This is a genomic window from Mesorhizobium sp. NZP2298, from assembly GCF_013170825.1.
Classification (GTDB): Bacteria; Pseudomonadota; Alphaproteobacteria; order Rhizobiales; family Rhizobiaceae; genus Mesorhizobium.
This window is the reverse complement of sequence record NZ_CP033365.1, coordinates 4,303,880-4,359,179: the sequence shown is the minus strand read 5'-3', so window position 1 is coordinate 4,359,179 and position 55,300 is coordinate 4,303,880. Positions and strand designations below refer to the sequence as shown.

General features: G+C 61.9%; 60 protein-coding genes, 1 tRNA gene and 1 pseudogene (2 of these 62 cut by a window edge). 32 read left to right on the top strand and 30 right to left on the bottom strand.

Annotation, left to right across the window (positions count from 1 at the left end):
• Positions 1-966, top strand: the 3' portion of a protein-coding gene (rimO, locus tag EB231_RS21115; protein WP_172350564.1) for a 30S ribosomal protein S12 methylthiotransferase RimO. Its footprint begins 348 nt before the window's first position; only the last 966 of its 1,314 coding nucleotides appear in the window; the start codon falls outside the window, past its left edge; its stop codon occupies positions 964-966.
• Positions 967-1,043: 77 nt separating this feature from the next.
• Here rimO and EB231_RS21110 read toward each other — a convergent pair whose 3' ends face one another.
• The 8 genes from EB231_RS21110 to EB231_RS21075 form a co-directional block, all read right to left on the bottom strand.
• On the bottom strand, positions 1,044-2,111 hold the full coding sequence (locus EB231_RS21110) for a BMP family ABC transporter substrate-binding protein (protein WP_172350563.1): 1,068 nt from the start codon (positions 2,109-2,111) through the stop codon (positions 1,044-1,046).
• 50 nt (positions 2,112-2,161) lie between these two features.
• Positions 2,162-3,082, bottom strand: a complete 921-nt coding sequence (locus EB231_RS21105; RefSeq protein WP_172350562.1) for an ABC transporter permease — start codon at positions 3,080-3,082, stop codon at positions 2,162-2,164.
• On the bottom strand, positions 3,082-4,212 hold the full coding sequence (locus tag EB231_RS21100) for an ABC transporter permease (protein ID WP_172350561.1): 1,131 nt from the start codon (positions 4,210-4,212) through the stop codon (positions 3,082-3,084). The genes EB231_RS21105 and EB231_RS21100 overlap by 1 nt, the downstream gene beginning before the upstream one ends.
• Positions 4,209-5,786 carry an ABC transporter ATP-binding protein gene (locus EB231_RS21095; protein ID WP_172350560.1) on the bottom strand — a complete coding sequence of 526 codons (1,578 nt, stop codon included), beginning with the start codon at positions 5,784-5,786 and terminating at the stop codon, positions 4,209-4,211. Before EB231_RS21095 ends, EB231_RS21100 begins: the two co-directional genes overlap by 4 nt.
• Before the next feature lie 133 nt (positions 5,787-5,919).
• Positions 5,920-6,897 (bottom strand): quinone oxidoreductase family protein, encoded by a 978-nt coding sequence (locus tag EB231_RS21090; RefSeq protein ID WP_172350559.1) that lies wholly within the window; start codon positions 6,895-6,897, stop codon positions 5,920-5,922.
• 22 nt (positions 6,898-6,919) lie between these two features.
• Positions 6,920-7,738, bottom strand: coding sequence for a phosphatidylcholine synthase (pcsA, locus tag EB231_RS21085; RefSeq protein ID WP_056577267.1), 819 nt, complete (start codon positions 7,736-7,738; stop codon positions 6,920-6,922).
• Positions 7,735-8,349 carry a DUF1326 domain-containing protein gene (locus EB231_RS21080; RefSeq protein WP_095788751.1) on the bottom strand — a complete coding sequence of 205 codons (615 nt, stop codon included), beginning with the start codon at positions 8,347-8,349 and terminating at the stop codon, positions 7,735-7,737. The genes pcsA and EB231_RS21080 overlap by 4 nt, the downstream gene beginning before the upstream one ends.
• Positions 8,346-9,293, bottom strand: coding sequence for a DUF2182 domain-containing protein (locus EB231_RS21075; protein ID WP_172350558.1), 948 nt, complete (start codon positions 9,291-9,293; stop codon positions 8,346-8,348). Before EB231_RS21075 ends, EB231_RS21080 begins: the two co-directional genes overlap by 4 nt.
• 70 nt (positions 9,294-9,363) lie before the next feature.
• On the opposite strand from EB231_RS21075, the gene EB231_RS21070 reads away from it, so the two are divergent.
• Entirely contained in the window at positions 9,364-10,578 is a 1,215-nt protein-coding gene (locus tag EB231_RS21070; RefSeq protein ID WP_172350557.1) for a UbiH/UbiF family hydroxylase, read from the top strand.
• A gap of 148 nt (positions 10,579-10,726) precedes the next feature.
• Positions 10,727-11,050 carry a heat shock protein HspQ gene (gene hspQ / locus EB231_RS21065; RefSeq protein WP_172350556.1) on the top strand — a complete coding sequence of 108 codons (324 nt, stop codon included), beginning with the start codon at positions 10,727-10,729 and terminating at the stop codon, positions 11,048-11,050.
• A 91-nt stretch (positions 11,051-11,141) separates the two neighbouring features.
• On the opposite strand, the gene EB231_RS21060 is transcribed toward hspQ, so the two are convergent.
• A complete protein-coding gene (locus EB231_RS21060) occupies positions 11,142-11,771 on the bottom strand; it encodes an invasion associated locus B family protein (RefSeq protein WP_140773822.1) in 630 nt (209 codons plus the stop codon).
• Positions 11,772-12,004: 233 nt separating this feature from the next.
• On the opposite strand from EB231_RS21060, the gene EB231_RS21055 reads away from it, so the two are divergent.
• The 4 genes from EB231_RS21055 to mgtE all read left to right on the top strand — a co-directional run bounded on the left by EB231_RS21055 (position 12,005) and on the right by mgtE (position 18,542).
• Entirely contained in the window at positions 12,005-13,822 is a 1,818-nt protein-coding gene (locus tag EB231_RS21055; protein ID WP_172350555.1) for an extracellular solute-binding protein, read from the top strand.
• A 16-nt stretch (positions 13,823-13,838) separates the two neighbouring features.
• Entirely contained in the window at positions 13,839-14,519 is a 681-nt protein-coding gene (locus EB231_RS21050; RefSeq protein WP_172350554.1) for a DsbA family oxidoreductase, read from the top strand.
• 493 nt (positions 14,520-15,012) lie between these two features.
• Complete coding sequence (locus tag EB231_RS21045; RefSeq protein ID WP_172350553.1) at positions 15,013-16,905, top strand: ABC transporter ATP-binding protein/permease; 1,893 nt, start codon at positions 15,013-15,015, stop codon at positions 16,903-16,905.
• Positions 16,906-17,177: 272 nt separating this feature from the next.
• Entirely contained in the window at positions 17,178-18,542 is a 1,365-nt protein-coding gene (gene mgtE, locus EB231_RS21040) for a magnesium transporter (protein WP_172350552.1), read from the top strand.
• 131 nt (positions 18,543-18,673) lie between these two features.
• On the opposite strand, the gene gor is transcribed toward mgtE, so the two are convergent.
• The 3 genes from gor to rpiA form a co-directional block, all read right to left on the bottom strand.
• Entirely contained in the window at positions 18,674-20,062 is a 1,389-nt protein-coding gene (gor, locus tag EB231_RS21035; protein ID WP_172350551.1) for a glutathione-disulfide reductase, read from the bottom strand.
• A 119-nt stretch (positions 20,063-20,181) separates the two neighbouring features.
• Positions 20,182-20,784 carry a DUF2059 domain-containing protein gene (locus EB231_RS21030; protein ID WP_172350550.1) on the bottom strand — a complete coding sequence of 201 codons (603 nt, stop codon included), beginning with the start codon at positions 20,782-20,784 and terminating at the stop codon, positions 20,182-20,184.
• Positions 20,771-21,502 carry a ribose-5-phosphate isomerase RpiA gene (rpiA, locus tag EB231_RS21025; protein WP_172350549.1) on the bottom strand — a complete coding sequence of 244 codons (732 nt, stop codon included), beginning with the start codon at positions 21,500-21,502 and terminating at the stop codon, positions 20,771-20,773. The genes EB231_RS21030 and rpiA overlap by 14 nt, the downstream gene beginning before the upstream one ends.
• A gap of 207 nt (positions 21,503-21,709) precedes the next feature.
• Between rpiA and EB231_RS21020 the strand changes: the two genes are divergently transcribed.
• From EB231_RS21020 to EB231_RS21000, 5 genes are all read left to right on the top strand, one after another.
• Positions 21,710-22,393 (top strand): phosphoglycolate phosphatase, encoded by a 684-nt coding sequence (locus EB231_RS21020; RefSeq protein ID WP_172350548.1) that lies wholly within the window; start codon positions 21,710-21,712, stop codon positions 22,391-22,393.
• Positions 22,394-22,532: 139 nt separating this feature from the next.
• A tRNA-Val gene (locus EB231_RS21015) sits at positions 22,533-22,607 on the top strand.
• A gap of 149 nt (positions 22,608-22,756) precedes the next feature.
• Positions 22,757-23,014 (top strand): PepSY domain-containing protein, encoded by a 258-nt coding sequence (locus EB231_RS21010; protein ID WP_172350547.1) that lies wholly within the window; start codon positions 22,757-22,759, stop codon positions 23,012-23,014.
• 157 nt (positions 23,015-23,171) lie between these two features.
• Entirely contained in the window at positions 23,172-23,912 is a 741-nt protein-coding gene (locus EB231_RS21005) for a lysozyme inhibitor LprI family protein (protein ID WP_246740692.1), read from the top strand.
• A gap of 93 nt (positions 23,913-24,005) precedes the next feature.
• Entirely contained in the window at positions 24,006-24,488 is a 483-nt protein-coding gene (locus EB231_RS21000; protein ID WP_172350546.1) for a hypothetical protein, read from the top strand.
• 4 nt (positions 24,489-24,492) lie between these two features.
• On the opposite strand, the gene EB231_RS20995 is transcribed toward EB231_RS21000, so the two are convergent.
• Positions 24,493-26,379 (bottom strand): L,D-transpeptidase family protein, encoded by a 1,887-nt coding sequence (locus EB231_RS20995; RefSeq protein ID WP_172350545.1) that lies wholly within the window; start codon positions 26,377-26,379, stop codon positions 24,493-24,495.
• A 210-nt stretch (positions 26,380-26,589) separates the two neighbouring features.
• Entirely contained in the window at positions 26,590-27,336 is a 747-nt protein-coding gene (locus EB231_RS20990) for a 3-oxoacyl-ACP reductase family protein (RefSeq protein WP_172350544.1), read from the bottom strand.
• A 99-nt stretch (positions 27,337-27,435) separates the two neighbouring features.
• Between EB231_RS20990 and EB231_RS20985 the strand changes: the two genes are divergently transcribed.
• Together EB231_RS20985 and EB231_RS20980 are read left to right on the top strand one after the other, a co-directional pair.
• Positions 27,436-28,050: a TetR/AcrR family transcriptional regulator gene (locus EB231_RS20985; RefSeq protein WP_172350543.1), complete on the top strand. Its 615-nt coding sequence runs from the start codon at positions 27,436-27,438 to the stop codon at positions 28,048-28,050.
• Between the two features lie 60 nt (positions 28,051-28,110).
• Positions 28,111-28,506, top strand: coding sequence for a rhodanese-like domain-containing protein (locus tag EB231_RS20980; RefSeq protein ID WP_172350542.1), 396 nt, complete (start codon positions 28,111-28,113; stop codon positions 28,504-28,506).
• A gap of 69 nt (positions 28,507-28,575) precedes the next feature.
• Here EB231_RS20980 and EB231_RS20975 read toward each other — a convergent pair whose 3' ends face one another.
• Entirely contained in the window at positions 28,576-29,487 is a 912-nt protein-coding gene (locus EB231_RS20975; protein ID WP_172350541.1) for an alpha/beta hydrolase, read from the bottom strand.
• A 47-nt stretch (positions 29,488-29,534) separates the two neighbouring features.
• Here EB231_RS20975 and EB231_RS20970 point away from each other — a divergent pair, with 47 nt between their 5' ends.
• Positions 29,535-29,987: a MarR family winged helix-turn-helix transcriptional regulator gene (locus EB231_RS20970; RefSeq protein WP_172350540.1), complete on the top strand. Its 453-nt coding sequence runs from the start codon at positions 29,535-29,537 to the stop codon at positions 29,985-29,987.
• A 52-nt stretch (positions 29,988-30,039) separates the two neighbouring features.
• Here EB231_RS20970 and EB231_RS20965 read toward each other — a convergent pair whose 3' ends face one another.
• Positions 30,040-30,651, bottom strand: coding sequence for a pyridoxamine 5'-phosphate oxidase family protein (locus tag EB231_RS20965; RefSeq protein ID WP_172350539.1), 612 nt, complete (start codon positions 30,649-30,651; stop codon positions 30,040-30,042).
• A gap of 63 nt (positions 30,652-30,714) precedes the next feature.
• Positions 30,715-31,068, bottom strand: coding sequence for a gamma-butyrobetaine hydroxylase-like domain-containing protein (locus EB231_RS20960; RefSeq protein WP_140773805.1), 354 nt, complete (start codon positions 31,066-31,068; stop codon positions 30,715-30,717).
• 195 nt (positions 31,069-31,263) lie between these two features.
• Between EB231_RS20960 and moaA the strand changes: the two genes are divergently transcribed.
• The 13 genes from moaA to EB231_RS20895 all read left to right on the top strand — a co-directional run bounded on the left by moaA (position 31,264) and on the right by EB231_RS20895 (position 41,048).
• Positions 31,264-32,259: a GTP 3',8-cyclase MoaA gene (gene moaA / locus EB231_RS20955; protein WP_172350538.1), complete on the top strand. Its 996-nt coding sequence runs from the start codon at positions 31,264-31,266 to the stop codon at positions 32,257-32,259.
• Between the two features lie 55 nt (positions 32,260-32,314).
• Positions 32,315-32,788 (top strand): hypothetical protein, encoded by a 474-nt coding sequence (locus EB231_RS20950; RefSeq protein ID WP_172350537.1) that lies wholly within the window; start codon positions 32,315-32,317, stop codon positions 32,786-32,788.
• A gap of 135 nt (positions 32,789-32,923) precedes the next feature.
• On the top strand, positions 32,924-33,283 hold the full coding sequence (locus tag EB231_RS20945; RefSeq protein WP_172350536.1) for a hypothetical protein: 360 nt from the start codon (positions 32,924-32,926) through the stop codon (positions 33,281-33,283).
• 182 nt (positions 33,284-33,465) lie between these two features.
• A complete protein-coding gene (locus EB231_RS20940; RefSeq protein ID WP_172350535.1) occupies positions 33,466-34,386 on the top strand; it encodes a DMT family transporter in 921 nt (306 codons plus the stop codon).
• A 50-nt stretch (positions 34,387-34,436) separates the two neighbouring features.
• A complete protein-coding gene (gene mobA / locus EB231_RS20935; RefSeq protein ID WP_172350534.1) occupies positions 34,437-35,063 on the top strand; it encodes a molybdenum cofactor guanylyltransferase MobA in 627 nt (208 codons plus the stop codon).
• Positions 35,060-35,563 (top strand): molybdopterin-guanine dinucleotide biosynthesis protein B, encoded by a 504-nt coding sequence (mobB, locus tag EB231_RS20930; RefSeq protein ID WP_172350533.1) that lies wholly within the window; start codon positions 35,060-35,062, stop codon positions 35,561-35,563. Before mobA ends, mobB begins: the two co-directional genes overlap by 4 nt.
• 158 nt (positions 35,564-35,721) lie before the next feature.
• On the top strand, positions 35,722-36,507 hold the full coding sequence (locus EB231_RS20925; protein WP_140773798.1) for an ABC transporter substrate-binding protein: 786 nt from the start codon (positions 35,722-35,724) through the stop codon (positions 36,505-36,507).
• A gap of 80 nt (positions 36,508-36,587) precedes the next feature.
• Entirely contained in the window at positions 36,588-37,307 is a 720-nt protein-coding gene (locus EB231_RS20920; RefSeq protein ID WP_172350532.1) for an ABC transporter permease, read from the top strand.
• Entirely contained in the window at positions 37,304-38,209 is a 906-nt protein-coding gene (locus EB231_RS20915; protein WP_172350531.1) for an ABC transporter permease, read from the top strand. Before EB231_RS20920 ends, EB231_RS20915 begins: the two co-directional genes overlap by 4 nt.
• A gap of 107 nt (positions 38,210-38,316) precedes the next feature.
• Positions 38,317-39,186 (top strand): NAD(P)-dependent oxidoreductase, encoded by an 870-nt coding sequence (locus tag EB231_RS20910; RefSeq protein WP_172350530.1) that lies wholly within the window; start codon positions 38,317-38,319, stop codon positions 39,184-39,186.
• An 8-nt stretch (positions 39,187-39,194) separates the two neighbouring features.
• Entirely contained in the window at positions 39,195-39,899 is a 705-nt protein-coding gene (locus EB231_RS20905; protein ID WP_172350529.1) for a DNA alkylation repair protein, read from the top strand.
• Complete coding sequence (locus EB231_RS20900) at positions 39,859-40,437, top strand: GNAT family N-acetyltransferase (RefSeq protein WP_172350528.1); 579 nt, start codon at positions 39,859-39,861, stop codon at positions 40,435-40,437. Before EB231_RS20905 ends, EB231_RS20900 begins: the two co-directional genes overlap by 41 nt.
• Before the next feature lie 44 nt (positions 40,438-40,481).
• Complete coding sequence (locus EB231_RS20895) at positions 40,482-41,048, top strand: DUF3299 domain-containing protein (RefSeq protein WP_172352975.1); 567 nt, start codon at positions 40,482-40,484, stop codon at positions 41,046-41,048.
• Between the two features lie 111 nt (positions 41,049-41,159).
• Here EB231_RS20895 and EB231_RS20890 read toward each other — a convergent pair whose 3' ends face one another.
• The 4 genes from EB231_RS20890 to EB231_RS20875 all read right to left on the bottom strand — a co-directional run bounded on the left by EB231_RS20890 (position 41,160) and on the right by EB231_RS20875 (position 43,640).
• Positions 41,160-41,651, bottom strand: coding sequence for an Lrp/AsnC family transcriptional regulator (locus EB231_RS20890; protein ID WP_172350527.1), 492 nt, complete (start codon positions 41,649-41,651; stop codon positions 41,160-41,162).
• 108 nt (positions 41,652-41,759) lie between these two features.
• Positions 41,760-42,434 (bottom strand): uracil-DNA glycosylase family protein, encoded by a 675-nt coding sequence (locus EB231_RS20885; RefSeq protein WP_172350526.1) that lies wholly within the window; start codon positions 42,432-42,434, stop codon positions 41,760-41,762.
• Entirely contained in the window at positions 42,374-42,985 is a 612-nt protein-coding gene (locus EB231_RS20880; RefSeq protein ID WP_172350525.1) for a glutathione S-transferase, read from the bottom strand. The genes EB231_RS20885 and EB231_RS20880 overlap by 61 nt, the downstream gene beginning before the upstream one ends.
• A gap of 34 nt (positions 42,986-43,019) precedes the next feature.
• Positions 43,020-43,640, bottom strand: coding sequence for a thermonuclease family protein (locus EB231_RS20875; RefSeq protein WP_172350524.1), 621 nt, complete (start codon positions 43,638-43,640; stop codon positions 43,020-43,022).
• A 76-nt stretch (positions 43,641-43,716) separates the two neighbouring features.
• On the opposite strand from EB231_RS20875, the gene EB231_RS20870 reads away from it, so the two are divergent.
• Positions 43,717-45,237: a sensor histidine kinase gene (locus EB231_RS20870; protein ID WP_172350523.1), complete on the top strand. Its 1,521-nt coding sequence runs from the start codon at positions 43,717-43,719 to the stop codon at positions 45,235-45,237.
• A gap of 53 nt (positions 45,238-45,290) precedes the next feature.
• Complete coding sequence (locus EB231_RS20865) at positions 45,291-45,818, top strand: GNAT family N-acetyltransferase (protein WP_172350522.1); 528 nt, start codon at positions 45,291-45,293, stop codon at positions 45,816-45,818.
• A gap of 12 nt (positions 45,819-45,830) precedes the next feature.
• Here the strand turns inward: EB231_RS20865 and EB231_RS20860 are convergent, their stop codons facing one another.
• Positions 45,831-46,829 (bottom strand): nicotinate-nucleotide--dimethylbenzimidazole phosphoribosyltransferase, encoded by a 999-nt coding sequence (locus EB231_RS20860; RefSeq protein WP_172350521.1) that lies wholly within the window; start codon positions 46,827-46,829, stop codon positions 45,831-45,833.
• 197 nt (positions 46,830-47,026) lie between these two features.
• Here EB231_RS20860 and EB231_RS20855 point away from each other — a divergent pair, with 197 nt between their 5' ends.
• Positions 47,027-47,257, top strand: a complete 231-nt coding sequence (locus EB231_RS20855; protein WP_010909481.1) for a DUF1289 domain-containing protein — start codon at positions 47,027-47,029, stop codon at positions 47,255-47,257.
• 10 nt (positions 47,258-47,267) lie between these two features.
• Positions 47,268-47,975: a TIGR02281 family clan AA aspartic protease gene (locus tag EB231_RS20850; RefSeq protein WP_172350520.1), complete on the top strand. Its 708-nt coding sequence runs from the start codon at positions 47,268-47,270 to the stop codon at positions 47,973-47,975.
• Between the two features lie 87 nt (positions 47,976-48,062).
• On the opposite strand, the gene dusA is transcribed toward EB231_RS20850, so the two are convergent.
• The 8 genes and pseudogenes from dusA to copC all read right to left on the bottom strand — a co-directional run.
• A complete protein-coding gene (gene dusA, locus EB231_RS20845; RefSeq protein WP_172350519.1) occupies positions 48,063-49,061 on the bottom strand; it encodes a tRNA dihydrouridine(20/20a) synthase DusA in 999 nt (332 codons plus the stop codon).
• Between the two features lie 758 nt (positions 49,062-49,819).
• Positions 49,820-50,338: pseudogene (locus tag EB231_RS20840) on the bottom strand (AAA family ATPase); the annotation flags it as partial.
• Positions 50,339-50,581: 243 nt separating this feature from the next.
• On the bottom strand, positions 50,582-51,358 hold the full coding sequence (locus EB231_RS20835) for an anti-sigma factor family protein (protein WP_172350518.1): 777 nt from the start codon (positions 51,356-51,358) through the stop codon (positions 50,582-50,584).
• Entirely contained in the window at positions 51,355-51,879 is a 525-nt protein-coding gene (locus tag EB231_RS20830) for a sigma-70 family RNA polymerase sigma factor (protein ID WP_172350517.1), read from the bottom strand. The genes EB231_RS20835 and EB231_RS20830 overlap by 4 nt, the downstream gene beginning before the upstream one ends.
• 55 nt (positions 51,880-51,934) lie before the next feature.
• A complete protein-coding gene (locus EB231_RS20825) occupies positions 51,935-53,389 on the bottom strand; it encodes a YncE family protein (protein ID WP_172350516.1) in 1,455 nt (484 codons plus the stop codon).
• Positions 53,390-53,402: 13 nt separating this feature from the next.
• Positions 53,403-53,906, bottom strand: coding sequence for a DUF305 domain-containing protein (locus EB231_RS20820; protein ID WP_172350515.1), 504 nt, complete (start codon positions 53,904-53,906; stop codon positions 53,403-53,405).
• A 347-nt stretch (positions 53,907-54,253) separates the two neighbouring features.
• Positions 54,254-55,138 carry a copper homeostasis membrane protein CopD gene (copD, locus tag EB231_RS20815; RefSeq protein WP_172350514.1) on the bottom strand — a complete coding sequence of 295 codons (885 nt, stop codon included), beginning with the start codon at positions 55,136-55,138 and terminating at the stop codon, positions 54,254-54,256.
• Positions 55,135-55,300 carry the final stretch of a copper homeostasis periplasmic binding protein CopC gene (copC, locus tag EB231_RS20810; protein WP_172350513.1) on the bottom strand. The gene runs 203 nt beyond the window's last position, so the window shows 166 of its 369 coding nt (coding positions 204-369); its start codon lies beyond the right edge, outside the window; the stop codon is at positions 55,135-55,137. Before copC ends, copD begins: the two co-directional genes overlap by 4 nt.

Here is a 55,300-nt window from a genome sequence, read left to right as displayed (position 1 = left end):
CACGATCCCTATATCGACCTCCTGCCGCCGCAAGGGGTCAAGCTAACGCCGCGCCACTATGCCTATCTGAAGATCTCGGAAGGCTGCAACAACCGCTGCACCTTCTGCATCATTCCCGCCCTTCGTGGCGATCTCGTTTCGCGCCCGGCCGCCGATGTGCTGCGCGAAGCCGAAAAACTGGCCAAGGCCGGCGTCAAGGAACTCCTCGTCATCTCGCAGGACACCAGTGCCTACGGCATCGACATCAAGTACCAGACGTCGATGTTCGGCGATCGCGAAGTGCGCGCGAAATTCCTCGATCTGTCGGAAGAACTGGGCAAGCTCGGGATCTGGGTGCGCATGCACTATGTCTACCCCTACCCGCATGTCGCCGACGTCATCCCGCTGATGGCCGACGGCAAGATCCTTCCCTATCTCGACATTCCGTTCCAGCATGCCTCGCCGCAGGTGCTGAAGAACATGCGGCGTCCGGCGCATGGCGAAAAGACGCTCGAACGCATCCGCGGTTGGCGCGACGTGTGCCCCGATCTGGCTATCCGCTCGACCTTCATCGTCGGCTTTCCCGGCGAGACGGACGAGGATTTCGAGATGCTGCTCGACTGGCTGGACGAGGCCAAGATCGACCGTGCCGGCTGCTTCAAATACGAGCCCGTCAAGGGCGCCCGTTCCAACGACCTTGGCCTCGAACAGGTTCCGCAGGAGGTCAAGGAAGCACGCTGGCACCGCTTCATGCAGCGCCAGCAGAAGATTTCGGCAACGCAGTTGGCCAAGAAGGTCGGCAAGCGCCTGCCGGTGCTGATCGACGAGGCGCACGGCACCTCGGCAAAAGGCCGCACCAAATACGACGCGCCCGAGATCGATGGCTCGGTCCACATCCAGTCACGCCGCCCGATGCGTGCCGGTGACATCGTCACGGTGAAGATCGAGCGTGCCGACGCTTATGACCTTTACGGTTCGGCTGTCTGAGCCTTCCGTCCGTTTCTCCGGGCACATAAAAAGGGCGCCTCGCGGCGCCCTTTCCTATTCGAGATGTGGTGCGCCGCTTACTGCGGCAGCTTGTCGTCGACGCCCTTCACGTAGAAATTCATGCCGAGCAGCGTGCCGTCGTCGGCGACCTCGCCGTCCTTCAGCCACGCCGAACCATCCTGCTTGGCGATCGGTCCGGTGAAGGGGTTCCAACCACCGGCGATCTTCTTCTCGGTCGCCTCGGCCATCGCCTTCACATCGTCGGGCATGTTGGTGTAGGGCGCGAGCTTCACCGCGCCGTCCTTGATGCCGAGCCAGACATTGTCCGGCTTCCAGGTGCCGTCTATGGCTGCCTGCACGCGGCTGATGTAATAGGGGCCCCATTCGTCGGTCAGCGAGGTCAGCTGCGCATTCGGCGCGAACTTGATCATGTCGGACGACTGGCCGAAGCCGTGCAGCTTGCGCTCCTCGGCTACCTGCAGGGCCGCGGTCGAATCGGTATGCTGGACGATGATGTCGGCACCCTGGTCGAACAGCGCCTTGGCGGCGTCTGCTTCCTTGCCCGGGTCGAACCACGAGTTCACCCAGACGATCTTGGCCTTGAAGTTCGGGTTGATCGACTGCGCGCCGAGCATGAAGGAGTTGATGCCCATCACCACTTCCGGGATCGGGAAGGAAACGATGTAGCCGGCGACGCCGGACTTCGATTCCTTGGCCGCGATCTGGCCGAGTACGTAACGGCCTTCGTAGAAGCGGGCATTATAGATGCCGAGATTGTCGCCGGTCTTGTAGCCGGTGGCGTGCTCGAACATCACCTTGGGAAATTTCTTGGCGACCTTCACTTCGGCGTCCATGAAGCCAAATGACGTGCCGAAGATGATCTTGCAGCCTTCGCGTGCCAGGCGCTCGAAGGCGCGGTCGGCATCGGGGCCTTCGGAGACGTTCTCCAGATAGGCGGTCTCGACCTTGTCGCCGAGCGCCTTCTGGACCTCAAGGCGGCCTTGGTCGTGCTGGTACGAGTAGCCGAAATCGCCGATCGGGCCGGTATAAACCCAGCAGGCCTTCAACTTGTCGGCAGCCTCTGCGGACGCGGCCAGCGACAATGCCGCTGTCGTCGTCATCAGGGCAATAAGCAGTTTTTTCATTGTGTTACCTCTCTGTGTTAAGCCTTGGAGCTTCCCGTTTGTTATTATTGTCAACGATCCGGAACGAATGGCTGCCCCAGGGATGCCGGCGTGTTCATCATCGTCAGACGCTTGTTGCGCGAGATTAGAACGAGAACCACGACGGTTGCCAGATAGGGCAGAGAAGAAAGCATCTGCGAGGGCACGGGAATGCCAAAAGCCTGTGCATGAAGCTGGCCGATCCACACCGCGCCGAAGATGTAGGCGCCGGCCAGCACCCGCCACGGCCGCCACGAGGCGAACACCACGAGCGCCAGAGCGATCCAGCCGCGGCCGGCGGTCATGTTCTCCACCCATTGCGGCGTGTAGACCAGCGACAGATGGCCGCCGGCCAGACCGGCGCAGGCGCCGCCGAAGATGACCGAGAGATAGCGGTAGCGGATAACCTTGATGCCGAGCGCGTGCGCCGAAGCATGGCTGTCGCCGATAGAGCGGAGCGTCAGGCCTGTACGCGTCTTGAATAGGAACCACATGACGGCGGCGGTCAGCACGATCGAGATGTAGAAGATCGGATCCTGGCCGAACAGCAGCCTGCCCACGACTGGGATCGAGCTGAGGCCGGGAATGTCAAGATTGGGCAGCCTGACGCCGGGCTGGCCGACAAAGCTCGTTCCGATCATGCCGGAGAGGCCGAGGCCAAGCAGCGTCAGCGACAGGCCGGTTGCCACCTGATTGGTGGCCAGCGATAGCGTCATCACGGCGAACAGCAGCGAGAACAACGCGCCCATGGCGATTGCCGCCAGAAGACCGATCCAGGGCGATCCGGTCAGGTAGCCGGCCCCGAAGCCGCCGACCGCGCCCATGATCATCATGCCTTCGACGCCGAGATTGAGCACGCCGGAGCGTTCGACCACCAGTTCGCCGATCGCCGCGATCAAAAGCGGCGTTGCCGCCGTGGCGATGGTCAGGAGGATGTTGACGGTGATGTCCATCAGCGGGCTTCCTTCAACTTCGGCGCGGCTTCGAGCTGTGCCGAGCCCTGGGGCTTGGTCAACGCAAGGCCGATCAGGCGGATGCGATAGTGGATGAGCGTGTCGCAGCCGAGCACGAAGAACAGCAGCATGCCCTGGAACACTCTCGCCACCTTGTCGGAAATGCCGAGAGCGCTTTGCACCGCTTCGCCGCCGAGATAGGTCAGCGCCAGAACCAGGCCTGCGGCGACGATGCCGAGCGGGTTGAGGCGGCCGAGGAACGCCACGATGATGGCCGTGAAGCCGTAGCCGGGAGAAATCACCGGCTGCAATTGCCCGATGGCGCCGGAGACCTCCGAAATGCCGGCAAGGCCGGCCAGCGCGCCGGACAGCAGGAAGGCGAAGAACACCATTCGGCTGAGACCGAAGCCGGCGAAGCGCCCTGCCCTCGGGCTGGAGCCCAGCACACGGACCTCGAAGCCCTTGAGCATGCGGCTCATCAGGATCCAGATCAGCACCGCGGCAACCAGCGCGAACACAAAACCCCAGTTGGCGCGCCCGGCGTCCGGCATCAGTTCCGGCAGGACGGCCGAATCGCCGAACTGGATCGTCTGTGGGAAACCATGGCCCTGCGGATCGCGCCATGGGCCGCGCACCAGCCAGTCGAGGAAGAGTTGGGCGACATAGACCAACATCAGGCTGGTCAGGATCTCGTTGGTGTTGAACCGGGTCTTGAGCAAGGCCGGGATCGCCGCGTAGGCGGCACCGCCGACCATGCCGAGCAGAAGCATCAGCGGCAGCACCAACGGGCCTTCGAACTGAGGAAACAGGACTGGAATGGCGGAGCCGAAGATGGCGCCGAAAATGAACTGCCCTTCGGCGCCGATGTTCCAGATGTTGGCTTTGTAGCAGACCGACAGGCCGACCGCGATCAGGATCAGCGGCGCCGCCTTGATCGCCAGTTCATGCAATTGCCAGACCTGGCTGATCGGCTCGATGAAGTAGATCCGGAAAGCGGTCAGCGGATTGACGCCGAGCAGAGCGAACATGATGGCGCCGGCGATAATGGTGAGCGCGAAGGCGATGAAGGGTGACAGCATTGAAAACAGCGCCGAGCGCTGCGGGCGTTTGACGAGTTCAAGGCGCATCATGCCGTCTCCAGCGTGTGTTCGGCGTGGCCGGGCTCGGCGCCACCCATCAGCAAACCGACCTTCTCGAAGGTCGCCTCGGCGATCGGCATCGGCTTGGACAATTCGCCATTGTGCATGACCGCGATCGCGTCCGATATCTCGAACAACTCGTCGAGATCCTGGCTGATCACCAGAACCGCCGAGCCGCTGCGCGACAGCTCGATCAAGGCCTGTCGGATATGGGCGGCGGCACCGGCGTCGACGCCCCAGGTCGGTTGGTTGACCACCATGACGCTTGGGCGGCGGTCGAGTTCGCGGCCAACGATGAATTTTTGCAGATTGCCGCCCGAAAGTGCGGCCGCTTCCGGATCCGGCGCGCTCTTGCGCACATCCATGGCCAGGATGATGCGTTGCGCGGCAGCGTAGACGGCGCCGCTTTTGACCATCCCGCCAGTGCCGACAAACGCCTTGCCGTCGGTCGCGTGGCGCGAGAGCAAAAGGTTTTCCGAGAGTTTCATGCGCGGCGCGGCACCATGGCCGAGGCGCTCCTCCGGCACGAAGGCGGCACCAAGCAGGCGCCGTCCGGTGATGGTGAGACCACCCGCATCCTTGCCGCGGATGCGCACCGAGGCGGCATCCTGCTGCAAGACCTCGCCGGAGACGGATTCGAAGAACTCGCCCTGGCCGTTGCCGGCGACACCGGCAATGCCGATCACCTCGCCGGCGCGGACATTGAGGTTGATGTTCTTGAGCGGAATGGAGAACGGCGTCGCCGGCTTGCGGCTGAGGCCGCGGATTTCGAGCAGCGGCTGCGCTGTTTCGATCCCCTCGACCGGAGCCCGCACCACAGCCTGAACCTCGTTGCCAACCATCATGCGCGCGAGCGACGAGGCGGTTTCCTCGCGCGGGTTGCAGTGACCGACCACCTTGCCATGCCGCAACACGGTGGCGCGGTCGCAGATGCGTTTGACCTCCTCGAGCCGGTGCGAAATGTAGAGGATCGATTTGCCTTCCGCGCGCAGCCGCTCCAGCGTCTCGAACAGCTTGTCGGCTTCCTGCGGCGTCAGCACCGAGGTCGGCTCGTCAAGGATGATGAGCTGCGGCGTCTGCAGCAGGCAACGGATGATCTCGATACGCTGGCGTTCGCCGACCGACAGGTCGCCGACCAGCGAGTCCGGATCGAGCGGCAGGCCGTAGCTGTAGGACAGCGCCCTTGCCTTCGCGGCGATGCTGCTGATCGGCGCGCCGTCATCGAGCGACAGCGCGATGTTCTCGGCTGCGGTCAGCGCCTCGAACAGCGAAAAATGCTGGAACACCATGCCGATGCCGAGCTTCTTTGCGGCACCCGGGCTGGTGATGCGCACCGCCTGGCCGTTCCAGAAAATCTCGCCGGAATTGGGCTCCAGCGAGCCGAACAGCATCTTGACCAGCGTCGATTTGCCGGCGCCGTTCTCGCCAAGCAGCGCGTGGATTTCACCCTTGGCGATGTTGAGATCGACATGATCGCACGCGGTCAGCGTGCCGAATATCTTGGTCAGGCCACGAACCTCAAGCAGGTTCGTCCCATCATGATCTGCACTCACAGTGCCTCCCATCTGGTTCGCCAGATATGTTCTGTGTTCCCGCAAGCATGGTAGGCGCCGCCGGCTCTCAACGGAAAGCGGCACGCGTCTTGAAAGAGCTTCAAGAATTTCAGCGGAAATTCAAGGGATAACAAGGCAGGCGGGACTAAGGAACGAGAATAGTCGTCCCCGTTGTCCTGCGGCCCTCGAGATCCGAGTGTGCCTTGCCGGCATCCTTCAGCGCATAGCGCTGGTTGATCTTAATGTTGACGGTGCCGCTGAGCACCACCTCGAACAGCGCGGCCGCGGAGGCATCGAGGTCCTCGCGTTTTGCGTTGTAGACGAACAGCGTCGGCCTTGTGGCGAACAACGACCCCTTCTGCGCCAAGAGCGACATGGAAAATGGCGGGATTGGTCCCGACGACTGGCCAAAGCTGACGAACATGCCGAGCGGCCTCAGGCAGTCGAGCGAAGCCGGGAACGTGTCGTTGCCCACCGAATCGTAGACGACGTCGCATTTCCGGCCGTCGGTGATGGCGGCGACGCCGGCGACGAAATCCTGCTCCTTGTAGTTGATGACATGGTCGAAGCCGTGCGCCTTGGCGAGTTCGATCTTGTCGGTTGAACTCGCCGTGCCGATGACGGTCGCACCGAGATGTTTCGCCCATTGGCCGAGAATGAGCCCGACGCCGCCGGCCGCGGCATGGAACAGGATCGTGTCGCCCGCTTTCACCTTGAAGGTCCGGCGCAGCAGATATTCGGCCGTCATGCCCTTCAGCATCATCGCGGCGGCCTGTTCATCGCTGATGCCGTCCGGAACCTTGACGACCCGGCTCGCATCGATGACGCGTTCTTCGGCATAAGCTCCTGTCGTCACGGCATAGGCGATCCGGTCGCCCGGCTTCAGCCAATCGACGTCCTGCCCTACCTCCAGCACCACGCCGGCGGCCTCGCTGCCCGGAATGAGCGGAAAACCTCCGGGCGGCGGATAGAGACCGGAGCGATAATAGACGTCGATGAAGTTGAGGCCGATGGCCCTATTCCTGACCAGGATCTGCCCGGAACCCGGCTGGCCGGGATCGACGTCCTCATAGGTCAGAACTTCCGGACCGCCGTGGGCGTGGATACGGATCGCTTTGGACATGGATTGGGATTCCTCTGGCGGGTCAGGCCTTCTTGGCACCGAGATTTGGAAAGAACTGCATGATGCCGCCAATGCAGGCCAGATAAAGCCCGGTAACGGTAATGCCGATCTTGGTGAAAGTGCCGACCTGTTCGCCCAGCACACCGATCTGATCGTAGAAGGCCGCGAGAGCCGCCTGCGCAAGCGCAAGCGCGCCGAAGGCGCACCACAAAAGGGTCATTGTGAGATTGATTCGCCGCAGCCGCACCACCCGCACCGGATGGATGAAATTGATCGGGATGAAGGTCAGGATGCCAGCCACCACCACGACAGCGAACGACACCCATTGTCCCGGTTCGATGACGAACAATGTGAACACCACCATGTTCCAGACCACGGGGAATCCCTTGAAGAAATTCTCCTTCGTCTTCATGCCGGTGTCGGCATAGTAGATCGCGCTGGAAACGACGATGATCGCAGCCGAAAGGAACGACAGTCCCTCGCCCATGAAGCCGCGCTGGTAGAGCGCGAAGGCCGGGATCAGCACATAGGTCACATAGTCGATGATGTTGTCGAGGAGTTCGCCCGACCAGGTCGGCAGGATTTCCTTGACCTCGAGCTTCCTGGCGATCGGCCCGTCGATGCCGTCGACGAACAGCGCCAGTCCGAGCCACCAGAACATTGCCGTCCAGCGCTCCTCGCTCGCCGCCACCAGTGACAGGAACGCAAGGAACGAGCCAGACGCGGTCAGCAGGTGGACGGAGAATGCCCTTGCCTGCGGCCAGGTGACCTTCTTCTTCGGTCGCGGAATCCGGTCCGCGATCTTCTTGGCGGCCTTTCTGGCCGTTGTGTTCTTGCTCACGGGCCCCGCCAATCCAGCTTGCAGATCTCGGCCGAGCGGCCAGCAAAATTCCAGTTGCGGCCAAAGGCGCGCATCTTGCTCTTGTCGGACCTCGCCACGATGATCTCCGGCGCGATCCAGTATTCGGAATTCGTGATCACCGTATCCTTCTCGCGATCCTTGCCGGCGATTGGCGTCACCGCGCCATCGATGATCTTCGGTATCTGGAAGATACGCGTCTTGTCCCGCGTCTCGTAGGTGATCGGCACCTGTTCGACACCCAGGAATTTTCCGACGAGGATCGACAGCAGCGACGTGGTCCCGCCCGCCTTGCCGGTGAAGATCTTCGTCAAGGCCTTGACCGCATAGATCGAGGCGCGTTTGTCGATGAACAGGCCGGCGGTCCAGTTGCCTCGGCTCATGTAGCCGGGGATTTCCATGATCAGCCCAAGGTTAAGGCCTGACAGGTCGACCTCCCCGAAATGACCGGCATCGATACGGAAACCCGCCCAGGTCTGGCAATAGCCCTCGGTTGGAGGATGACTGCCGAGCGATAGCACGCAAGGGCAAAAAACCGTGCAATTGCAGGAGAGTACGAGCTCTCCTTTCATTGCCCAGCCCTGATCTGTCATCGAATTTCCCCCACTGAAAGCGAGACTACTAGCAGCGCGGCTGCCCAGACAAGCAGTATCGCACCGGCCAGTCGGGTTGGAAGACTGCCCTTCATCTGTTTTTCAATCAGGGTGAACACGCCGATCAGCGCCATCCAGAAGATGTTCATCACGCCGACGGCGAACATCACCAGCATGAGCGCCCAGCAGCAGCCGAAACACCAGATGCCTTGCGCTACACCGAGCCGGAAGACACTGCTGGCCTTGGCGCTCCAGTTTGAAAACAGGATCGAGAACGGGTTGCGGCATTTCTTCAGGCAGGCCTCCTTGAGGCCGCTGAACTGATAGAGGCCGGCAACCAGCAATGCGAGCGCGCCGGCAATCCCAAGCACCGGATCGTAGATTTCGCTGGACGCGGCGAATGTGTGCACGCTGAGCGTCATTGCCGAAAACAGCATCGAGGCAGCGAGCCAGACGCCGAGATAGCCGGCAACCAGCACCAGAGGATGGACGACCGGCTCGCCCTTGATCCGGGCTGTATCGGCGATCTCGCAATAGGTCCGGATCATCGGGGCCGCGGATGGCAGCATCACGGCGATCGCCATCAGGAACCACATCATGACGAGCGCAACGGCACGCAAGCCGATGCTTGCGTCCAGTGGCGCCGGCGACAGGCAGAGCGCGAAGAACCGCTCCAGGAAATCGGGCAGCGGCAGCCGTGGCAGGCCGTGCAGGAGGGTGTCGCCGGGCGCGCTGCCTCGGACCTCGGCGCCGCGAATCGCCATCGCCCCCAGCAACAGCCATGCGAATGCGATGCCGGCGCCAACGACAATGTTGACCGTCAAACGCGGGTTGCGCGCGACATGTGCCATGGCGCGGCCGGTGCGGTCGAGATGGCTGAAATCGTCCTGGTGGCCGGTCATGACACCCGAATGGGCCGAATCGCCGCGTTGATCAAGCCGCATGATCTGACCTATATGCCTATCGACTGGCAGGTCTGGTGGCCCGCCTCAAATCGCAAGCCGGAAGCCGACCTTGGAGCATCAGGAAACAGCGCGCATACTGATTGCCGGCACGGGTCCCGCAGGGCTGATCGCGGCGCTCGCTTTCGCCGATGCGGGCTTTGCGGTGACCCTTGTCGGGCCCGAGGCATCGGCCCCCGATGGCCGCACCACGGCGCTGATGAACCCTGCCCTGAAAGTGCTTGAGCGGCTTGATCTCCTCGAAGACATCAAACCCAAGGCCGCGCCGTTGAAGGTCATGCGCATCGTCGATGCGACCAGCCGGCTGATCCGCAGTCCCGTCGTCACCTTCCGCGCCGCCGAGATCGACGAGGAGCAGTTTGGGCTGAACCTGCCCAACAGCGTCCTTGGCCCGGCGCTTGCCGCCAAGGTGGCCTCGCATTCCGGGATCGAATGGCGCAGGTCGATGGTCAAGGCCTGGCATCTCGGTGCCGACAAGGCTCACGCCGACCTCGCCGACGGCAGTGAGGTTGGCGCGTCGCTGGCGGTCGCCGCCGATGGACGCCAATCGCCCGCCCGCGAGGCAGCGGATATCTCGACTGCCGCGCGCTCCTACCCGCAAGCCGCGCTCGTGCTCAATTTCGGGCATAGCCGAGACCATGCCTTCACCTCGACGGAGTTCCACACCGAGACAGGACCATTCACACAGGTTCCGCTGCCGGGCAATCGCTCAAGTCTCGTCTGGGTGGTTAAGCCCGAGACAGCCAAGGCGCTTGCCGCCCTGGATGACGCGACGCTGTCAATGCGGGTCGAGGAGCAGATGCAGTCAATGCTGGGTCGGGTCACCGTGGAGCCGGGCCGGCAGATCTATCCGCTTTCGACCGTGACGCCCCTGCGCTTCGCGCGAGAGAGGGTGGCACTTGTCGGCGAAGCCGCGCATGTGTTTCCGCCGATCGGTGCGCAAGGCCTCAACCTTGGTATCAGGGATATTGACGATCTGGTTGGTATTGCGAGCGAAAATCGTGAGGACCCCGGCGGCGCCAAGGCCCTTGCCGCCTACGATTTCAAGCGTCGCCCCGATATTCTGGCGCGCAGCGGTGCAGTCAATCTCCTCAACATGTCGCTGCTTTCCGACATGTTGCCGGCGCAGATCGCGCGGGGCGCTGGTCTGGGCGTGCTCGGTGGTTTTGCGCCGCTCCGTGCCTTCTTCATGCGCGAAGGGCTTCGTCCAGGCAGCGGCTTTGCAGCACTTGCGGGTGGCCTGCGAAAGCCGGTGCGGCAGCGGTAGCGATCTTGCGGACTTTATCGCGACATCGCGACGTCAATCAAAACCTTTGCGCCGAATTCTGCGTAGCTTGAAGACGCTCAAACGCTTCGGGATTGAATTGACTCGGAGTCTGCGCCAAATAAAGTCAAGGAATTCAGTGGTGAGTACGATGAAAACGGCCAAATTCGCGATCGGACAGGTGGTTCGCCACCGGCTGTTTCCGTTTCGGGGCATCATTTTCGACGTCGATCCGCAATTCGCCAACACCGACGAATGGTACGAAGCCATCCCCGCCGACGTGCGGCCTCGCAAGGATCAGCCATTTTACCATCTGCTCGCCGAGAATTCGGAAACCGAATACATAGCCTATGTGTCCGAGCAGAATCTGCTTGAGGATCGGTCGGGCGAGCCCGTTCGCCATCCGCAGATCAAGGAGATGTTCGACAAGAAGCCGGATGGACGCTACGAGCCGAAACGGCAGTCCAAGCACTGACCTCCCGGCACTCCAGCCATGGCCAGGAACGAAAAAAGCGGGGCAAGGCCCCGCTTTTTCTTTGACATCGGTCTTGGCCGGATACCGGTGATCAGTTGGCGGTCTTCGCCTTGTCCTGCTCGTCCTTGAGCTTCTTGGCGAAGTCCTGGTTGTTCTTGGCCACGAAGTCCTGGAGCTTCTTCTGCCGGTCCTCGATGTCCGACTGCTGCAGCGGCGGGCCGTCATAGGCGCCGCTGAAGCCCTGCAGCGCGATCTTGATCGGGTTGGCCTGGTTCTGGAAATTGATCGAGGTCAGCGTGATACCCTGACCTTTCTTGAACGAGGCGACGAGCTGGTCGGTCAGTGGCACTTCCGCCACGCAACGATCCGGGAAGCAGATGACATAGTCGAGCTTCTGCGCCTTGCCGGTGTCGATCTGCAGGCCGATGCCGGGAGGCACGAGGCGGCCGGTCGGCACCGTGACCTGGAACACCTTGCGGTTAACCTTGCCCTTGAGTTCGATCAGGCTGACACCGGTGACGAGCTGGCCGTTGCCGGCGGTGACGATGTTCTGGACGTTGCAGATATCGACGTCTTCCTGCTTGGTGCAGGCCTTGAACCAGCCCTGAGGTATCTGCTGCTGTTGCTGCGCGGAAGCCGCGGGAAGTCCTGCGCCCAGAAAGCCGATCACGCCAGCGGCCATGACCGACAGGCGGTACGCGTTGCTGTTCAGGCTCGTCATGTCGTGCATTTCCTCTCAAATGATCCCGGAACCGGCTTCTCTGCGCCGTGTGGTCCAGCTACCTGTTGCCGAAATGAGGCAACAGAATGACTTCGGACGGCGTGTTACACTGCAAGCGGTGCCGAATCCAGCCCGCTCACTTGTAATTCTTGATGACACCATTGGCCGGTACGCAACTGCCTCATGCTAGGGTGCGCACCGAATCATCAAGCCGACCTGTTAAGGAGACGGTCATGGGCCGCGTTCTTGTTTGGCTGATCACCGCGATATCGTTTCTCACCCTGTCGCAGCCGGCACTGTCGGAGCCAAAATACGCGATTGCCATGCAGGGCGAACCGGCCCTGCCGCCGGACTACGCGCATTTCGGCTACGTCAATCCCGACGCGCCGAAGGGCGGCAGCATCACCTATTGCGTCGTCGGCAGCTTCGATAACCTCAACCCGTTCATCCTGAAAAGCCTGCGTACGACCGCGCGCGGCATGATGGACACGATCTTCGGCAATCTGGTCTTCGAACCGCTGATGCAACGCAGCGCGGATGAGGCTTTCACGCTCTATGGGCTGCTCGCCGACACCGCAGACATGGACCCGGAGCGCAAGAGCATCGAATTCCATCTCAACCCGAAGGCCAAATGGTCGGACGGACAGCCGGTGACGCCAGAAGACGTGCTGTTCACCTATGATGTCTATACGCAAAAGGGCCGCCCGCCCTACAGCGACCGCATGGCCAGGATCGCCAAGCTCGAAAAGACCGGCGACCACAGCGTGCGCTTCACTTTCAACGACAAGGCCGATCGCGAATTTCCCTTGATCATCGCGCTGACGCCGATCATCCCCAAGCATGCCTTTGACATGGACACATTCGACAGGACGACGCTGAAGCCGTTGATCGGCAGCGGACCATACACGATCGCCCAGGTGACGCCCGGCCAGCGCATCGTCTTCAAGCGCAATCCGGACTACTGGGGCAAGGACGTACCCGCCAAGCGCGGCTTCGACAATTACGACCAGATCACCATCGAATATTTCCTCAACGCCAACGCCAAGCTCGAAGCCTTCAAGAAGGGCCTTTGCGCCATCGACGACGACAGTGATCCGGTGAAGCGCGAGCGCGATCTCGACTTTCCCGCCTTCCACAGGGGCGAGGTGGTTTCCGAAACCTTCGACACCGGCATTCCGCCTGTCGTGACCGGTTTCCTGTTCAATACGAGGCTGCCGAAGTTCTCCAACCCGGTGGTTCGGCGCGCGCTCGGCATGCTTTACGATTTCGAGTGGGCCAACAAGAACCTGTTCGGCGGGAAATACACGCGCACGATGAGCTATTGGCAGAATTCCGAACTCTCCGCGCTTGGCCATCCGGCCGACGACAGGGAAAGGGCGCTGCTGGCCCCCTACCCCGGCCGCGTGCCGGCCGAAATCATGGACGGCACCTGGAAACCGCCGGTGACCGATGGTTCAGGCCAGGACCGCAAGGTGCTGAAGGCCGCTTTCGATCTCCTGAAAAGCATCGGTTACCACGTGCAGGACGGCACAATGCTCGATCCCGACGGCAAACCTTTCGGATTCGAGATACTGACCGCTTCGCAGGACGAAGAACGCCTGGCCGGCATCTACCAGCGCACACTGGAAAAGATCGGCATCAACGTCAGCATCCGCAGCCTGGACGGCGACCAGATCCAGTCGCGCAAGCAGCGTTTCGACTTCGAGGTGCTGGTCGGCTCGAGCGGCTTCAACAATTCCTTGTCCCCGGGCATCGAGCAGATCGGGCGTTGGTCGTCCGCTGCGGCCAAGACCGAAGGATCGTTCAATCTTGCCGGTGTCGCCGATCCGGCAATCGACGCCGCGATCGACGCCATGCTGAACGCACATACCAAGGAGGATTATGTCGCCGCCGTTCGCGTTCTCGACCGACTGCTGATCTCGGGCAATTACATGGTGCCGATGCAGTACAACACGCAGCAGTGGCTTGCGTACTGGAATTATCTGGAACATCCGCAGAAGACGCCCATATTCGGTTATCAGCTGCCGACATGGTGGCGCAAGCCGAACTGAAAATCCGGAGATCGAGATGAGCGAAGCGAACGCCATAACCGTTGATGTGGTGTCGGACGTCGTCTGTCCGTGGTGCTTCATCGGCCAGAAGCGGCTGGACAAGGCGGTTGCCGCGGCCGGCGATATCGAGGTGCACATACGCTGGCGGCCGTTCCAGCTCGATCCGACCATTCCGCCGCAGGGCAAGGACCGCCGGGAGTATATGCTGGCCAAGTTCGGCAGCGACGAGCGCATTCGCGAGATTCATGCCCGCATCGAACCGCTTGGCGACGCCGAGGGCATTTCCTTTGCCTTCGATGCCATCAAGGTGGCGCCAAACACGCTGGATGCGCACCGACTGATCCGCTGGGCTGGCGCCGCCGGTGAAGCCGTGCAGAACAGGCTGGTCCGCCGCCTGTTCCAGCTGAATTTCGAGGAGGGCGTCAACATCGGCGACCATGCCGTGTTGGTCGAAGCCGCCCGCGAGGCCGGCATGGACGCATCCGTGGTGGCAACGCTCTTGCCGACCGACGCCGATATCGAAGCGGTGCGCACCGAGATCGCCACGGCATCGCGCATGGGCATATCAGGCGTGCCGTGTTTTCTGCTTGAAGGCAAATATGTCGTGATGGGCGCGCAGGACGTCGACACGCTGGCTGATGCCATCCGCCAGGTGGCGGCTGCCAAGGCCCGCGGCGAACTGGACACGGTCGGCTGAGGCCTGTGATTCCTTTCGCCTGCCGCAAAGACTTTTTCAGGTCATTGCTCGGCCTTTGGGACAGGGCCGTTGACACATTATGGCGACCTATTTTCCGGAATTTTGGTTAGCCCGCAATGAAAAATCGGCAAACCCAACACGTCAAAACAGGTCACGAAATCGTGTGAATACCTTCCCTAGGGGAAGGTATGTGTATCCTGTTATCAAGCCGATAAATAAATGATATCATTACATAAAATCGCCTTTCCGCAGGCTTGCGCGCGACGCATGGGCAACCCCGCGCTGTTGCCTTGCCGACACGGCCGGCTCCTTTATCCCGCCATCCCTCTACAAAAATTAATGGAAAATGATCAATTGGTGTTACCATCCGTAACAAAACAAAAAAGGTTTGGGCGGGATCGTGATTCGGATCGGCAGACGATCGCAGGAGTCAGTACCGGATGGACTACACAGCGGCGCCGCAGGGCCGTCGCATTTGACGCCGGTATCCTCGATGCGCAGTTTCTGGGGACTGATGCGGGCCTACTGGTTGTCGGATCGGTGGAAAGAAGCCTGGACGCTGACCCTCGTCATCGCGCTGTTGACCGCTCTATCCAGCAAGGCCAGCGTTTGGTTTGCCATGGCTTCCGGCGAATTGGTCAATTCGATTGCCTTTCTCCACGATGCCGCCAATACCCGCCCGCTTGAGACCATCCTGACCAATGCCGGCATATTGGTGTTGCTGGTCATTCTCAAGGACGTCGGCTTTACCGGCGTACGCAACCTCGTCTCGGCGACCTTGCACCGCAAATGGCGTGGCTGGCTGAACGGCCAGTTCAACCAGGCCTTGCTCGACGGCAATCATACTCATTTCCATGCCCAGCATGGGTCCGTGGCCGGCGGCGCCGTCACGCCCGACAACATCGACCAGCGCATCCAGGAATCGATCAAGGACATGACCGGTGGTGCCATAGGCCTCGCAATGGGCGTGCTGGGTCTGGCAACTTCGCTCTATTTTATCGGTCAGAACCTGATTCAGTCGTCGGTGGAGGTAAAAGGCCTGGAGTTCCTGGGCAGCTATGGCAGCGCTGTCCTCGCGCTTCTGGCTGTTGCCACTTACGTGCCACTCAACACCTGGATCGCCGTGAAGCTCGGCAGCCTTCTGGAACGACTTAATATCCGCATGCAGAAAGCCGAGGGCAGCTATCGCGGCGAGCTGACGACATTCCTGCGCCGCAGCTTCCATGTCGCCGCCTCGCACGGTGAGGACGTGCAGAAGATGATGCACGATCGTCTCTACGTCGATATCGATCGCACGTGGGGCCGGCTGAATGTCGTCAACACCAGTTATATGTCGTTCGAGCTGATCTACAATTTCGTCGGCGCCCGTATCGTGGCCTATGCTCCGGGGCTCGTGCCCTTCATCCACAGCCGCTTGGACTACAAGGGCTACATCACCGGCTCCGAAATGGTCGCCCAACTTATCAGCCAGTGTTCGTGGTTCATCCATGTCATGCCTGCTATCGCCACGCTGCGTGCCAACAGCCAGCGTGTGACCGAATTGGCGAAAGCCATCGAGAACGTCCAGCACCCGCAGGAATTCTACAGCCAGACCGGCCGCTCCGATTTCCACTATGCTAGCCAGAACCCGGTTTTCGGCCTGACCATCCAGAAACTCGAACTGGCGCATCAGGGCGAGGATGCGACGCCGTTCCTCGTCGCCGCGAACCTGCGTTTCCGGCGCGGCGAGTGGACGTTCCTGAAAGGCGAATCCGGCTGCGGCAAGACCTCGCTGATAAAGGCGATCAACGGCCTCTGGCCCTATGGCCGCGGCACCATCGTCTTCCCCGACGGGGTGAAGAGTTTCTATGCCGCCCAGGAGGTCAAGCTGCAGCAGGTGTCGCTGAAACAGTTGGTCTGTCTGCCGGGCTCCGAACACGACCATGGCGATGCTCAGGTCGCGTCGGCGCTGCACAAGGCTGGCCTTGGTGACTTCATCGAACACATGGCCAATGAAAACCGCGAGGGCAAAAGCTGGGATCAGGTCCTGTCGGGCGGTCAGAAACAGAAGCTGGTGGTGGCCCGCATCATCCTGCAGCAGCCGGGCCTCCTGTTCCTCGACGAGGCGACCGGCGCGCTCGACCCGGAGGGCAAGATTGCCTTCCACCAGGCGATCAAGGACAATTGCCCCGATGTCACGGTGATCAGCGTCATGCATGAGGCGGTAGCGCCCAGATCGGCTGCCGGCACCGAGTTCTATCACTCAATCGTCTTGATCGCCGACGGCGTCGCCACCAAGAAGCCGCTGGCTCCGACCCTGCCCGTCGAACTCACCACGATCCTGGCCCAGCCACGGCCGGTCGAAGACAAATGGTTGCGTTTCTCGCGCCGGCTGAAACAGAAATAACGATGCGTTCACTTCGACTTGCCGGACAAAACGGCAGTCGGCGATCACAGTGTCGCGATCGGAGCCATCAGGCACCGTTTTTCATCGTCACCACGATTGACTCGGCAAGGCTCGCTCCTATGTTGCGCCGGCTTGCTGATAGTCAAACGCGAACCCGCAAGCAGAAAGGTCACCGCGCCATGCCTGGCGACAGTATTAGTCGAACGCAACCGCCGTCCGCCTAGACGTGACCTGAATGGTTCATGTCCTGGCCGGACGGCAAGGAGTGAGCCATGAACGATTTCTTCCCTGTAGCGGACGACGAGGCCGTCGCCATCGCCCGTATCCTTGCAAACGACCATGTCGCCGACGTGGTCGAGGCACTCAATCATGAATCGCGCGAAACCGCGACGGAGCTGCTTTGCGCCGTACCCTTCGAGCGTCTGGTCGAGATTTTCGATCAACCCGAACTCGAGAGTGCGCCTGAGCTCGCGGAGGCCCTGCCCCGCCCCAAGGCAAGCAAGCTGCTCACCGCCATGTCGGTCGACCGGGCGGCCGACATCCTGCGCGAGCTCGACGAGCCGGCACGCTCCGAACTGCTCGGTGCGCTGGCGCCGCCATTGCGCGCGACCTTGCTTTCCATTCTGGGCTATCCCGAAGGCAGCGCCGCATCGATCATGACGACGGAGTTCGTCAGCGTTCCCTCGGACTGGACCGTCGGGCGCACGCTTGATTACATCCGCAAGGTCGAGCGGACGCGCGAAACCGTCTACGCGATCTATATCGTCGATCCGCAGACGCACCTCCTGGTGCGGTCGACCGGCTTGCGCCGGCTCATCACCGGTGAGCCGGACGATCCGATCCTGTCGGTGGCGCCGGACCGCATGCCGGTCACGGTCACACCGCTGACCGATCGCGAAAACCTGGCGCAGACGATCTCCAAATACGACCTGCTCGCCGTCCCGGTTGTCGACCACGGCAAGATCCTCGGCATCGTCACCATCGACGACATCATCGATACGATGATCGAGGAGACGACGGAGGACGTGCACCGCTTCGGCGGCATGGAGGCGCTCGACGAGCCCTACATGAAGATGAGCTTCTTCGCCATGATCCAGAAGCGGGCCGGCTGGCTCTGTGCCCTGTTCCTCAGCGAGATGCTCACCGCCAATGCCATGCAGAGCTACGAAAGCGAGTTGGAGAAGGCGATCGTGCTCACCCTTTTCATCCCGCTGATCATGAGTTCCGGCGGCAATTCCGGCTCGCAGGCGACCTCGCTGGTCATCCGCGCGCTGGCACTGCGCGAGATAGGCCTCGGCGACTGGTGGCGGGTTGCGCTGCGCGAACTGCCGACCGGCCTCGTGCTGGGATCGATCCTTGGCGTTGTCGGTGTCTGCCGTATCACGCTGTGGCAGTATTTCGGTTTCTACGATTACGGCCCGCACTGGCCGCTGATTGCAGCGACGGTTGGGACGGCGCTGGTCGGCATCGTTACCTTTGGTTCCCTCTCGGGGTCGATGCTGCCGTTCGCCCTGAAACGGATCGGGTTTGATCCCGCCAGCGCATCGGCGCCATTTGTCGCGACGCTGGTCGATGTCACCGGGCTGGTGATTTATTTCTCGGTGGCGCTCGTCATCCTGCGCGGCACCCTGCTGTAGCACTCCACCCCGCCAGCCGTGGCCGGCGGCGGGGGTTCGCTCTCCTGGAGTTGTTTCGGGCTGCCGCCGTGGATGGCATCGCGCAGTGCATCGGGGAGACGCCTGACGGTGGGCGCTGCCGGCAGGCGAAGTCAGACCCGCTGGCCATCCTTCACGCGGTATGTCGGCTTGTACATGGTGACAAGCTCTTCCGCCGCGGTCGGGTGCACGGCCATTGTGCGGTCGAAATCATCCTTGGTCAGGCCGGCTTTCAGCGGGATGCCGAGCAGTTGTGCCATCTCGCCGGCATCCGGCCCCAGAATGTGGGCGCCAAGCACTTTGCGGGAAGTGCCGTCGACCACCAGCTTCATCAGCATCTTTTCGTCGCGGCCCGACAGCGTATGCCGCATCGGCCGGAAGCTGGCGCGGTAGATCTCGATATCTGCGAAACGCTTGACGGCCTCGTCTTCCGACAAGCCCACCGTACCGATTTCCGGTTGCGAGAAGACGGCGGTCGCGATGGTTTCGTGGTCGGGCGCGGTCGGGTTGTTCTTGAATGCCGTCTCCACGAAGCACATTGCTTCATGGATCGCCACCGGCGTCAGCTGCACGCGGTTGGTGACGTCGCCGATCGCCCAGATATTGTCAATGTTGGTGCGGGAATAATCATCGACCTTGATCGCGCCGGTCGAGGTCATCTCGATGCCGACGCCTTCCAGGCCCATATTCTCGGTGTTGGGGATGCGCCCGATAGCCAGCATGACCTGGTCCACCGTCAGCGTCTTGCCACTGGTCAGGAGGGCGTCGAGCCGGCCATCCGGCCGCTTGCGCACGTGTTCGGTCACCGAATGGCAGAGTATCTTTATCCCCTTCTTTTCCATCGTCTCGTGCAAGGTGTGACGCAGATCCATGTCGAAGCGGCTGAGGATCTCCTTGCCGCGATAGACCAGGGTCGTGTCGACGCCGAGGCCGTGGAAGATGTTGGCGAATTCGACAGCGATGTAGCCGCCGCCTTCGATCATGATCGCCTTAGGCAACGCCTTGAGATCGAAAGCCTCATTGGAGAAGATGCAGTGTTCGTGGCCGGGCAGTGCCGGATGCGCCGCTGGGCGGCCACCGGTGGCGACCAGGATCTGGTCGGCGGTGACTGTGCGATCCTCGCCCAGAAGATGGATCACGTGCGGGTCGACGATCATCGCCCGCGAATGAAAGGTCTCCCCGCCGGCGCCCTCGACATTCTTCTTGTAGATCGCCTCCAGCCGGCTGATCTCGCGATCCTTGTTGGCGACCAGCGTCTGCCAATTGAAACTGGCCTCCGGCACCGTCCAGCCATAGCCGGCCGCGTCGGCAAAATGCTCCGGAAATTGCGAGGCGTAGACATAGAGCTTCTTCGGCACACAGCCCCTGATGACGCAGGTGCCGCCGAAGCGGTATTCCTCGGCGATGCCGATGCGCTTGCCGAGTGCCGCCGCAACGCGCGCCGCCCTTACCCCGCCGGAGCCGCCGCCGATGACGAAGAGATCGTAATCATAACCGGCCATGAGGCAGCTCCTTGAACGTCGGAAAATGTGAGTGACAGGTAGGCCGCCAAAGGCCAAAAGAAAAGCCCGGACAAGCCGGGCTTCACAGATGGCCGCAAGGCCGTATTTGAAACGCAGGATCAGTTCTGCGTACCGTCGGCAGGAGCCGAACCATCGGCGGGCGCGGCGCCATCCGCCGGAGCAGCCCCGTCAGCGGGCGCCTGCGCAGCCGGCGCCTTGGCCTTGGCGGCCGCGGCCAGCGTTTCGCCGACCTGCTGGGCGAGATCGCGGGCAAGGCCGTTCTGCCAGATGTCGGCTGCCTTGACCAAATCACGCGTCACTGCCGGACCGTTGTCGAGCAGCTTCTTGCCGGCCTCGGAGCCGTAGAAGGCCGCGATGTCATTGAGATCTTTTTCGGAAAACACCTTCGCATAGGCAAGGGCCGCTTCCTTTTCGAGATCGGCGCGGCGCGAGGCCATCGCCAGCGCTTTCTCGTTGATCGTCTTGCCGATCAGCTCCTGCATGTCCGGGTTCTTCTGGATGAGCTGCGACTCGAGCGCGGCCGCCGCCTGCGGCAGGATGTTGTCGAACGGGTCGGTAGCATGGATCGCCGCGACCGCCGCCCGGGCGGCCTTCAGGTGCGACTCGGTGACGTCCTGCGAAAACGCCGGCGAGGAGAAGGCGAAAACGGCCGAGGCCGCCAGAACGACGCAAAGGCCGCGAACCCGGTTATGCAACATCATGATCGGTAGAACTCCCTGGTTTTCGGGCGGCATGGACGGTTTGGATGCCGTCGCCACCGGCGATGATGGCCGCTGACGCCAGCCCGATGAAAAGACCATGCTCGACCACGCCCGGAATGGCGTGGAGAGCATTCGAAAGCGCTCTTGTATCCGGAATGCGGCCAAAAGATGCATCGAGGATAAAATGGCCGCCGTCTGTAACAAAAGCCTGGCCTCCCGTCATCCTCAATGTAATCGGACCGGAAAGGCCGAGATTTGCAGCCGCCGCCGCTACCGCGATCTCGGTGGCGCGCAGGCCGAATTGGTTGACTTCGATAGGCAGTGGAAACCGGCCGAGCGTCTCGACCATCTTCGACTGGTCGGCGATGACGATCATGCGCTGCGAGGCCGCGGCCACGATCTTCTCGCGCAGCAGCGCGCCGCCGCCGCCCTTGATCAGGGTCAGTTCCGGGTCGACCTCGTCGGCGCCGTCGATGGTGAGGTCGAGCTCGGGCGTTTCCTCCAATGTCGACAGTGGCACGCCAAGCTCGCGGCACAATGCAGCGGTGCGCTCCGACGTGGGGACACCGATGACGGTCATGCCTGTCGCGACCTTGTCGGCGAGCAATCGTACGAACTCTTCGGCAGTGGTGCCGGTGCCGATGCCGAGCCGCATGCCATCGCTGACATGGGCAAGAGCCGCCCGCGCGGCCTCGACCTTCAATTGCCTCGCATCCATGCTGCTTTGCCGCCCCGAAACCTGATGCATGTCGCCCAAAGCAACCTCGGCTTTGGGAACCACATGCGACGCGCTTTAGTGTTTTGGGCTCCTAGCATTTTTGCCGGTCTGGTCAAAGCCCCTGGCGGCCATACCACCGCCCTGCTTGCCTTGACGCGCGCCAGCCTTTATCGCCTGCCAGCTGTACAAACCTGTGTGGGACAGACAATGATTCGCCCGACAATCGTGTTCGACCTCGACGGTACGCTGATCGATACAGCGCCGGACCTGCTCGACAGCCTCAACCACAGCCTGGCCGCCAGCGAGCTCGCGGAAGTCGACGAGGCCGGCTTCAAGCGCTTCGTCGGCCATGGCGGCCGCGTGATGATAGAGCGGGCGCATGCCGCGCAGCAGCGCTCGCTTGATGTCACCGAGCATGACCGGCTGCTGAAACTGTTCCTCGATCATTATACCGACAATATTCCCGGCAAGTCCCGCCCGTACCCTGGTGTCATCGAGGCGATCGCTCGCTTCGAGATGGCGGGCTATCTCCTGGCCATCTGCACCAACAAATACGAGGCCAACTCGCTGGCGCTGATCGAAGCGCTCGGCCTGACCAAGCATTTCGCTGCCATCGCCGGACAAGACACATTCGCCTTTCGCAAGCCCGATCCGCGTCACCTGACCGAAACCATCAGGCTGGCCGGCGGCGATCCCCACCGCGCGTTGATGGTCGGCGATTCGCAAACCGACATCGACACCGCCAAGGCCGCCGGCATCCCAGTGGTGGCCGTTGATTTCGGCTACACCGACCGCCACGTCCGCGAATTCGAGCCCTCGGCGATAATTTCGCATTTCGACGCGCTGACCGTGGGTCTGGCGGAAAGGCTGATCAGCGCCGCTGGACGTTGAACGGACAGCGACCGGCATCCTGTCGGAACAGACTCGAAAGGGCGAGGAATCCGATCGGTGTGAGAATGCCAGACACCGCCTTGACTTAACCGGTTGGCCTCCCTTATATCGCGGCTCGCTTGGCCTTCGGGCAACGAGCGGGCGATTAGCTCAGCGGGAGAGCACACCCTTCACACGGGTGGGGTCGCAGGTTCAATCCCTGCATCGCCCACCATTTTCCCCGGAATGTTTTTTAGTCTCAGCCCCTGCTTCGACGCTCTGGCAAATTGCAACCTGCAAGCACGACCTGCCAAGCATTGCGGCTCATCTGGAACCAACTCGCACGCCAGCGAGTTTCCTTGGGTCGAAACTTGAGGGAAAACCATGTCCAGATTTCTCGTGGCAACCAGCGTTGCCGTTCTTCTCGCTGCCGGTCCGGCTCTGGCCGCGGATGACAAGCCGCTGCCGCCGCCCAATGCCAAGAAGCTTTCGGAGATCATCGCCAAGGTCGAGCAGCGCGACGGCTTCCGCTATGTGAAGGAAGTCGACTGGGACAATGGCGCCTACACCGTCACCTATTACACGTCGGACAAGGCGAAGGTGGAAATCACCTACGATCCGGTGACGGCCGAGCCTAAGTAGGAGCCGCCGCCGGACACTCTCAATTCGACGGGCCTGCCGTTTTCTCCGCGCGCCTTCATGGCCAATCGGAGTGCCGCAAATTGTCCATGCTTGGAGTGTGATATGCACGCCAGGGTGCGGCGTCGCCTTGGGCAATGCTGTTGGCTTGGGGGCAGTCGTGCGATTTTCCGTTCAAACCGATGTCTTGCTCGTCCTCGCCATCATACTGGCCGGCAGCACCCTTGCCGCTCCCTCGGCGCGGGCCGACGGGCCGTCCTTCGACTGTGCCAAGGCAAGCTTGCCGGCGGAGAAGGCGATCTGCGCCGACCCGCGGCTGTCGGCCATCGATCTGCTGGTCGCCAAGGCCTACAAGGGATTCGAGCCGGCATTCGGCGGCGACAAGCGCAAGATCGCCCGCAGACTGATCGCCGACCGCAATGCTTGCAGGAGCGACACCGCCTGCATTGTCAGCGCACTCAACAATGCCTTGCAGACTTATGGCAACGCGCCATCATGGGTGCAGGATTACAACATCGCGCTGATCGGCAAGAAGGCGCTGGACGTCGCGTTGCGCAATCCCGGCAACCAGGATCAGCCCCTGCCCTCCGCGGTCGGGCAATGCGCGACCACGCACATCAGGACGCTGACCACGCGGCTCGGCGACGATCCGCTGGAAACAGCCAGCCCCGACGCGGGCAGCGCCGCGACATTCACCAATGGCGGCGGGGCCGTCTCCTATGATCGCGAGCCTGGCCTCGCCGCATCGAAGGTCGGCGAACCCGTCGTGATGTGCCTGATCGCGATTCCCAGGGACTGCCCCAAGGACGACGACCGCGGTCGGGTCTATTATTCGATCGATCTGGTTGCGAAAGGTTCCTGGGCCTTGCCGGACTCCGAGCATCTGTGTGGCGGCGCATGATTCGAAGAAAGCCTGGCACGCCGGCGAGGCGCTTGCCCTTGCGCCGGATCGTCTTTGATGGCTGACTGAACCGGTTGATGCGCCGTATGGGGGATGGGCATGGCGACGGCGAAGCACGTGATGAAGCGCATCCTGATGATGCTTGCCGGCTATCTCGTCGCGATACTGGTCGGCCTGTTCGCCGTGGTGGCGATCTACGCCGCGCTCAGTTCCCTGCCCAGCGCGCCGGCGTATTTCGACGTCATGGGGGTTACGCCGATCGCCGCCCTGGTGGTGCCGCCACTTGGCATGTTCATCTATTTCCTGACGATTGTCGTGACCGCGCTGCAGACGCTGATCTTCGCGCTGATCGCGGAGTTCTTCTCGTTGCGCAATGTCCTGATGCACATGGCCTTCGGCGCCGCTGCCGCCGCCGCCGGCTTCTTCCTGATCTGGCCGAGTTCCGCCGAGGACATGGATCCGGAGCGATGGGCCGATATCGGCATCATCGCCGCCGCCGGCCTTGTCGCTGGCTTGGTCTACTGGCTGATCGCCGGGCGGGAAGCGGGCTTCCGTCGCCCGTTGTCGCAGCTCTGAACGATCAGCTAGAGGGCGAACGCACCGCTTCGGTCGCGTCCAGAGCCTGTTTCAGCCGCGAATCGCGATCGTAGACATCGTTGAAATACTCGACCTTGCCCGACATGTCGGGCCACGCGGTGAAATAGGCGACATAGACCGGGATCTTGCGCGTCACATTCTCCGTCGAATGTCCGTGCTTCAGCTTCTCGGCGACATAGTCGACCGAGGTGCCAAGCACCGCGGCCGCCATGCCGCGCGGGTCCTGCAGGCGCACGCAGCCATGGCTGAGCGCGCGCATGTCCTGCTTGAAGAACGATTTCTGCGGCGTGTCGTGCATGTAGATCGCGTGCTTGTTGGGGAACAGGATCTTCAGTTCACCCAGAGCATTGGCCTCGCTCGGCTGCTGGCGCACGCTGTAGGGAATGTTGGCGCCATAAGCCCCCCAATTGACCGCCGACGACGGAATGCGCTTGCCGCGCGAATCCGTCACCTCGTAGCCCGCCCGGTCGAGATAACCGGGATCACTGCGCAATCTGGGCAGCATCTCGTTGACGATGATCGACTGCGGCACGCCCCAATAGGGATGGAAATCGACCTGCTTGATCTGGTCGTAGAAGAACGCCGTCTGATTGGTGACCCGGCCGACCACGGCGCGCATCTTCAGCTTTTCCTCGCCATTGTCGATGTAGCTGGCGGTGAATGCGGGCTGGTTGATGAAGACACGCGGGCTGCCGAGATCGGAAGGCAGCCAGCGCAGTTCCTCCAGCGCCACCTGCACCTTGAGTAGCCTGTCGGCCTTCGACGTGCCGGCCAGCAAGGCGACGGTGCGCGGACCGATGACGCCGTCGCCCTTCATGCCTTCCTTCATCTGCACCGCCTTGATCAGCGGCACCAGTTCAGGGACGTAGACCTCGCTGGTCGCCAGCCGCGACAGGAGCTCGCCATAGGTGCCGCCCATGTCGTCATCGAGATTGCGCGCGATCAGCGACAGCAGCTTCGGCAGTTCGGGGCTGGTCTGCCCCGGCTTCAGCAGCAGCTTGGGATCGACGACGATCTCGTTCTCGGCACTTGCCTGCAGCGATTCCAGCTCGACGCGCAGCGCTTGATATTCCGCATTCTGCGGATGCCGCGATTCGAGGTAAGTGCGCACTTCCTGGGTATGCGCCAAGGTCTTCAGTACGCCGACCATGTCGAGCGGCTTGGCCGGGAAATCATAATAGCCGGTCATCCTGTTGGGCTCGACACGGCCGCTCTGGGCATCATGGGCGTAGCGCAAGACGCGCGCCGAAAGCGCCATTTCGAAGCGCACCAGTTCCTTCAACTTGGCGGCGTCCCCCACCGAGGCCGAATTCACGGCCGGCACGTCGACCGTATAGTCGGCTGGCGTCAAGCCATAGCTCGCGGCCTCGCCGAGCACCCGAACCGCATCCTGGGCGCGATTGTTGAGGCTGGTTCCGCTCACCCAGATGAAGTCCGGATTGGCCGAATAGTAGGCAATCAGCGCCTTGGCGATGTCGGGCTCGGCATAGAGTTCGTAGTCGCTGAGATCGGCAATGGCGTCGTGGAAAGCAGCTCCAGTGGCGGACGGAACGAACGCCGCGTCCTGCGGCGTTGCCGGCTGGGGCGCCGCCGACAGCGTCGAGAAGTCGACGCGCACCAGCCTGTCAGCCTTGTAGGTGTAATAGGACGGGCTGCTGATCTTTACGCCACCGCCGCCGCCAGCAGGAGCTTTCGGCTTGGGTTTGTGCTTTGGCGGAGGCGGAAATTCCCCTTGTGGCTCGTGCCTGACACCGCCGCCGAACAGCATGTCGAAAAGCCCCTGCGCACCGGCTTGAGGCGCGCCCAGGGCGAGCGTTGCCGCGATCGCAATCAGCGGCATCGCGGTTGCTTTTTTACCGAGGAATTTCATGGATCACCCGCTCCGGCTGCAACCGGTTCCCGTTCCGCACGTTAAACCGTCTCGCTCACCGCATGGCGGATGTAAGGCGCGACTATACCGATTCATACCGATTTCGTTAAGCTTTCATAAATTTCGGAAAGCGTGTTGCAGAACGGTTTCACAACATCGTGACGGCGGGAGCGCGGGTGTTTTCGCTCCCGCCCAAGGACTCCATGAAAATCAGGCGTTGGCGCCGCCATCGATGGTCAATGCGGCGCCGGTTACGAAACGTCCTTCCGGGCCGGCGAGCCAGGCAACCATGCCGGCGATATCGTCGGCCTTGCCGAATCGCGGCGTCGCCATCTTCTGGCGCTGGTGGTCGGCATGCGGTCCGTCCGCCGGGTTCATGTCGGTGTCGGTCGAGCCGGGGTGGACGACATTGGCGGTGATGCCGCGCGGACCGAGGTCGCGCGCCAGGGCCCTGGTCAACCCGACCAGTGCCGCCTTGCTGGCGGAATAGGCGCCCAGGCTCGTGTCGGTGACGCGTTCGGCGAGATTGCTGCCGATCGAGATGATCCTGCCTCCCTCGCCCATATGAGCCGCCGCGGCTTTCGAGGCGATGAACGGGGCTCTCAGATTGACCGACATGGTCTCATCGAAATCGGCAAGCGACAGCGTATCGATGGGTGCCGTGCGCCAGATGCCGGCACTGTTGACCAGGATGTCGAGGCGGCCGAAGGCGCCAACGGCCCGATCGACGGCTCTGTCTATCGCCGCGGCATCCCGGTTGTCGGCCCTGATCGCAATGGCACGGCCGTCCTTGGCCTCTATATCGGCAACAACGGATAGAGCCTGCTCCTCGCCGTGTACATAAGTCAGTGCGACAGCCGCGCCATCGGCGGCCAGGCGCCGTGCAATCGCCGCCCCTATGCCGCGACTGCCACCCGTGACGAGGGCGGCCTTGCCACTCAAATTGCTGGAAGACATCTGCTTCTCCATTTCTGTATCGACCAATACATAAATGTCTGGCAGCCTTGCCCGGTCGCGTCAACTGATTTATGTATCGATCAACACAGAAAAGGCGCCATGTCGGAAAGAGGCCGTCCCCGTACCTTCGATCGAACCGCGGCCCTGCGGCGCGCGATGGAACTCTTTTGGGCCAAAGGCTACGAGGGCACTTCGATTGCCGAGCTGACCGCGGCGATGGGCATCAATTCACCCAGCCTCTATGCCGCCTTTGGCAGCAAGGAGGCGCTGTTCCTCGAAGCGACCGAATATTACACGCAAGCCGAAGGAACAGAGATCTGGGCCGCGTTGGACCAGGAATCGACGGCATGCAAGGCGATCGAGAACTTCCTGCGGCAGACAGCCAAGGCTTATTCGCAGACCGATCGCCCGCAGGGCTGCCTGATTGCACTGGGTGCACTGCACGAGGACTCAAGCAGCGGCGCCATCTGCGCGGATTTGCGCCGGCGTCGCGCCGGAAACCTCACAGCCCTGCGCAAGCGCCTCGAGCGCGGCGTGGCGGAGGGCGAATTGCCGGCGAAATTCGATTGTCGTGCCGTGGCGACCTTCTTCGCCACGGTTCAGCATGGCATGTCGATCCAGGCGCGGGATGGTGCATCGCGCGCCGCCCTGCTGGCGACCGTGGCCGGGGCGATGGCGGCGTGGAAGACGTTGGCCGGAACCGAGGCAGCGTGACAAATGCAGGCTGGTGTGCTCGAAATTCGGACCTGCCAGCAAGGCCGGGAGGGGACGACGGTGAAAAAGGGTTATCGCGAACTGCTCGACGAGGCCAATGCCGAGATCGAAGTGGTTTCGCCTGAAGAAGCGGCGGGATTGCTTGAAGATGAGGGCACGATCTTCGTCGACCTGCGAGACCCTCGCGAGGTCGAGCGTGATGGGAAAATACCCGGTGCCAAACACGTCACCCGTGGCATGCTGGAATTCTGGATCGATCCTGAAAGCCCTTATCACAAGCCGTTTTTCGCCTCGGGAAAGAGCTTTGTGTTCTTTTGTGCCGGAGGCTGGCGCTCGGCGCTCGCCACCAAGACCGCGCAGGATATGGGATTGACGCCGGTCAAGCACATCCTTGGCGGCTACACCGCCTGGAAGGCGGCCGGACTACCGGTCGAGCCCGGCGAGAAGAAGAAGTAGCCCGGTGCATGTCGCTCAAAAGTGCTCCCGGGTTTGAGGCAACGACATGCATGGAACGAGAACCGCGGCTCAATGCAGTAATGACGGCTCGTGGTTCCCCGCGACGAAGGCAACGGCGCGTTCGACCACGCCCTTGTCCGCAAGAATGCGGCGGTGGCCGAGCCCGTCGGCCCAGTGCAGCCGCACATGACCGCCGGCACCGGCATAGCGTCTCGCATGCTCGGCCGGCACCTCGCGGTCATCAGGCGCGTGGATTATAAGCGTCGGCACGGGCGCCTGTGCGAGCTGGCGGTCGCCGGTGAATTCATGCAGTGGCCGGCCGGACAGGTGTTCGACACGGTCCGCCATGGCAACCTGCGAGCGGGGGCCGACATTGAGCATGCGGCTGAAGTCGGCAAAGATCGCCGGCAAGGAACTTGGCGCCGCGATCAGTACAAGACGCCCGGCCGCCAGCGGCGGAATGTTCTTGACCGAACCGGCGATGGCATTGGCGGCGACGGCGCCGCCGAAGGAATGACCCACCGCCGCCACGAACGGACCGAACCATTCGCCGGCGACCCGCACCGCGTCAACCGCGTTGACCATGTTGAGGTGCCGGCCCTGCGAATGGCCATGGCCCGGCAGATCCAACGAAACGACCCTGTAGCCGGCGGCGCGATAGCCTTCGATCAATGCGCGCATGTATTCGGTGCGCGAACGCCAGCCATGAACGACAAGCACTGTGCCAGGAGCCGCCCTGCCCGGTTCCGGCCGGAATTCGTGCACCGCCACGCAGCCGGTCGCCGTCTTCAGCCGATGATGGCGCGCCTCGGTCATGAATTCGGCGGCGCGGCTGATGGCGCGGCGCTCCCCGTCGGTCAGCGCCCTGGCGCTCGGCGTACGGCAGAACAGTTCGAAGGCCGCGCGCCCGGTGATGCGCGGCGCAATATGTTCGGCCGCACCAAACACACCTCGGATGACCTTCAGCCCGAATGATGCCATAGTGAGAATCCATCCATACGTTCAAGCATGAACATAATAGTTCAAAGATGAACAATAAACAAGAGCTGCCCTGGGACAACCCGCGTTTTCGCAACTGGGTCGCGGTGGCGCGCGCCTGCCATGTGCTGGAGCGCACGCTGGCGGTGAAACTCGCCCCTTTGGATCTCAAGCCGGCGCAGCTCGACGTGCTGATGAACCTCTACCGTCACCCCGGCATGTCGCAGCACGACCTTGCCCGCAAGCTGCTGGTCGGTCGCTCCAACATCACCATGCTCCTGCCGCAGCTGGAAACGCGCGGCCTGCTGCGCCGCGAAGGCGACGAGAAGGACAAGCGCATCCTGCGGCTGGCCCTGACCGAGGCCGGCGAGGCGCTGCTGATGCAGGCGCTGAAGGTGCATATGGCGCTGATCGAAAAGGCGATGAGCCAGTCGACGCCGGAACAATGCGACATGATCGGCGACCAGATGCGCAAGATCTATGAGGTACTGAAGGAGGCCTAGCACCCAAGGTGTGCCGAGATTCAGGCCAGCCTCACCTGAGTAGGTGCACCGGCTACCACATCGTCTTCTTCGCCCGCTCGGGCCAGTCCTTGTCATAGGTTTCGCCGTCGATGTTCTTCCGGCTGGTGATTTCCAGGATTTTTCCTGGTGTCGGCAGTGACTTCGGGTCGACATGTTTTGCCGGATTCCAAAGTTCCGACCGCACGATGGCGCGGGCGCATTGGAAATAGACCGAATCGACGTCGATGACGGTCACCGAACGCGCCGCCTTGCCGTCGACCATGAACGACGCGCAAAGGGCGGCATCGGTCGTGAGGTGCGCGCGGCCGTTGATGCGCAGTGTCGTACCGGAGCCCGGCACCAGGAACAGCAGCCCGACGCGAGGATCCCTGATGATGTTTTTCAGCGAATCGGCGCGGTTGTTGCCGCGCCGGTCTGGCATCATCAGTGTCTTCGGATCAACGATGCGCACGAAGCCGGCGAGATCGCCGCGCGGTGAACAGTCCAGCCCCTCCGGGCCGCTGGTGGCAAGCGCAATAAAGGGCGAAGCCTCGATGAAGGCTGCGTATTCGGGAATGACGTGGTCGAGTTCCTTGACCAGCGAGGCTTCGCCGGGAAAGCCATAGAGCGCTTCGAGCTGTTCGACCGTGGTGATGAGCGACATCTTTTTCGTCTCCGAACCTTTGCCGGCGCTACTCCAGATGTGTGACGCCTTCACGACGCCAGCTTAGCGATCCCGGCTCAGCCCTTTTTCCGCAAGCTCGGCAAGATAGGCATTCCAGCGCTCATCCCTCTCATGGCCGAGCGTATGCAGGTAGTTCCAGGTGAAAATACCGGTGTCGTGGAAATCATCGAAGGTGATGCGCACCGCATAGTTGCCGACCGGCTCGATCTTCAGGATGGCCACGTTGCGCTTGCCGGGAACCGTCACCCGCTGCTCCGGAGAATGCCCCTGTACCTCGGCCGATGGCGAGGCGACGCGCAACAGCTCCGCCGGCAATTCGAATGGCTGGTGATTGGGAAAGGTGACCGATAGCAGCTTGCGGTCCTTGGAGACCCTGAGTTCTTTTGGCGCGGTCATGCAGTTTCATCCCGTATCGATTGCCCTTCCCTACGCCGCTTCGCGAAAGGGGAAAAGTCCTGATAGACGACCGACACACCGTGTCGGCTCCGGGATGTTACCAAAGATCGAGAAGCGGTATCTTGATTGGCGGGCTGGATCGTATCACATAGCTGTATATAACGACGCCGATAACGGCCACGGAAACGCTCGAACATGAACATGATCGACCCCTTCGGTCGCACGATCAGCTATCTCAGAGTGTCGGTCACCGACCGCTGCGATTTCCGTTGCACCTATTGCATGGCCGAGGACATGGCCTTCCTGCCGAAGAAGGACCTGTTATCGCTGGAAGAGCTGGACCGGCTCTGCACCGTCTTCATCGAAAAGGGCGTCAAACGGCTGCGCCTCACCGGCGGCGAGCCGCTGGTGCGCAAGAACATCATGCATCTGGTACGCCAGCTCTCGCGCCACCTCGACAGCGGCGCGCTGGAAGAACTGACGCTGACCACCAACGGCTCGCAGCTGTCGCGCTTCGCCGCCGAGCTCGCCGATTGCGGCGTCAAGCGCATCAACGTCTCGCTCGACACGCTCGACGCCGACAAATTCCACCAGATCACTCGCTGGGGCCATCTCGACAAGGTCATGCAAGGCATCGATGCCGCTCAGGCGGCCGGGCTGAAGGTCAAGCTCAACGCGGTCGCGCTGAAGGACTTCAACGACGCCGAATTGCCCGACATGATGCGCTGGGCGCACGGCCGCGGCATGGACCTGACCGTCATCGAAACCATGCCGATGGGCGAGATCGACGCCGACCGCACCGACCAGTATTTGCCGCTGTCGCTGCTGCGCGCTTCGCTGGAGCGCCAGTTCACGCTGACCGACATTCCGTTCAAGACCGGCGGCCCGGCCCGCTACGTCCACGTCGCCGAGACCGGCGGAAAGCTCGGTTTCATCACACCGATGACGCATAATTTCTGCGAAAGCTGCAACCGGGTCAGGTTGACCTGCACCGGCACGCTCTACATGTGCCTCGGCCAGGAGGATGCCGCCGATCTGCGTGCGCCCTTGCGGGCATCCGAAGGCGACGAACTTGTCGCCGACGCCATCGACGAAGCCATCGGCCGCAAGCCGAAAGGCCACGATTTCATCATCGACCGCCGCACCAGCCGCCCGTCAGTGTCCCGGCATATGAGCGTAACGGGCGGCTGACCTTCCCGTCGATCTGTGCAAGGATTGCTCCCGGTCATTGGCTTTGGGGCAGCAGATGCGGCGGCTTTTTTCGGTGATTGCGGCTTTCGCGGCGATTGCAGCAAGCAGCGTCATCGCAGCGCCCTTCACCTATGTGAACGAGCGCTTCGGCACCGTCTGCACCTTTCCCGACGAGATCTTCACCGATCGTCAGCCCGAGCCGGAAAATGGCGATGGTCAGGTATGGCTGAGCGCGGATGGCGCCAGCCTGACTTGCTCGGGCATTCTCAACATCGACGATGACACCCCGAAGGGTTTCGTTGCTGACGAAAAAGCGAGCAAGGAACCCGGCTATACCGTCACCTACAGCAAGACCGGAAAGGACTGGGCGGTGCTGTCGGGGATGAAGGATGGAAAGATCTTTTACGAGCGGCGGCTGTTCGGCAGGGATGGCGTCATTCGCACGGTCTGGATCGATTACCCGCCGGCCCTGAAGTCGAAATACGACCCGCTCGTTGGTACCATTGCCGGCAGCCTCGAGGGGCCATGAACACTGCGGCGCCCCACGAGCATTTTAGCCACACCGCGAACAAATCTCTGCCTGTAATGTCCGTCTGATTTACTGGTGACGGTTTCCCGCCTAGCGTTCGTTTCGTAGCGGTTGTCGCTCTTGGGGGAATACATCATGCACAAATTTCTGCTTTCGTTGGCTCTGCTTGGGCTGACCGCCCTGCCCGCGGCAGCGCAGTCGATCGGCGGCACTTACACCGTCGCCGGCACCAACTTCGATGGCTCGGCCTATGGCGGCGAAGCCACCATCACGCTGACCAGCGGAACGACCTGCACGATCCACTGGGAGACAGGCGGCTCCTCCTCGGACGGCATCTGCATGCGCAACGACGACGCATTCTCCGCCGGCTATGTCATGGACAAGGATATCGGCCTCGTTGTCTACAAGGTCGAGGAGGACGGCTCGCTGCATGGCCTGTGGACGATCGCCGGCAAGGAAGGCAACGGCACCGAAGTGCTGACGCCGAAGAAATAGCATCGTCCGGGCCGGTCGGTTTCCGGGAGGCGAAGCGACCTCCCGACACGATCCGTGACGAAGCCAGGATGTGATTTCACCCCGGCGACGACGGATTCTCCCTGTTCTGGCACAGCCCTTTGCCATTGCTGTTTCGCGGCGGGCTGTTACAGGCTTGCTTGCCAAAGCAACCGGTAGATGTCTTGCCCCTTTCTCCAAATCTTCGCGGCGCGTTGTTCATGATGGTGGCGATGGTTGGCTTCACGCTCAACGACGCCATCACCAAATACTCTTCGCAATCGATGAACATGGCGCAGGTCATGCTGATCAGGGGGGCTTTTGCCTCGCTCTTCGTAGGCCTGCTGGCCTGGCAACGTGGCGCGCTTTTGCAGCCGCGCCTGATGCTGCAGCCATTGGTGGCAATCCGCGTCCTGGGCGAAGCGGGTGCCACCGTGTCATTCCTCGTGGCGCTGGCCCATTTGCCGATCGGCAGCGTCTCGGCCGTTCTTCAGGCGCTGCCGCTGGCGGTGACGATGGGTGCCGCGCTGTTTTTCGGAGAAGCGGTCGGCTGGCGACGCTGGATGGCGATCGCCATCGGTTTTGCCGGCGTGCTGATCATCGTGCGGCCGGGCTTCGACGGCTTCAGCGTCTATTCCCTTGTGGCACTGGTCAGCGTTGCATGCTGCACCGTGCGTGATCTCGCCACCAAGCGTATCCCTCAAGCCATACCGACGATGCTGGTCTCGACCGCCACCGCTCTGGCAATGACCGTTGTCGGCGCGTTGCTGTTGTCGCCGATGGGTGGCTGGACACCGATGACCGTCAAGAGCACGACACTGCTGGCGCTGGCTGCGGTGCTCGTGCTCGTCGGCTATCAGTTCATCATCATGGCGATGCGCTCGGGCGAGATCTCCTTCGTCGCGCCATTCCGTTACACCGCGCTCCTCTGGTCCATACTGCTTGGCCTGATCGTCTTCGGCGATTTTCCGGACACGCCGATGATCGTCGGCGCAGCGACAGTCGTCGGCTCGGGTCTCTATACGCTTTACCGCGAACGGCTGGTCGGCCGGCGAAGGATCGTCGCCGAAAGCACCGGGCCGACCATGGCGCCGGATGGAATCTAGCCCTTGAAGCTGCTTGCGATTTCCGGCGGCTGGCGTAGAGGCTGGGCGGCATGAAACGGGATGTCGCGGGGATCATTCTGGCCGGCGGCCAGTCAAGGCGCATGGGAGGCGGCGACAAGAGCCTGTTGCCGCTTGGCGCCGGCTGCGTGCTTGACCAGGTCCTGTCGCGCCTTGGCCCGCAGATTGAAACCCTGGCGCTCAGTGCCAATGGCGATCCGGCACGTTTTTCCCGTTTCGGACTGGCCGTGCTCGCCGACACCGTCGAGGGCTTTGCCGGCCCGCTTGCCGGAATTCTGACCGGCCTCGAATGGGCCGCTGCCAGCACACCTTGCAAGGTTGTCGTCACCGCTGCCGGCGACACGCCCTTCCTGCCGCTTGATCTCGTCGACCGCCTTGCCGCGGCGTCCGGTCGAAGCCCCGGTTCGATCGCTATCGCCTCCTCCGCCGGCAGGCTCCACCCGACCTTCGCGCTGTGGCCAATCGATTGTCGCGACGCCTTGCGGCATTTCCTGGTCGACGAGGATAGCCGGCGGGTACTGGCCTTCATCGAGCGCCACGGCCATGTCGAGGTGGAATTCCCGATCCAGCAATCCACAGGGCTCGATCCTTTCTTCAACATCAACGTGCCGGACGATCTTGCCGAGGCCAGACGCCTGTTGCAGAGCATGACATCATGAACATCTTCGGCATCATCGGCTGGAAAAACTCCGGCAAGACCACACTGACCGAAAAGCTGGTCGCCGAGCTTGTGCGGCGCGGCTGGAAGGTCTCGACGGTCAAACATGCCCATCATGACTTCGACATCGACAAGCCTGGCGCCGACAGTTTCCGCCATCGGCAGGCCGGCGCCACCGAGGTCGCGATCGTGTCCGGCAACCGTTGGGCGCTGATGCACGAATTGCGCGGCGAGGACGAGCCACCGCTGGAGGGCATCCTTTCGCGGCTCGCCCCATGCGACATCGTGCTGGTCGAAGGCTACAAGCGCGAGTCCCACCGTAAGATCGAAACACGGCGGCTGGCGGCAAAGGACCGGACGCCGCTTTCGGCTGGCGATCCCAATATTGTCGCCGTCGCCGCGGATTTCACCGTCACGGACAAGAGCCTGCCGGTATTCCACCTCGACGACGTAAAATCGATAGTCGACTTCATCGAGCACACCACCGGGCTCGTTGCTTGAGATGTAACGTAACGGCAGAACCCCGTTGCCGATTTCGGTGGTTTTGCAGTTGCTTTTTTCTTGGAAAGAGTGGGAGTATCGCTTCAGCGGGCGGTCAAAAGCACCGCCCCACAGAGCCGTTTCGGAACGACGGCCGGGACCATAAAGAGAGGAATATCATGCGTATTGCACTGCGTATCGCGCTCGCCGCATCGGCCGCGCTGCTGACGCTCGGCGTAGCCCAGGCCCAGGAAAAGACCCTGCGGATCGGCACCGAAGGCGCCTATCCCCCGTTCAACAACCTCACCTCCGACGGCAAGCTCGTCGGCTTCGACATCGATATCGCCCAGGCGCTTTGCGACCAGATGAAGGTCAAGTGCACCTTCGTCGCCCAGGATTGGGACGGCATCATCCCCGCACTTCAGGCCGGCAAGTTCGACGCCATCGTCGCGTCTATGTCGATCACCCCGGAGCGCAAGGAGAAGGTCGACTTCACCCACAAATACTACAACACGCCGTCGGCTCTCGCAGTGCCGAAAGACAGCACGCTGAAGGGCGTGACCAAGGAAGATCTCGCCGGCAAGACCATCGGTGTCGCCACCACGACCACGCATTTCAACTATGCCTCGAAGACCTACACCGACAGCACCGTGAAGGGCTATCCGAGCAGCCCCGAGGAGCAGGCGGATCTTGCCAATGGTCGTCTCGACGCGATCGAGGACGATATCGTCGTGCTGCAGCAGTGGCTGGACTCGCCTGATGGCGCCTGCTGCAAGATTCTCGGCCAGCCCTCGCCGCAACCGGTCGAGATCTTCGGACCGGGCGCCGGCATTGCCGTGCGCAAGGGCGAGACCGACTTGGTCAACAAGCTCAATGAGGCCATCGACGCCATCCGCGCCAGCGGAAAATACAAGGAAATCAACGACAAGTACTTCAAGTTCGACGTCTACGGCGCCGAGTCCTGATAGACTGGATCAAGACGGCGGGGAAATTCCCCGCCGTCTTTCTATTCGTCTTGGGAATGCCGTGGAGATAAGACCCGTCAATGCCAGCCCAAAGCATATGGACACTTCTCAGTTGGGGACCCGATGGCTGGAGTGACGATATTGCCTATGGCGTCGTAGTAACGGTTCTGCTGGCGCTGGCGACGCTTCCCATTGGTTTGACGATCGGCTTTTTCATTGCGCTCGGCAAGCAATCCGAAGAGCCCTCGCTGCGCCTGGCCGCCAACATCTACACCACGGTCTTTCGCGGCTTGCCGGAACTGGTGACGCTCTTCCTGTTCTTCTTCGGCATGCCGATCCTGCTGCAGCATCTTGTCAGGTATTTCCGACCAGACGCCACCATCGACGTCAACAGCTTCGTGGCCGGCATGATCGTGCTTGCCCTGATCTTCTCATCCTATGCAAGCGAGGTTTTCCTGTCGGCCTTCCGCGCCATTCCGAAAGGCCAGTATGAGGGCGGCTATGCCATTGGTCTTTCCTACGGGCAGACAATGCGCCTTGTGATCTTGCCGCAGCTGCTGCGCATCGCGTTTCCTGGTCTTGAGAATTGCTGGCTCAGCCTGTTGAAGGACACCTCACTGGTGTCGGTCGTCGGTCTAGCAGAGACGTTGCGCAACGCTGGCGTGGCCGCTCGCGTCACTAAGCACTCGTTCCTGTTTTACGGCGTGGCGGCACTGGTCTTTCTTGGTTTGGCCGTCGTGTCATCCTTCGCCACCAACGCCATTTTGCGCTCGCTCGGCAAACGCGAGGCACAACGATGAGCGCGACAGCCGCCATGGTCGAACGGCCGCCACCGCAAGCTCGCGGCTGGCCGCGACGGCGCATCGTCGGTTACGCGCTTGTTTGCCTGTGGATCGCCTTTGGCCTCGGCATCGTCAGCTACTTGTTCTTTGCCTGGAACGCAGCCTTCTTCGCCAAATATGCGACGGCCTATCTCAGAGGGCTTGGCGTCACCCTGTCGCTGGTCGCCATTTCGATGGTGCTTGGCGCCGTCCTGTCGGTGCCTGTCGCCTACGGGCGCATGTCCAGGAGCCGAGTCCTGTCCGGTCTTGCCTATTGTTACGTCTATTTCTTCCGGGGCACGCCGCTGCTGGTTCAGACGTTTCTGGTCTATTACGGGTTGGGTTCGTTCAGGCCGGAGCTCAGTGCGGTTGGCATATATCTACCGGTCGTCAGCGACTGGGTCCAAGTTCTGCCTCACGTAAGCATCCCAGTCGGCTTTACGATGGGATGGTTCACGCTCTGGGATTTCTTCAAGGACGCCTTCAACTGCGGCGTCTTCGCCTTCGCGCTCAACACAGCCGCCTACCAGGCCGAAATCCTGCGTGGTGCCATCGAAAGCGTGCCCAGAGGCCAATGGGAAGGCGCTGCCTCGCTCGGCCTGCACAAACTGCAGACGCTGCGCAAGATCGTCTTGCCGCAAGCCCTGATCGTCGCCTTGCGGCCTTATGGCAATGAGCTGATCCTGATGGTCAAGGCTTCGGCGATCGTCGCCATCATCACCGTCTACGACCTGATGGGCAATGCAAAACTCGCCTTCGCCAATTCCTTCGACATCCAGGCCTATATCTGGGTCGCCCTGGTATACCTCGTGATGGTTGAGCTGTTGCGCCATGCCATCGAATGGATCGAGCGCCGGATCACCATCCACCTGAAACGCTGACGGGTTCCCATACTGTACCAGTCGATCGTGCCACAGGCGTCTTGACGAATTGAGCGCAGAGCCTAGAGCTTTCGCAACAATTTCGTTTTCGTCTGAAGGGCAAGCTCATGGCATCTGTGGCATTTCTCGGTCTTGGCGTTATGGGCTACCCCATGGCGGCACACCTCAGCAACAAGGGCGGCCACGACGTCACCGTCTACAACCGCACCAGGGCCAAGGCCGAGCAATGGGTCGGCCAGCATGGCGGCAGCCTTGCGGTGACGCCGGCGGAGGCCGCCAAGGACAAGGACTTTGTCTTTTCCTGCGTCGGCAATGACGACGATCTGCGCTCGGTGACGACCGGCCCGGATGGTGCCTTCAACTCGATGAAGAAAGGTTCGGTCTTCATCGATAACACCACGGCCTCGGCCGAGGTCGCGCGCGAGTTGGCGGAGGCCGCGCAAGCCGGCGGCTTCTCGTTCCTCGACGCGCCGGTCTCCGGTGGCCAGGCCGGTGCCGAGAATGGCGTGCTGACCGTCATGGTCGGCGGCGACCAGGCCGCCTTCGACAGGGCTAGGCCGGTGATCGATGCCTATGCCCGCATGGTCGGGCTTATGGGATCGGCGGGCGCCGGCCAACTGACCAAGATGATCAACCAGATCTGCATCGCCGGGCTGGTGCAGGGCCTGTCGGAAGGCATCCATTTCGGCAAGAAGGCCGGGCTCGATATCGAGAAGGTGATCGAGGTGATTTCCAAGGGTGCGGCCGGATCCTGGCAGATGGAAAACCGGCACAAGACCATGAATGCGGGAAAATATGATTTCGGTTTTGCCGTCGACTGGATGCGCAAGGATCTCGGCATCTGCCTGGAGGAGGCTGATCGCAACGGCGCCAAGCTGCCGGTGACCGCGCTTGTCGACCAGTTCTACAAGGACGTGCAGGCCATGGGCGGCAAGCGCTGGGACACGTCCTCGCTGCTGGCGCGGCTGGAGAAGTAGGATTTGCGATGGCCGAGCTTTCGCCCCAATCCAGTGCCGACGAAATCGTCGCGCATCTGCGCTTGATCGGCTCGGAGGAAAATCGCCTTGGCATGCTGCGCTACGGTATCAAGATCGAACGCGCGCTTGGAATTCCACATGGCGTCCAGCGGCAGATCGCTCGGAAGATCAAACGCAACCATGAGCGCGCTTTTGAGCTGTGGGAGTCAGGCATTATGGAGGCGCAGTTCATCGCTTCCGTCACCGCCGACCCGAAGCGGTTTTCTGCCGCGAACGCAAGGCAATGGGCGGCCAGTTTCGATTCCTGGGATATCGTCGACGGCGTCTCTGACCTCTTCGTCGACACGGACGCCTGGAAGGAACTGATCGGCGAGTTCGCGGCCGACGAACGGGAATTCGTTCGACGCACGGCTTTTGCCATGATGGCCTGGTCTGTGGTCCACCGGAAGAAAGAGCCGGAGGCGACTTTTCTCACCTTCCTGCCGATCATCGAGGCGCATGCCACCGACGACCGTAATTTCGTGAAGAAAGCCGTGAACTGGGCGCTTCGTTCCATCGGCAAGCGATCGATGGCCATGCATGGCGCTGCCCTTGCTGTCGCTGAACGGCTCGCTCGATCGCCCGACAAGACGGCACGCTGGATCGGTAAGGATGCCGTGAAGGAACTGACCGATGCCAAAACGCTCGCGCGGATCGCCGCCAGAAACGTTTGACCTCGCCAACATCCGCTTCACCGAGGTGGCGCGGGCGACCCTTGTCAGCTTCGAGGCTCTGTTCGAGCAGCCGGGGTCGCCAAAATACTGCTGGTGCATGGCCTGGCGGCAGTCCGGCCGCGGGCACGTCCAGAGCGACGAGAAGAAGCGGCGGATGATGGCACTCCTCGATGCCAGCACCCGGTCGGCATCGTCGCCGATGCTCGACGGCAAGACCATCGGCTGGTGCTCGGTCGCGCCACGCGAGACCTATCGCAAGCTTTCAAAGCAGCAGGATGATCGCGAGAGCGGCGTATGGTCGATCGTCTGCTTCTATGTGCCGAGGGTTTTGCGCGGCGGCGGCCTTGCTTCGGCATTGCTCGATGCCGCCATCGATCATGCCTTCGCCAAGGGCGCGCGTGTCATTCAGGCCTATCCGGTGGCCGAGGCGTCGCCGAGTTACCGTTTCATGGGTTTTCGCGACATGTTTGCATCGTGTGGCTTCCGCGAGGCCGGCATGGCCGGTTCTCGCCGACATGTGATGCGGCTCGAGCATTGACGTCATTGGGCACGGCGTCTTTACTCGCCCGTAAAGGAAGCGGCATGAGCATCCATTTCAAATCAATCCTGGCGCTCGCGGCCGCGCTGTCTCTCCCCGCTGCCGGCGCCTCGGCCGAGACGATGCAAATTTTCTGGAAGGATTTGCGCCCGGCGACCCAGGCCGTTGCCGAAGACGCCGGCCTGCCGATGATCGCGGCAAAATTGCCCGATCATGGCGAGACGCTCTCCGTCGATCTGCAGGACAAGACCGTACAATTAGCCGGATATGCATTGCCGGTCGATCGCGACGGCGATCTCGTCTATCAGTTCCTGCTGGTGCCATGGACGGGCGCGTGCAGTCACATGCCGACGCCACCGCCCAACCAGATCGTGCTGGTCACGCCAGCCCACCCCTACAAGATGTCGCAAGCCTACCAGTCGGTCGCCGTCACCGGCGCCCTGAAGCCGGACATGGAGAAAAGCCAACTGTTCATTCTGGATGGCGTCAGCGTCATCCAGTCCGGCTATACCGTGCGCAAGGCGGAGGTCGTCGGTGTCGACACTGTGCCTGACACCATCACCCTGCCGGTGAATTCGCCCTGGAGTTTTCTCAACAAAAAGAAGAACTAGAGCATTCCAGGAAAAGTGTGAACGGTTTTCCGTCCGGAATTGCGTCAAAACAAAGAGTTAGAGCATTTCGCCGTTTCCGTGAAACGGTGAAATGCTCTAACGGGTTGGCGCTCAGGCAGCGTTGGCACCCGGTTCCTTGTCCAGCACCATATAGTCGAGCGGGATTTCGGTGGTGTACTTGATCTGCTCCATGGCGAAGGACGACGACACGTCACGGATCTCGATCTTGGCGATCAGCCGCTTGTAGAAGGCATCATAGGCGGCGATGTCGGGCACCACGACGCGCAAGAGATAATCGACGTCCCCGCTCATGCGGTAGAACTCGACCACCTCGGGAAATTCCTGGATGACCTCGGAAAACCGCCGCAGCCACTCATGGCTATGTGAATTGGTGCGGATCGAGACGAAGACAGTGACCCGCACATTGACCTTCTCATGGTCGAGAATGGCCACGCGCCGCTTGATGACGCCCTCCTCCTCGAGCTTCTGGATGCGGCGCCAGCAGGGCGTGGTCGACAGGCCGACTTTCTTGGCGACATCGGCCACCGCGAGCGTCGCGTCCTCCTGCAGGAGACGTAGGATCTTTCGGTCAAGGCGGTCCATTAGAGGCTCCTAGGGGAATAGTTTGTCTATAATCCCTCTTATTCGAGGCTTCCACAAGAAAGAAATTCTGCCAATCGCCGTTAAAGCGAGTGATTTCTTGCTGAACGCCTAGCCAATGCGATAGCGGATTTCCGACCGAAGGAAAGGCAGCAAATCCATTTCAAACCATGGATTCTGCTTCAGCCAGCCGCTGTTGCGCCAGGATGGATGCGGCAGCGGCAGCACTTTCGCTCCGCTGGAACTCTCCCAGATGGCACGCCAGTCCATCACCGTTTCCGTCAGCGAGGGGCGGCGCGCGGCGCCCATATGCCAGGACTGCGCATAGATGCCGATCGTCAGCACGAGGTCTATTCGCGGCATCAGGGCCATCAAGGGCGCGCGCCAAGCCGGCGCGCATTCGCGCCTGGGCGGCAGGTCGCCGCCCTTGGCATCCTGGCCGGGAAAGCAGAACCCCATCGGCACGATGGCGAATTTCTCGATGTCGTAGAATTCGTCGCTGGTCACACCAAGCCAGTTGCGCAGGCGGTCGCCGGAAGCATCGGTGAACGGCATGCCTGATAGGTGCACCTTGGTTCCCGGCGCCTGGCTGGCGATCAGGATGCGGGCGCTGGACGAGGGACGCAATACCGGTCGCGGCTCATGTGGCAGCGGCTTGCCGATAGGGTTTTCGACACAGATGCGGCAGGCTCGGACCTCTGCTGCAAAACTGTCCAGTTTCATACTCAAGCGGCGGCACTCGGGCGGCTGGAGACCGCCTGATGCCAGCGCAACACATTGGTGCATTCCTCCGGCACCTTGATGCGGGCCGGCTTCATGAAGTCGATCGCGATCAGGCCGGTTATATCGGCAATCGAATAGCTGTCGCCGGCGGCGAACTCACGGCTCGCCAACTCGCGGTCGAGGATCCTCAGGAACTCGACCGCCTTCGGCTTGTTGGCCTCGCCCCATTCCGGAACCTGCGGGATTTCCCATTCCTTCATGGCAGGATGGATATGGCGAAAGGCCTGCGCGACGCTGCTCAGCAGATTGAGCTCCATCCGCCTCTGCCACATCTCGACCTGCGCCTTGCCGAGCGCGCCGTGTCCGAACAGGGCCGGTTCGGGCTGCAACTCCTCGAAATAGCGGCAGATGGCGACGGATTCCGTGATGATCGTGCCGTCGTCAAGTTCCAGCACCGGCAGGCGTTGCAAAGGGTTGCGCGAACTCACTGTTTGGCTCTTGTGCTCCAGCGCGCCCATGTCGACGGACACGATTGGAACCGCGATCCCCTTCTCTGCAAGGAAAACGCGAACCCGCCGCGGATTGGGCGCCCGGCCGCCGTCGTAAAGCTTCATTCGATCCTCCCTTTTCCCTCCCAGCCAAGGCACTTCACCAGAAGCGAAAAATCTCCCGCACGGCGTCGCCGATCGACGCCAGCGTGCCGTGTTTTCGCTCCACCACCTCGCCGTGATGACTGTCGCGCCAGTCCTGCGGCCGGTCGAATGTACCCGCCCAGATACCGACCTTTGCCGCGCGGGCAGTCGCTTCCTCACCTTCGTAGTCGCCGAAGGCAACGGCCCAGCCCGCCGCGACCTGGGCGCGGTTGAGATCCGTGCCGCCGGCCTTGCAGTCGCCAAGCAGTCGGCCATAGCGATCCCGCTGCCAGCCGCTGCAGGTGACCGGCCTGCCGGCGATTAGGCGCACCAGCGACTGGCGCGCAAGCGTGCCACAGGCATAATCCACACCGTTCCTGCGGCAGGTCTGGGTGTATTCCGGGGCATCTATGCCGCGCATGCGGATGCGCTCGGCGCCAAGTGTGATGGAATCGCCGTCATTGATGATCGCAGCACCCTGCGTCTGGCGCGTTTCCACCCGATCGAGACGTGCCGCCAGCAGGATCAGCAACCCCAGAATGATTGTCGTAAGCCCATAATCCAGAAGCCGCCGCCACGGGCTCCTGGTCACCGGTGCGTACCGTCGGCGCGATCTTGGCGACCAGGAACGGCTCATATGGCAAACGGTTGGTTAATCATTCGAACGTAGCTTAACACCTTGAAACCGCTGCACGTATAAATTGAAGTTTTTGATGCCCTTGCAACGCTCGAACACAGCGGACAAGTTCATTGTGGACCGCAGGAAACGGCATCGCAACAGCGATGTCGCGCGCGCGGTGCGCAAGACGCGCGACCGTCTTTCGCAGCAGGCCGGCAATCTCGATTTCGACCGCGAACTGCTGAAACTACACGCGCGCGCCATGACAAGCGGTGCCGTGGTCATCCCGTTGCTCGTCCTGGCGATCGCAGCAGCCGGCCGGCTCGCCGGCGTCGGCAACGAGATCGGGTTCTGGGCGCTGTTCACGCTCATCTCCTATACGATCGTCGTCTTCATGGCGCGGCGCGTCGAGCGGACGGAAGCTTCCGAGCTCAACCCCTTGCAAGCGAGGCGGGAATTCCTGGCCGGCCATTTCCTTTGCGGTCTCGGCTGGGCCTGGTTCGTCTGGCTTGGCTGCGGCGCCTGCGATGTCGACCAGTTCCAGGTGGTCAAGGCCGTGGTGCTGCTGTTTGCCATGGCAGGGACCGCGGTCATGGCCTCATCCCTGAGCGGCGTGCTGCTGGCGACCTTTGCCATGCCAGTGGCGCTCTATGCCTATGTTGGCACCAGGCTGTGGATGCCCGTCGAGGCGATCATGGCCGGGCTGCTTGTCTTGTCGCTGCCCTTCTTTGCCTATGTCGCCCACCACATCAACCGCTCCTCCCTGATGCTGTTGTCGTTCCGCTCCGAAAAGGACGCACTGATCGCCGAACTCGAGACGGCGAAATCGATGTCGGACGAGGCGCGGCGGCGGGCTGAGGATGCCAATCTGGCGAAGTCGCGCTTCCTCGCTTCGATGAGCCATGAATTGCGCACGCCGCTCAACGCCATTCTCGGCTTTTCCGAGGTGATGGCGAACGAAGTGCTGGGGCCGATGAGCAACCCCACTTATCGCGACTACGCCCATGACGTGCACGACTCCGGCCAGCATCTGCTCGACTTGATCAACGAGATCCTCGACCTGTCGCGTATCGAGGCCGGCCGCTACCAGCTCAACGAAGAGCCGGTGATGTTGCTGAACATCGTCGAGGATTGCTGCCATATGATGGAGTTGAAGGCGCGCAACAAGGACATCCGGGTCATCCAGGATTTCGAACAGACATTGCCGCGTCTGTTCGCCGACGAGCGCGCCGTGCGCCAGATCGCGCTCAACCTTTTGTCCAACGCCATTAAATTCACCGCCACCGGCGGCGAAATCCGCGTCCGCGTCGGCTGGACGGCGGGCGGCGGGCAATACATTTCGATCAAGGACAATGGCCCCGGCATTCCCGAGGACGAGATTCCGATCGTGCTTTCAGCCTTCGGCCAAGGCTCGATCGCCATCAAGAGTGCCGAGCAGGGCACCGGACTTGGCCTGCCGATCGTGCAAGGGCTGCTTGCCATGCATGGCGGCCAATTCGAGCTCCATTCCAAGCTGCGCGAAGGCACCGAGGCGATTGCCATCTTCCCGCTGAGCCGGGTGATGGAAGAGCTGCCGGCGTTGCCGACCGCGGCAGTAGCGGCCCGTCGGCGATAGATACCCCCTGCCGAGCAGCACGCGCCCGGCCCGGAAGAGGAACGCAGACCGCAATGACCGCAGATTGGGATGCCCGCGGCATTGAAATCAGATCGGAGCGGCTTTGCCTGAAGCTGGTTACGCCTGACGATGCGGACGAGGTCTTTGCCGCCATCACGCCCGCAATCACCCGCTTCATGCAATGGGAACCACCTCGATCACCGGCGGCCTTCGCGCAAGTATGGCGATCCTGGCTGACGCTGATCCGTAGTGGGTCGGATTTGCATTTCGTCGCGCGTTCGGTGGCGGACGATCGCTGCCTGGGGCTTGTCGGCCTTCACGCGGCAAAGACGGTATCTCCTGAGCTTGGTATTTGGATAAGGGAAGACGCTCAAGGAGACGGTATTGGCCGTGAGGCCATTGGCGCTGTTGTTGAGTGGGCTTCCGAGCGACTCGATCCGGATTGCTTCCAATACCCCGTTGCCGAAAAGAACGTGGCGAGCAGGAGAATCGCGGAAGGCCTTGGCGGGTCGGTCATCGAGACACGATCCAATCCGAAATATACCTCGGTCGTCTATCGTATCCCCAATCTCAGGCGTTGATACGCCGAGGGCTTAGCCCCGAACAGCTGCCGCCATGCCCGAACTGGTCAGCGCCGCCGCCTTGACCAGACCTGCGCCAAGTGCCGCCCCCGACCCCTCGCCGTGGCTTATGCCCAGGTCGAGCAGTGGGCGGAAGCCAAGCAGCTCGGCGGCTCTTGCATGCGCGGACTCCGGCGACAAGCTGGCGAGAAGACAATGGTCTAGCACTGCGGGGTTCGCGGCATAGAGCACCGCCGCGGCGGCCGTTGCCGCAAAGCCGTCGAGCAGCACCGGGATCTTTTGCATCCGCGCGGCGAGGATGGCGCCGGCTATCGCCGCGAACTCGCGGCCGCCGACCCGGCGCAACGCTTCCAGCGGGTCCTCTAGATGGTCGCTGTGAAACGCCAGCGCCGCATCGACCACCTCCGCCTTGCGCGCCTGCATAGCCGCATCGGCGCCGGATCCCGGGCCGACCCAATCGGCACCCCTGCCCCCGAATAGTGCCGCAAACAGCGCGGCGGCGACGGTGGAATTGCCGACACCGAGATCGCCGAGGCAAAGCAGGTCGGTGCCGCCGGCGATCGCTTCCATGCCGAAGGCCATGGTCGCCGCGCAACCGCGCTCGTCAAGCGCGGCATCATCGGTGATGTCGCCGGTCGGGATGTGCAGCGCAAGATCGAACACCTTCAGCCCGAGATCGTTGGCGATGCAGATCTGGTTGATCGCCGCACCACCAGCCGCGCAAAGCTCGACCGCATTGGCTGTCGCCGCCACCGGGCGTGGCGAAATGCTATGCCTGACCACGCCATGATTGCCGGCGAAGACCGCCATCAGCGGCCTTGTCACGGCGGGCGGAGCCCTGCCGCTCCAGGCCGCAAGCCACGCGGCGATCTCCTCGATGCGGCCGAGCGAATGCGCTGGCTTGTCCGCCTTGGCGAACAGCGCATGCACGCGCGCTTCCGCCTTGAGGTCGGCTGCCGGCAAATTGTCGAGCAGGTTGCGAAAATCGTCGAAAGGTAGCGCGCTGGTCATGTCGTGAGCAATCATTCCTGGATTTGGTGAGCGGCATAGCCGCGTTGCGTGATCGGCACAACCTCTCCCAAACATCCGCCTTGATTGCCGCAAAGATGGCCTGGGAGGGCGCGATCGCGAGGGCTTGCATTGGCTTTGCCGTTGCACCATGTGGAGATGGAAGAGCGGAATCCAAACGGGTCGCTCGTGAGAAAGTCATGACGGCCATCGAATCCCCCTGCATCCTCGTCTGTTCGATCGACATGAAAACCGGCTTCTGTTTCGGTTGCGGCCGCACGCGCGAGGAAATCGGCGCCTGGATGGGGATGACGCCCGAAACGCGCCGCAATGTGATGGCCGAACTGCCGGCCCGGCTGGAAACGGTCGAGCGCCGGCCGCGCCGGGAAACGCGCCGCACCCGCATGGCGCGCGAACGCGACGCACTCTAGCGAGGCACGGATGAGCAGCCGGCTGTTCTGGATTATGATGGCGGTGATCGGCGTGGGAGCGGTCCTGCTCATGCTCAACGACTCCGCCGGCAGCACGCTTGGCGTGGAAAATTATGATTTCGGCCGGCTGATCTGGCTTGGCGCCTTCGGCGCGCTGATCGGTGCCGGCCTGCTGCGGTCAGGCCGCCCGCTGGGCGCGATGGCCCGCAACCTTGGCGCCTGGGCGGCAATCGTGCTCGCTCTGATCACCGGCTACCAGTATCGCTACGAACTGCAGGACGTAGCCAGCCGGGTGACAGCCGGCCTCGTCCCCGGCAGTCCGCTGGCGCTTGGCGTCGAAGACGGCCACGCCACCGTGACCCTCGACAAGGCCGACAACGGCCATTTCGAGGCGCGCATCCTGGTCAACGGCAACCCGGTGCGGGCCGTGGTCGATACCGGCGCGACCAGCACGGTGCTGACGTCCGAAGACGCGCAAGCCGCCGGCTTCAACCCCGCCGCGCTCAACTACACCATACCGGTTTCGACAGCCAACGGCATGGCGCGCGCCGCGGCGGTCAAGACCGACGCGGTGGCGATCGGCGGCATCGTGCGCAAGAACATGTCGGTGATGGTCGCGGCTCCTGGCATGCTGAGCCAGAGCCTGCTCGGCATGAACTTCATCGGCTCGCTGTCGGGCTTCGACGTGCGCGGCGACCGCATGATTCTCAGGGATTAAAGCAATCCACCGTTTCACGGAGACGGTGAACTTGACGCAATTCACGGACGGAAAACCGTTCCACACTTTTCCTGGAATTGCTCCAGGTCAGGCCGCTTCGGCGGTCCCTGCGCCAAATTCGACGGCCGCAAACGCCGTCTTCAGCACATCAGGCCCGGCACCGGGCCGGTTTGCATCGGTCGACAGGATCTGGCGGTAACGGCGTGCACCGGGCAACCCATGGAACAGCCCGACCATATGGCGGGTGACATGGCCGAGCCGTCCGCCCTGTTCGATGTGGCGCGCTGCATAACCCGCCATCGCGTCGATAAGCGCTGCGAAATCGAACGCCTCGGGCTTTGCGCCGTAGAAGCCGGCGTCGACGCCGGCCAGAATGCCTGGCGTGTGGTAGGCGGCGCGGCCAAGCATGGCGCCGTCAACCTGTTCTAGATGCGCCCGCGCCTCTTCAAGTGACTGAATACCCCCATTGATCCCGATGAATTTGCTCGGTTTTTCAACCTTAAGCCGATAGACCCTGTTATAGTCGAGCGGCGGAATATCGCGGTTTTCCTTGGGGCTCAACCCTTCCAGCCACGCCTTGCGCGCATGCACCCACAAGGCGTCGGCGCCGGCATTGAAAACCCCGTTCGCCAGTGCATCGAGCGCCGGCTCCGGGTCCTGTTCGTCGACACCGATGCGGCATTTGACGGTGACGGGGATGGTCACCGCCGCTTTCATCGCCTCGACGCACTCGGCGACAAGGTTGGGCACTTTCATCAGGCAGGCCCCGAACGTCCCCGACTGGACGCGGTCGGACGGGCAGCCGACATTGAGATTGATTTCGTCATAGCCGAAGGCCTCGCCAATGCGCGCGGCCTCGGCAAGTTTCGCGGGATCGGAACCGCCGAGCTGCAAGGCGACCGGATGTTCCACCGCATCGAAGCCAAGCAACCGATCGCGCGCGCCGTGGAGGACCGCGTCTGCCACCACCATTTCGGTGTAAAGCAGCGCACGGTTCGTCAGCTGGCGATGGAAGAACCGGCAATGCCGGTCCGTCCAATCCACCATCGGGGCCACGGCCACGCTATGTTCTTGATTTTTCGCCATTTTTTTACATCAATTCGTTAGTCGCAATCGCGGATACGCCTCTTTACGCCAGAATACGACCCTTTTCGCCACGTTTCGTTCTGTCAGTGCACACGGAGCGCACACGAAAAAATGGCCATCTACACAAAGCTCTCGTCCGGTTCCTGGCGTGTCCAAGTCCGTCGCAAAGGTCGCTATGTCAGCGAGACCGAGACGACGCACGCCGCTGGGCGACCGAAACCGAGCGCCAAGTCGATCGTGGTGAGACGCCGACCAAGTCCCGTATAGCGCGCCTGAAGACCTTCGGCGAACTCATCGATCTTCATATCGACGACATGTGCGATGTAGGCAAGTCCCCTCGCCGCTCCAAGGCCTCAGCCCTTGATATGCTGCAAAGGCATCTTGGCAAATGCAACATTTTTGCACTCGATCGAGAACGGCTCATTCGCTTCGGTCGTGATCGGGCCGCCCAAGGCGCTGGACCGATGACGCTAGGCATAGACATCGGCTTCATAAAACTTGTCCTGTCTCATGCTGCGGCCGTCCACGGTCTACCGGTGAAGGTCGAACCCGTAGATTTCGCGCGTATGGCACTTAAGCGCCTCGGTCTTGTCGGCAAGGGGTGTGAGCGCGACAGGCGGCCCACCCACCTGCCATGGCGGCGACCAGGGTTGCGACATCGGACGAATGCAGCACCCTGCCGTCACCGGATTTGATGGCCTCGACGACATTGCCTGGGCCAGCGAACCAGCCGTTGACCGTAACTTTGTCGTTCGGTACCCAACGTCCGCCGCACGGGAGAGCACGCGCTCCAACTGGCGCGTGCCGACCATGCCAGCCTCGTTGATCATCAGGACATCGCGGGCGGTGAGCAGATCCCTGCCCTGTCCCCAGCCATGCTCCATACTGGCGATGGTGCGTGACGAGATGCCGGAACCGCTTTCGAGATTCTCGGCCGCGATGCCGGAGAGTGCCGCGCCTCGGACCTCGTACCCCGCCACTGCCCATGCCTGGCGCGCAACGCCCAGCATGGCGCTCTTGCCGGTTCCGGCAAAGCCGACAATGACACCAAGACCGCGGCCATCGGTGATGTGATCCAGCGCTTCGGTCTGCTCGCCTGACAGGACAAGCCCGCATTGCGCAGCCCGCGCCAGCGCTGCCTCGCGATGTACGCTACTCACCGCGTGTCGCTCGTCCAAATCGATCCGCTCCGCCGCCCGGTGAAGGCGCTGTTCGGTTTCGATCATCTGCCGGGTGGTGAAACGATCTTCGCCGCGCCGGTCCTTGCCGAGTTTGACCGACCGCGTTGGGGCCGAGACCGGTCGGTCCTTCCAGTCGAATGGATCATGAAGCAGTCGTTCCGTTCAAATTAAAGATGATGCTTGGAATCTCCGCCCGCTCCTGTGCCGCAGCGCGGCGCCAGTCCGCGCGAAACGATTTTCGGCACATCGGCTCGCTTGCGGCATCAATCTCGGGCCCCTGCCCCCCAACCCGTCCAGCGTCTGTCCCGTCCACCGGGGGTGGTTCAGGGCAGTTGACGGTTAGGCCTCGCCCTGCACCTGCCTGCGGATATCATCAGCGAGTGGGTGCAGTGCTTCAGAGGGCAATGAGCCTACAAGACTGTAACCCATACCGTTCGACGCCCAAGCCCAGCCGTCAACCTTGCCTTGGGTATGGGGCGTCATCGTTCGCGTCTGGTCCACGGTCATTGGTCTTGTCAACATGACAAGGCGCGTGCCGTGGTCATTGTCGTACATCAGCATCAGGCCGGCCCCATGAGGTGTGGAAACGACGCGACCGCCCATCAGCCGATAGCCGGACTTCGACAGGTCTGGCAGGACAGGCTTGCGCCCCATCCTTTCAGTCGCCCAGCCAACCAGTTCGACCGTATTGTCGGCCCGGAGCTCCACCGGCCTGGTCTTGTCTCCTGCATAGGTGGCGAAATTGTCCGAGGCTTCCCGGGCGAGCGCGACCACACCTTCGGTTGGAGGGACCATCATGTCGTGCATGTACCAGCCGCCGGATCCGCCAGCGAACAGAAGCACGACTGCTGCTGCTAAAAACCGCCAGTTGGAGACCCTGTTTTGCCGTCTGGTGGCAATCATGTGATTGAGATTGAGCCTTGATGGGACTGGCTCGCCAGCGACGGGATCAAAGGCGCCCTGCAAAAGAGTGCGCTGGACGGAATAGGACGCAAAACGATTGGCGACATCCGGGTGCTTGTCGAGATACGCAGAGACCTCCTCGCTTCGGGCAGCGTCAAGCCGGCCGTCGATATAGGCATGGAGATCGTCCTCTGTGATTGGCCTATCCGTCATTTCACCCTCCGCAGATGCGAGCCCGGTCTAGCCCCCCTGGCGGGACTTTCCAATATCTGCCGCAGACGCTCGCGCGCGCGCGACAGTCGCGACATCACGGTTCCGACGGGGATCGCCAATACTTCGGCGACCTGGGCGTAGCTAAGGTCTTCGACAGCTACCAGCAGCAGCACGCTATGCTGTTCTTCCGACAGTTGTTGGATCGCCGAGACGACGTCCGCTCTTGCAAGGTCGTCCTCCTGTGTCGGCGGATGCGCCATGAGATCATCTGCGATCTCTTCTATGGCAACATGCGGACCGCGCCGGGCGGCCTGCCGCAGCCGGCTGACTGCAAGATTATGCAGGATAGCGAACACCCAGGTGCGGGCGTCATCATTTCGGCGCCGGTGCCAATGAGAGATCACGCGTTCAAGGCAGTCCTGCACGAGATCGTCGGCAGCGACCGCATCGTGAACGAGACCGCGGGCATAGCGTCGTAATGCCGGGATCATCGGCTCGACCTGGAAAAGAAGATCATCCATCACACATCTGCTACCCGTGGATTGGCCCGCCCCAAGCGAGGCGGGCCAGTTTCACTTACTCTGCCTGAACCTGCACAATCTCGCCGGGCTTGCCATCGGCAGAGGTGGCAACGACGAGATAGCGCTTCTCGTCCTTGTGCTTGGCTTCGACGATCTGTCGGATCGGACCGACCGCGTTAACAATAGCCGAACCGGCGGGATTGGTCATGAATGCTGCAAGGCCCTGGAGCTGACCGCTGCCATCGCGCTTTTCGGAAAGCGCAAGCACGTAAGGCTTCTTCGGATCGAGGCCAGCGACAGCAGCCTGCAGAACCTGCGTCAGCCCCTGGTTGAAGAGGGTGACGCTCGTCGACTGCTGCTTGTCCTTGTCACCCTTGGCCGCGAGCTTCAGGTGAGCGGCGTCTCCCGCCCCGCCGAGCGGCACGAGGTTTTGCATCCCATCGCCTTCGGGCACCGCGTTCGGAACGTAGGCGACCGCCTGCGGCGCCTGGCCGATCGGGATGTTGGCGATAACCTTGTTGGTCAGCGTATCGATGACGGCGAACTGGTCGGCATTCTCGAGGCCAACATACACTCGCGTGCCATCGCCCGACGGCCAGATACCGTGCGGCAGGTTTCCGACCGGTATAGTCGCGACCTGCTCGAAATTATCCGTGCGATACACCTTCACTTCGTTCAGGCCACCCACGGTCACGTAAGCAAAACTGCCGTTCTTGTTGACGACGAGATTGACGTGGTTGGTGATCGGTCCGGTGTCGATGGTCTTGATGAGGTCAAAGGGCGCCTCGGCATCGAAGACCTGCGTCTTGCCGACATCCTTCAGCGTGAACCACACCTGTTTGCCGTCGGCGGAGGCGGCAATGTTCGGGCAGAAGGGGCTAACCTGCTTCACATGGCCGACGATCTGATGGTCTGCGACGGTGACGATGGCGACATCCGGATTGAAGGAAGAGCAGATATAGCCGTATTTGCCGTCCGGCGAGAAGATCTGCATGCCGGGGCCAGGAGCGACCTTGATCCGGGTCTTTTCTTCGAAAGTGCTCGCGTCGATCACGGAGATATAGTCTTCGCCGCGGACCGTCACCCAGACTTCCTTGCCGTCGGGCGTAAAGAAGGCCTCATGCGGGGACCGGCCGACATAGGTCGTATGCTTCACGGCATTGGTCGCCGTATCGATGAAAGTAACCGAATTGGAGCCGATCGACACGATCGCGAGCGTCTTGTGATCCGGAGAGAAACCCATGCCGTGGACCAGCACCTGACCCTTGTAGAGGGGGCTCAGGTTGCCGGGCTGTGGATCGCCGAGCTTGATGACGCCGAGGAGTTTGTTGTCGACCGGGTCGGAGACAGAAACCGTGTTGGAGAACTGCTCGGCCGCATAGACGCGGTCCTTGTGGCTGATCGGAATGTCCGGGTCGGAGGCGAGGCCGGGCGCCTGGCCGGCAAAAGCTGCCACGGGGGCAATCATGGTGCTTGCCAGAAGAGCAAGTATCTTCAGTTTGGTTCTCATGTCTCGGTCCTTTTCAGTTGGCGGGCTTCATCATCATCATCTGCATGGCCGGGGCCTTCGATGACGTCTCTTCGTGAGGGCTCTGTGTTGTCTTCGCATCCTTGGGATCGACCTGCGTCGGAACCGCGTCGGAGGCGGGAAGCGGGTCGCCAAGCGCCATGCGCATGGCCGCGATCTCCTGCTGCTGATCGACAATGATTTCTTGCGCGATCCGCTTGAGCTGCTCGTTATTGCCGTAGCGCAGGTACGCGACGGCCATGTCGATCGCTCCCTGGTGATGCGGGAGCATCATCTCGACGAAATCGCGATTGACATCACCTGTCGGCTTGACCGCCATGTCGTTCATCATTTTCACCATGGCTGCGTCGTTTTCCTGTAGAAACGGTGCTTCGTCCGTCAGGCCGGATACGGTCTGGTGATGGTGGGCTGGCACATCCTGGGCAAAGGCCGACACCGAGACGACGGTGAGCAGCGATGTGGTTGCCAGAATCCAGGTACTGCGAAATAAGGCGGTCATCGTTATCTCCTGTTCTCTCTCGAAGAGTTCAGAAGGGTAGACACCGCAGACGGCGGATTATTCCGCGCGAACTGAAATTTTTCTTGGCGATGCCGAACCGGGCCCAGTCGCCTGCAGTATTAAGATGAAGATGCAACACGGGCGGCCTTGGATGCCGTCAACTAGAATCCATGCAGCCCTTTGCGAAAGCTTTCTCTCTCAGTCGGCGCTAACGCCCCTGTCGCGCGATCAGATAGGCTTTTGCGACGCACGCCCTGTGATACTTCGAAGGACGTTGTCCTTCAGGGTGAGCAATCTATTCGATAACAGATTTGTGATTGCCGTTTTTGAACCCTGAGGCACGTGGATCAAGACGGATCCATGGTTCCGAAGGCGGCAACCAGTGCAATAACGATCGCGCCAAGCAAGAGCTCGAAGGCAGCGCCGGCTAGCAACGCGGTTTCTGCCTCGCGGCGCTTTCTCCGCAAGAGGGGAACGAAGACATAGCGATTTACGATGGCCGCGAGCGACATGATCGCGACAAGTCCGATCTTGATGAGGAGCCTTGCCTGATAGGGCGACCGCCAATCTGTCGGCAAATGACCGAGGATGAGCAAGCTATTGGCCACGCCGCTCAAGATCGCCAGTGCGACGGCAACGTGGCCTAGCGTAGAGAATCGGGACAGCGCGACCAATGCTTGAGGACGATGAGCAACGTCGCGTGCCGCCCGCATGACAAATACAAAACCAACAAGACCGCCAAACCATGCTCCGGCGGAAAGAACATGGACGATGTCGATGCCGGTATGAAGAGTGCGCTCAAAGCCTGTCCTCATTGCTGCGTGCCCTGTCAGGGAAAGGCTCGCCAAGGAACAGCCGGCCAAAACCGCCGCAAGAGTTTGGCGACGTGGCATGAGCCAACGGGCCAGTCCAAGCAGTAACGAACCTGCGGCGAGCATATCCCATGCCCGTCCACCGGTCGTCAGCGTGAGAAACGACCAGAGCGTTCGCGGGTCAACGGTCGCGCGCCAATCATCGGTTACGACAGCGATCTGCGCCGGAAGGACGACCAGGACACCTGCCGCCACCATCATTGTGCAAATTGCGGAGACCCCTGAAAAGCGCCGGATCAGGAGGGCGCAGAGGGATGGCGGCGTAGCGGCAGAAAAGAACGCGCAACACCCCCAGAGCACCATGAGGGCGGTGTCGATAACGGCACGACCCAAAATCCATAGCCCTTGCGGATCGATCAAGGCTCGACCGTGAAGCTGTAGCTGCCGTCGGTCTTGTGACCGTCGGCCGAAAGAACATGCCATTTGACCGTATAGTCGCCCGGCCTGAGCGCCGATTGCAGAGGAATGGTGAGGGTTTCGTCTCCGTTCGACAGTTGCGCCTTGCCCTGCTGGACCTGCGAA

Bases quoted from the DNA above. Each gene is read 5' to 3' on its own strand.
- EB231_RS20995 (WP_172350545.1), bottom strand. From the start codon at position 26,379: ATGAAATTCCTCGGTAAAAAAGCAACCGCGATGCCGCTGATTGCGATC.
- rpiA (WP_172350549.1), bottom strand. From the start codon at position 21,502: ATGGATGCGAGGCAATTGAAGGTCGAGGCCGCGCGGGCGGCTCTTGCC.
- hspQ (WP_172350556.1), top strand. From the start codon at position 10,727: ATGAAAACGGCCAAATTCGCGATCGGACAGGTGGTTCGCCACCGGCTG.
- EB231_RS21080 (WP_095788751.1), bottom strand. From the start codon at position 8,349: ATGACAGATCAGGGCTGGGCAATGAAAGGAGAGCTCGTACTCTCCTGC.
- EB231_RS21000 (WP_172350546.1), top strand. From the start codon at position 24,006: ATGGGCATGGCGACGGCGAAGCACGTGATGAAGCGCATCCTGATGATG.
- EB231_RS21075 (WP_172350558.1), bottom strand. From the start codon at position 9,293: ATGCGGCTTGATCAACGCGGCGATTCGGCCCATTCGGGTGTCATGACC.
- EB231_RS20950 (WP_172350537.1), top strand. From the start codon at position 32,315: ATGCGGCGGCTTTTTTCGGTGATTGCGGCTTTCGCGGCGATTGCAGCA.
- EB231_RS21010 (WP_172350547.1), top strand. From the start codon at position 22,757: ATGTCCAGATTTCTCGTGGCAACCAGCGTTGCCGTTCTTCTCGCTGCC.
- EB231_RS20850 (WP_172350520.1), top strand. From the start codon at position 47,268: ATGAGCAGCCGGCTGTTCTGGATTATGATGGCGGTGATCGGCGTGGGA.
- EB231_RS21045 (WP_172350553.1), top strand. From the start codon at position 15,013: ATGCGCAGTTTCTGGGGACTGATGCGGGCCTACTGGTTGTCGGATCGG.
- EB231_RS21060 (WP_140773822.1), bottom strand. From the start codon at position 11,771: ATGACGAGCCTGAACAGCAACGCGTACCGCCTGTCGGTCATGGCCGCT.
- EB231_RS21020 (WP_172350548.1), top strand. From the start codon at position 21,710: ATGATTCGCCCGACAATCGTGTTCGACCTCGACGGTACGCTGATCGAT.
- EB231_RS21105 (WP_172350562.1), bottom strand. From the start codon at position 3,082: ATGGACATCACCGTCAACATCCTCCTGACCATCGCCACGGCGGCAACG.
- EB231_RS20920 (WP_172350532.1), top strand. From the start codon at position 36,588: ATGCCAGCCCAAAGCATATGGACACTTCTCAGTTGGGGACCCGATGGC.
- EB231_RS20885 (WP_172350526.1), bottom strand. From the start codon at position 42,434: ATGCACCAATGTGTTGCGCTGGCATCAGGCGGTCTCCAGCCGCCCGAG.
- mobB (WP_172350533.1), top strand. From the start codon at position 35,060: ATGAACATCTTCGGCATCATCGGCTGGAAAAACTCCGGCAAGACCACA.
- mgtE (WP_172350552.1), top strand. From the start codon at position 17,178: ATGAACGATTTCTTCCCTGTAGCGGACGACGAGGCCGTCGCCATCGCC.
- dusA (WP_172350519.1), bottom strand. From the start codon at position 49,061: ATGGCGAAAAATCAAGAACATAGCGTGGCCGTGGCCCCGATGGTGGAT.
- EB231_RS20890 (WP_172350527.1), bottom strand. From the start codon at position 41,651: ATGGACCGCCTTGACCGAAAGATCCTACGTCTCCTGCAGGAGGACGCG.
- mobA (WP_172350534.1), top strand. From the start codon at position 34,437: ATGAAACGGGATGTCGCGGGGATCATTCTGGCCGGCGGCCAGTCAAGG.
- EB231_RS20985 (WP_172350543.1), top strand. From the start codon at position 27,436: ATGTCGGAAAGAGGCCGTCCCCGTACCTTCGATCGAACCGCGGCCCTG.
- moaA (WP_172350538.1), top strand. From the start codon at position 31,264: ATGAACATGATCGACCCCTTCGGTCGCACGATCAGCTATCTCAGAGTG.
- EB231_RS21110 (WP_172350563.1), bottom strand. From the start codon at position 2,111: ATGAAAAAACTGCTTATTGCCCTGATGACGACGACAGCGGCATTGTCG.
- EB231_RS20990 (WP_172350544.1), bottom strand. From the start codon at position 27,336: ATGTCTTCCAGCAATTTGAGTGGCAAGGCCGCCCTCGTCACGGGTGGC.
- EB231_RS20895 (WP_172352975.1), top strand. From the start codon at position 40,482: ATGAGCATCCATTTCAAATCAATCCTGGCGCTCGCGGCCGCGCTGTCT.
- EB231_RS20870 (WP_172350523.1), top strand. From the start codon at position 43,717: ATGCCCTTGCAACGCTCGAACACAGCGGACAAGTTCATTGTGGACCGC.
- EB231_RS20965 (WP_172350539.1), bottom strand. From the start codon at position 30,651: ATGTCGCTCATCACCACGGTCGAACAGCTCGAAGCGCTCTATGGCTTT.
- EB231_RS21095 (WP_172350560.1), bottom strand. From the start codon at position 5,786: ATGGGAGGCACTGTGAGTGCAGATCATGATGGGACGAACCTGCTTGAG.
- EB231_RS21030 (WP_172350550.1), bottom strand. From the start codon at position 20,784: ATGATGTTGCATAACCGGGTTCGCGGCCTTTGCGTCGTTCTGGCGGCC.
- gor (WP_172350551.1), bottom strand. From the start codon at position 20,062: ATGGCCGGTTATGATTACGATCTCTTCGTCATCGGCGGCGGCTCCGGC.
- EB231_RS20875 (WP_172350524.1), bottom strand. From the start codon at position 43,640: ATGAGCCGTTCCTGGTCGCCAAGATCGCGCCGACGGTACGCACCGGTG.
- EB231_RS20860 (WP_172350521.1), bottom strand. From the start codon at position 46,829: ATGACCAGCGCGCTACCTTTCGACGATTTTCGCAACCTGCTCGACAAT.
- EB231_RS20945 (WP_172350536.1), top strand. From the start codon at position 32,924: ATGCACAAATTTCTGCTTTCGTTGGCTCTGCTTGGGCTGACCGCCCTG.
- EB231_RS20910 (WP_172350530.1), top strand. From the start codon at position 38,317: ATGGCATCTGTGGCATTTCTCGGTCTTGGCGTTATGGGCTACCCCATG.
- EB231_RS21050 (WP_172350554.1), top strand. From the start codon at position 13,839: ATGAGCGAAGCGAACGCCATAACCGTTGATGTGGTGTCGGACGTCGTC.
- EB231_RS20820 (WP_172350515.1), bottom strand. From the start codon at position 53,906: ATGACCGCCTTATTTCGCAGTACCTGGATTCTGGCAACCACATCGCTG.
- EB231_RS20905 (WP_172350529.1), top strand. From the start codon at position 39,195: ATGGCCGAGCTTTCGCCCCAATCCAGTGCCGACGAAATCGTCGCGCAT.
- EB231_RS20880 (WP_172350525.1), bottom strand. From the start codon at position 42,985: ATGAAGCTTTACGACGGCGGCCGGGCGCCCAATCCGCGGCGGGTTCGC.
- EB231_RS20855 (WP_010909481.1), top strand. From the start codon at position 47,027: ATGACGGCCATCGAATCCCCCTGCATCCTCGTCTGTTCGATCGACATG.
- EB231_RS20970 (WP_172350540.1), top strand. From the start codon at position 29,535: ATGAACAATAAACAAGAGCTGCCCTGGGACAACCCGCGTTTTCGCAAC.
- EB231_RS20900 (WP_172350528.1), top strand. From the start codon at position 39,859: ATGCCAAAACGCTCGCGCGGATCGCCGCCAGAAACGTTTGACCTCGCC.
- EB231_RS21100 (WP_172350561.1), bottom strand. From the start codon at position 4,212: ATGATGCGCCTTGAACTCGTCAAACGCCCGCAGCGCTCGGCGCTGTTT.
- EB231_RS21055 (WP_172350555.1), top strand. From the start codon at position 12,005: ATGGGCCGCGTTCTTGTTTGGCTGATCACCGCGATATCGTTTCTCACC.
- EB231_RS20975 (WP_172350541.1), bottom strand. From the start codon at position 29,487: ATGGCATCATTCGGGCTGAAGGTCATCCGAGGTGTGTTTGGTGCGGCC.
- EB231_RS20915 (WP_172350531.1), top strand. From the start codon at position 37,304: ATGAGCGCGACAGCCGCCATGGTCGAACGGCCGCCACCGCAAGCTCGC.
- EB231_RS20830 (WP_172350517.1), bottom strand. From the start codon at position 51,879: ATGGATGATCTTCTTTTCCAGGTCGAGCCGATGATCCCGGCATTACGA.
- EB231_RS21090 (WP_172350559.1), bottom strand. From the start codon at position 6,897: ATGTCCAAAGCGATCCGTATCCACGCCCACGGCGGTCCGGAAGTTCTG.
- EB231_RS20925 (WP_140773798.1), top strand. From the start codon at position 35,722: ATGCGTATTGCACTGCGTATCGCGCTCGCCGCATCGGCCGCGCTGCTG.
- EB231_RS20865 (WP_172350522.1), top strand. From the start codon at position 45,291: ATGACCGCAGATTGGGATGCCCGCGGCATTGAAATCAGATCGGAGCGG.
- EB231_RS20825 (WP_172350516.1), bottom strand. From the start codon at position 53,389: ATGAGAACCAAACTGAAGATACTTGCTCTTCTGGCAAGCACCATGATT.
- EB231_RS20960 (WP_140773805.1), bottom strand. From the start codon at position 31,068: ATGACCGCGCCAAAAGAACTCAGGGTCTCCAAGGACCGCAAGCTGCTA.
- EB231_RS20835 (WP_172350518.1), bottom strand. From the start codon at position 51,358: ATGACGGATAGGCCAATCACAGAGGACGATCTCCATGCCTATATCGAC.